The 55,169-nt window shown below is 64.8% G+C and carries 54 protein-coding genes, 1 tRNA gene and 2 pseudogenes (2 of these 57 running past the window's edge); 24 read left to right on the top strand and 33 right to left on the bottom strand.

All coding sequences use genetic code 11. The features are described from left to right. The 3 genes in view from ACFLEY_RS23815 to ACFLEY_RS23805 are tightly spaced (at most 20 nt apart) and all read left to right on the top strand, a layout consistent with a single transcriptional unit that may run on beyond the window. Positions 1 to 662, top strand: the 3' portion of a protein-coding gene (locus tag ACFLEY_RS23815; protein ID WP_060912240.1) for a TRAP transporter substrate-binding protein. Its footprint begins 349 nt before the window's first position; only the last 662 of its 1,011 coding nucleotides appear in the window; its start codon lies off the left edge, out of view; it ends in the stop codon at positions 660 to 662. A gap of 15 nt (positions 663 to 677) precedes the next feature. Continuing rightward, complete coding sequence (locus ACFLEY_RS23810; protein WP_211433387.1) at positions 678 to 2,567, top strand: TRAP transporter large permease subunit; 1,890 nt, start codon at positions 678 to 680, stop codon at positions 2,565 to 2,567. Positions 2,568 to 2,587: 20 nt separating this feature from the next. Continuing rightward, positions 2,588 to 4,249, top strand: coding sequence for an acyl-CoA synthetase (locus ACFLEY_RS23805; protein WP_060913098.1), 1,662 nt, complete (start codon positions 2,588 to 2,590; stop codon positions 4,247 to 4,249). A gap of 29 nt (positions 4,250 to 4,278) precedes the next feature. On the opposite strand, the gene ACFLEY_RS23800 is transcribed toward ACFLEY_RS23805, so the two are convergent. From ACFLEY_RS23800 to ACFLEY_RS23775, 6 genes are all read right to left on the bottom strand, one after another. Beyond that, entirely contained in the window at positions 4,279 to 5,076 is a 798-nt protein-coding gene (locus ACFLEY_RS23800) for an MBL fold metallo-hydrolase (protein WP_060912239.1), read from the bottom strand. A gap of 13 nt (positions 5,077 to 5,089) precedes the next feature. Then, positions 5,090 to 5,866, bottom strand: coding sequence for a TatD family hydrolase (locus ACFLEY_RS23795; RefSeq protein WP_060912238.1), 777 nt, complete (start codon positions 5,864 to 5,866; stop codon positions 5,090 to 5,092). 12 nt (positions 5,867 to 5,878) lie between these two features. Then, positions 5,879 to 7,855 carry a methionine--tRNA ligase gene (gene metG / locus ACFLEY_RS23790; RefSeq protein WP_097532087.1) on the bottom strand — a complete coding sequence of 659 codons (1,977 nt, stop codon included), beginning with the start codon at positions 7,853 to 7,855 and terminating at the stop codon, positions 5,879 to 5,881. A gap of 109 nt (positions 7,856 to 7,964) precedes the next feature. Beyond that, positions 7,965 to 9,011 carry a DNA polymerase III subunit delta' gene (locus tag ACFLEY_RS23785; protein ID WP_060912236.1) on the bottom strand — a complete coding sequence of 349 codons (1,047 nt, stop codon included), beginning with the start codon at positions 9,009 to 9,011 and terminating at the stop codon, positions 7,965 to 7,967. Continuing rightward, a complete protein-coding gene (gene tmk, locus ACFLEY_RS23780; RefSeq protein WP_028174037.1) occupies positions 9,008 to 9,694 on the bottom strand; it encodes a dTMP kinase in 687 nt (228 codons plus the stop codon). The genes ACFLEY_RS23785 and tmk overlap by 4 nt, the downstream gene beginning before the upstream one ends. Before the next feature lie 2 nt (positions 9,695 to 9,696). Then, positions 9,697 to 10,959, bottom strand: a complete 1,263-nt coding sequence (locus ACFLEY_RS23775) for a D-alanyl-D-alanine carboxypeptidase family protein (RefSeq protein ID WP_060912235.1) — start codon at positions 10,957 to 10,959, stop codon at positions 9,697 to 9,699. A gap of 152 nt (positions 10,960 to 11,111) precedes the next feature. Here ACFLEY_RS23775 and ACFLEY_RS23770 point away from each other — a divergent pair. Continuing rightward, a pseudogene (locus ACFLEY_RS23770) lies at positions 11,112 to 12,067 on the top strand (alpha/beta fold hydrolase). 138 nt (positions 12,068 to 12,205) lie between these two features. Here ACFLEY_RS23770 and ACFLEY_RS23765 read toward each other — a convergent pair. Further along, entirely contained in the window at positions 12,206 to 13,141 is a 936-nt protein-coding gene (locus tag ACFLEY_RS23765; RefSeq protein WP_060912234.1) for a septal ring lytic transglycosylase RlpA family protein, read from the bottom strand. An 801-nt stretch (positions 13,142 to 13,942) separates the two neighbouring features. Here ACFLEY_RS23765 and ACFLEY_RS23760 point away from each other — a divergent pair. Beyond that, on the top strand, positions 13,943 to 14,071 hold the full coding sequence (locus tag ACFLEY_RS23760) for a hypothetical protein (protein WP_256380384.1): 129 nt from the start codon (positions 13,943 to 13,945) through the stop codon (positions 14,069 to 14,071). A gap of 33 nt (positions 14,072 to 14,104) precedes the next feature. Here the strand turns inward: ACFLEY_RS23760 and ACFLEY_RS23755 are convergent, their stop codons facing one another. Further along, entirely contained in the window at positions 14,105 to 14,338 is a 234-nt protein-coding gene (locus ACFLEY_RS23755; protein ID WP_249163034.1) for a hypothetical protein, read from the bottom strand. A 214-nt stretch (positions 14,339 to 14,552) separates the two neighbouring features. On the opposite strand from ACFLEY_RS23755, the gene ACFLEY_RS23750 reads away from it, so the two are divergent. Beyond that, positions 14,553 to 15,134, top strand: coding sequence for a TIGR00645 family protein (locus tag ACFLEY_RS23750; protein WP_011087294.1), 582 nt, complete (start codon positions 14,553 to 14,555; stop codon positions 15,132 to 15,134). A gap of 117 nt (positions 15,135 to 15,251) precedes the next feature. On the opposite strand, the gene ACFLEY_RS23745 is transcribed toward ACFLEY_RS23750, so the two are convergent. Next, the gene (locus tag ACFLEY_RS23745; protein ID WP_060913097.1) at positions 15,252 to 15,569 is read right to left on the bottom strand and encodes a DUF1476 domain-containing protein; all 318 of its coding nucleotides are present in this window, start codon (positions 15,567 to 15,569) and stop codon (positions 15,252 to 15,254) included. Between the two features lie 252 nt (positions 15,570 to 15,821). Here ACFLEY_RS23745 and ACFLEY_RS23740 point away from each other — a divergent pair, with 252 nt between their 5' ends. Beyond that, the gene (locus ACFLEY_RS23740) at positions 15,822 to 16,046 is read left to right on the top strand and encodes a hypothetical protein (protein ID WP_060912232.1); all 225 of its coding nucleotides are present in this window, start codon (positions 15,822 to 15,824) and stop codon (positions 16,044 to 16,046) included. Positions 16,047 to 16,102: 56 nt separating this feature from the next. Here ACFLEY_RS23740 and ACFLEY_RS23735 read toward each other — a convergent pair whose 3' ends face one another. The 8 genes from ACFLEY_RS23735 to ACFLEY_RS23700 form a co-directional block, all read right to left on the bottom strand. After that, positions 16,103 to 16,294 (bottom strand): hypothetical protein, encoded by a 192-nt coding sequence (locus tag ACFLEY_RS23735; protein WP_028174031.1) that lies wholly within the window; start codon positions 16,292 to 16,294, stop codon positions 16,103 to 16,105. Between the two features lie 329 nt (positions 16,295 to 16,623). Continuing rightward, entirely contained in the window at positions 16,624 to 17,367 is a 744-nt protein-coding gene (locus ACFLEY_RS23730) for a DUF2786 domain-containing protein (protein WP_060912231.1), read from the bottom strand. A 34-nt stretch (positions 17,368 to 17,401) separates the two neighbouring features. After that, a tRNA-Ser gene (locus ACFLEY_RS23725) sits at positions 17,402 to 17,491 on the bottom strand. 281 nt (positions 17,492 to 17,772) lie between these two features. Beyond that, complete coding sequence (locus tag ACFLEY_RS23720; protein WP_171901098.1) at positions 17,773 to 17,931, bottom strand: hypothetical protein; 159 nt, start codon at positions 17,929 to 17,931, stop codon at positions 17,773 to 17,775. Positions 17,932 to 18,757: 826 nt separating this feature from the next. After that, positions 18,758 to 19,501 (bottom strand): hypothetical protein, encoded by a 744-nt coding sequence (locus ACFLEY_RS23715; protein ID WP_060912229.1) that lies wholly within the window; start codon positions 19,499 to 19,501, stop codon positions 18,758 to 18,760. Positions 19,502 to 19,826: 325 nt separating this feature from the next. Continuing rightward, positions 19,827 to 20,150 (bottom strand): hypothetical protein, encoded by a 324-nt coding sequence (locus ACFLEY_RS23710; protein ID WP_060912228.1) that lies wholly within the window; start codon positions 20,148 to 20,150, stop codon positions 19,827 to 19,829. A gap of 234 nt (positions 20,151 to 20,384) precedes the next feature. Next, on the bottom strand, positions 20,385 to 22,235 hold the full coding sequence (gene ilvD / locus ACFLEY_RS23705) for a dihydroxy-acid dehydratase (protein WP_060912227.1): 1,851 nt from the start codon (positions 22,233 to 22,235) through the stop codon (positions 20,385 to 20,387). Positions 22,236 to 22,432: 197 nt separating this feature from the next. After that, positions 22,433 to 23,302 carry a VOC family protein gene (locus ACFLEY_RS23700; protein WP_309142062.1) on the bottom strand — a complete coding sequence of 290 codons (870 nt, stop codon included), beginning with the start codon at positions 23,300 to 23,302 and terminating at the stop codon, positions 22,433 to 22,435. Between the two features lie 903 nt (positions 23,303 to 24,205). On the opposite strand from ACFLEY_RS23700, the gene ACFLEY_RS23695 reads away from it, so the two are divergent. Together ACFLEY_RS23695 and ACFLEY_RS23690 are read left to right on the top strand one after the other, a co-directional pair. Then, positions 24,206 to 26,452, top strand: a complete 2,247-nt coding sequence (locus tag ACFLEY_RS23695; protein ID WP_396604950.1) for a TOMM precursor leader peptide-binding protein — start codon at positions 24,206 to 24,208, stop codon at positions 26,450 to 26,452. Positions 26,453 to 26,547: 95 nt separating this feature from the next. Then, positions 26,548 to 27,924, top strand: coding sequence for a SagB family peptide dehydrogenase (locus ACFLEY_RS23690; protein ID WP_060913095.1), 1,377 nt, complete (start codon positions 26,548 to 26,550; stop codon positions 27,922 to 27,924). Between the two features lie 39 nt (positions 27,925 to 27,963). Here the strand turns inward: ACFLEY_RS23690 and ACFLEY_RS23685 are convergent, their stop codons facing one another. The 9 genes and pseudogenes from ACFLEY_RS23685 to pncA all read right to left on the bottom strand — a co-directional run bounded on the left by ACFLEY_RS23685 (position 27,964) and on the right by pncA (position 37,631). Beyond that, positions 27,964 to 28,926 (bottom strand): ABC transporter permease, encoded by a 963-nt coding sequence (locus ACFLEY_RS23685; RefSeq protein WP_011087311.1) that lies wholly within the window; start codon positions 28,924 to 28,926, stop codon positions 27,964 to 27,966. After that, the gene (locus ACFLEY_RS23680; protein ID WP_060912225.1) at positions 28,923 to 29,852 is read right to left on the bottom strand and encodes an ABC transporter permease; all 930 of its coding nucleotides are present in this window, start codon (positions 29,850 to 29,852) and stop codon (positions 28,923 to 28,925) included. The genes ACFLEY_RS23685 and ACFLEY_RS23680 overlap by 4 nt, the downstream gene beginning before the upstream one ends. Further along, complete coding sequence (locus ACFLEY_RS23675; RefSeq protein WP_060912224.1) at positions 29,852 to 30,844, bottom strand: ABC transporter ATP-binding protein; 993 nt, start codon at positions 30,842 to 30,844, stop codon at positions 29,852 to 29,854. Before ACFLEY_RS23675 ends, ACFLEY_RS23680 begins: the two co-directional genes overlap by 1 nt. Then, the gene (locus ACFLEY_RS23670) at positions 30,841 to 31,824 is read right to left on the bottom strand and encodes an ABC transporter ATP-binding protein (RefSeq protein WP_060912223.1); all 984 of its coding nucleotides are present in this window, start codon (positions 31,822 to 31,824) and stop codon (positions 30,841 to 30,843) included. Before ACFLEY_RS23670 ends, ACFLEY_RS23675 begins: the two co-directional genes overlap by 4 nt. A gap of 1 nt (position 31,825) precedes the next feature. Beyond that, positions 31,826 to 33,330: pseudogene (locus ACFLEY_RS23665) on the bottom strand (ABC transporter substrate-binding protein); the annotation flags it as partial. Beyond that, positions 33,249 to 33,647 carry a GrlR family regulatory protein gene (locus ACFLEY_RS23660; RefSeq protein ID WP_249163033.1) on the bottom strand — a complete coding sequence of 133 codons (399 nt, stop codon included), beginning with the start codon at positions 33,645 to 33,647 and terminating at the stop codon, positions 33,249 to 33,251. The pseudogene ACFLEY_RS23665 and the gene ACFLEY_RS23660, both read right to left, overlap by 82 nt. A 38-nt stretch (positions 33,648 to 33,685) precedes the next feature. Next, positions 33,686 to 35,719 carry an NAD(+) synthase gene (locus tag ACFLEY_RS23655; protein WP_211433389.1) on the bottom strand — a complete coding sequence of 678 codons (2,034 nt, stop codon included), beginning with the start codon at positions 35,717 to 35,719 and terminating at the stop codon, positions 33,686 to 33,688. Between the two features lie 135 nt (positions 35,720 to 35,854). Then, positions 35,855 to 36,970 carry an alpha/beta fold hydrolase gene (locus ACFLEY_RS23650; RefSeq protein WP_060912221.1) on the bottom strand — a complete coding sequence of 372 codons (1,116 nt, stop codon included), beginning with the start codon at positions 36,968 to 36,970 and terminating at the stop codon, positions 35,855 to 35,857. A 16-nt stretch (positions 36,971 to 36,986) separates the two neighbouring features. Beyond that, positions 36,987 to 37,631 (bottom strand): bifunctional nicotinamidase/pyrazinamidase, encoded by a 645-nt coding sequence (gene pncA, locus ACFLEY_RS23645; protein ID WP_161534917.1) that lies wholly within the window; start codon positions 37,629 to 37,631, stop codon positions 36,987 to 36,989. 252 nt (positions 37,632 to 37,883) lie between these two features. Here pncA and glk point away from each other — a divergent pair, with 252 nt between their 5' ends. The 3 genes from glk to ACFLEY_RS23630 all read left to right on the top strand — a co-directional run bounded on the left by glk (position 37,884) and on the right by ACFLEY_RS23630 (position 39,519). After that, the gene (gene glk, locus ACFLEY_RS23640; RefSeq protein WP_060912220.1) at positions 37,884 to 38,903 is read left to right on the top strand and encodes a glucokinase; all 1,020 of its coding nucleotides are present in this window, start codon (positions 37,884 to 37,886) and stop codon (positions 38,901 to 38,903) included. A 111-nt stretch (positions 38,904 to 39,014) separates the two neighbouring features. Beyond that, positions 39,015 to 39,218, top strand: a complete 204-nt coding sequence (locus ACFLEY_RS23635) for a hypothetical protein (protein ID WP_028174003.1) — start codon at positions 39,015 to 39,017, stop codon at positions 39,216 to 39,218. Between the two features lie 145 nt (positions 39,219 to 39,363). Further along, on the top strand, positions 39,364 to 39,519 hold the full coding sequence (locus ACFLEY_RS23630) for a hypothetical protein (protein WP_165448160.1): 156 nt from the start codon (positions 39,364 to 39,366) through the stop codon (positions 39,517 to 39,519). Between the two features lie 105 nt (positions 39,520 to 39,624). Here ACFLEY_RS23630 and ACFLEY_RS23625 read toward each other — a convergent pair whose 3' ends face one another. After that, on the bottom strand, positions 39,625 to 40,002 hold the full coding sequence (locus tag ACFLEY_RS23625) for a response regulator (RefSeq protein ID WP_060912219.1): 378 nt from the start codon (positions 40,000 to 40,002) through the stop codon (positions 39,625 to 39,627). Positions 40,003 to 40,113: 111 nt separating this feature from the next. Then, positions 40,114 to 40,911 carry a Spy/CpxP family protein refolding chaperone gene (locus tag ACFLEY_RS23620; RefSeq protein WP_060912218.1) on the bottom strand — a complete coding sequence of 266 codons (798 nt, stop codon included), beginning with the start codon at positions 40,909 to 40,911 and terminating at the stop codon, positions 40,114 to 40,116. A gap of 515 nt (positions 40,912 to 41,426) precedes the next feature. On the opposite strand from ACFLEY_RS23620, the gene ACFLEY_RS23615 reads away from it, so the two are divergent. The 6 genes from ACFLEY_RS23615 to ACFLEY_RS23590 all read left to right on the top strand — a co-directional run bounded on the left by ACFLEY_RS23615 (position 41,427) and on the right by ACFLEY_RS23590 (position 47,497). Then, positions 41,427 to 42,767 (top strand): ABC transporter substrate-binding protein, encoded by a 1,341-nt coding sequence (locus ACFLEY_RS23615; RefSeq protein WP_011087324.1) that lies wholly within the window; start codon positions 41,427 to 41,429, stop codon positions 42,765 to 42,767. Between the two features lie 146 nt (positions 42,768 to 42,913). Further along, positions 42,914 to 43,855, top strand: coding sequence for a carbohydrate ABC transporter permease (locus ACFLEY_RS23610; protein WP_060912217.1), 942 nt, complete (start codon positions 42,914 to 42,916; stop codon positions 43,853 to 43,855). Next, entirely contained in the window at positions 43,855 to 44,766 is a 912-nt protein-coding gene (locus tag ACFLEY_RS23605) for a carbohydrate ABC transporter permease (RefSeq protein ID WP_060912216.1), read from the top strand. The genes ACFLEY_RS23610 and ACFLEY_RS23605 overlap by 1 nt, the downstream gene beginning before the upstream one ends. A 6-nt stretch (positions 44,767 to 44,772) precedes the next feature. Continuing rightward, positions 44,773 to 45,873 (top strand): ABC transporter ATP-binding protein, encoded by a 1,101-nt coding sequence (locus tag ACFLEY_RS23600; protein WP_011087328.1) that lies wholly within the window; start codon positions 44,773 to 44,775, stop codon positions 45,871 to 45,873. Positions 45,874 to 45,907: 34 nt separating this feature from the next. Further along, a complete protein-coding gene (locus ACFLEY_RS23595; RefSeq protein ID WP_396604949.1) occupies positions 45,908 to 46,897 on the top strand; it encodes a hydroxyacid dehydrogenase in 990 nt (329 codons plus the stop codon). A 168-nt stretch (positions 46,898 to 47,065) separates the two neighbouring features. Continuing rightward, positions 47,066 to 47,497, top strand: coding sequence for a hypothetical protein (locus ACFLEY_RS23590; protein WP_060912213.1), 432 nt, complete (start codon positions 47,066 to 47,068; stop codon positions 47,495 to 47,497). A gap of 8 nt (positions 47,498 to 47,505) precedes the next feature. Here ACFLEY_RS23590 and ACFLEY_RS23585 read toward each other — a convergent pair whose 3' ends face one another. Continuing rightward, positions 47,506 to 48,009, bottom strand: coding sequence for a DUF1993 family protein (locus ACFLEY_RS23585; RefSeq protein WP_038967429.1), 504 nt, complete (start codon positions 48,007 to 48,009; stop codon positions 47,506 to 47,508). A gap of 114 nt (positions 48,010 to 48,123) precedes the next feature. Between ACFLEY_RS23585 and ACFLEY_RS23580 the strand changes: the two genes are divergently transcribed. The 3 genes from ACFLEY_RS23580 to ACFLEY_RS23570 all read left to right on the top strand — a co-directional run bounded on the left by ACFLEY_RS23580 (position 48,124) and on the right by ACFLEY_RS23570 (position 50,539). Continuing rightward, positions 48,124 to 48,906: a transporter substrate-binding domain-containing protein gene (locus ACFLEY_RS23580; protein ID WP_028173996.1), complete on the top strand. Its 783-nt coding sequence runs from the start codon at positions 48,124 to 48,126 to the stop codon at positions 48,904 to 48,906. Positions 48,907 to 49,140: 234 nt separating this feature from the next. After that, on the top strand, positions 49,141 to 50,001 hold the full coding sequence (locus ACFLEY_RS23575; RefSeq protein WP_038967427.1) for a DUF2147 domain-containing protein: 861 nt from the start codon (positions 49,141 to 49,143) through the stop codon (positions 49,999 to 50,001). A gap of 181 nt (positions 50,002 to 50,182) precedes the next feature. Then, a complete protein-coding gene (locus tag ACFLEY_RS23570) occupies positions 50,183 to 50,539 on the top strand; it encodes a hypothetical protein (RefSeq protein WP_028173994.1) in 357 nt (118 codons plus the stop codon). Positions 50,540 to 50,596: 57 nt separating this feature from the next. Here the strand turns inward: ACFLEY_RS23570 and ACFLEY_RS23565 are convergent, their stop codons facing one another. Beyond that, entirely contained in the window at positions 50,597 to 51,001 is a 405-nt protein-coding gene (locus ACFLEY_RS23565) for a cupin domain-containing protein (protein ID WP_038967426.1), read from the bottom strand. A gap of 16 nt (positions 51,002 to 51,017) precedes the next feature. After that, positions 51,018 to 51,716: a ribonuclease activity regulator RraA gene (locus tag ACFLEY_RS23560; protein ID WP_060912212.1), complete on the bottom strand. Its 699-nt coding sequence runs from the start codon at positions 51,714 to 51,716 to the stop codon at positions 51,018 to 51,020. 248 nt (positions 51,717 to 51,964) lie between these two features. Between ACFLEY_RS23560 and pxpB the strand changes: the two genes are divergently transcribed. The 3 genes from pxpB to ACFLEY_RS23545 are packed head-to-tail and all read left to right on the top strand — an operon-like array spanning position 51,965 to position 54,531. Beyond that, positions 51,965 to 52,696, top strand: coding sequence for a 5-oxoprolinase subunit PxpB (pxpB, locus tag ACFLEY_RS23555; RefSeq protein WP_060912211.1), 732 nt, complete (start codon positions 51,965 to 51,967; stop codon positions 52,694 to 52,696). Next, positions 52,693 to 53,730: a biotin-dependent carboxyltransferase family protein gene (locus tag ACFLEY_RS23550; protein ID WP_211433390.1), complete on the top strand. Its 1,038-nt coding sequence runs from the start codon at positions 52,693 to 52,695 to the stop codon at positions 53,728 to 53,730. Before pxpB ends, ACFLEY_RS23550 begins: the two co-directional genes overlap by 4 nt. Before the next feature lie 30 nt (positions 53,731 to 53,760). Continuing rightward, a complete protein-coding gene (locus ACFLEY_RS23545) occupies positions 53,761 to 54,531 on the top strand; it encodes a LamB/YcsF family protein (RefSeq protein WP_011087339.1) in 771 nt (256 codons plus the stop codon). Here ACFLEY_RS23545 and ACFLEY_RS23540 read toward each other — a convergent pair whose 3' ends face one another. After that, complete coding sequence (locus tag ACFLEY_RS23540) at positions 54,532 to 54,684, bottom strand: hypothetical protein (RefSeq protein ID WP_014495196.1); 153 nt, start codon at positions 54,682 to 54,684, stop codon at positions 54,532 to 54,534. It lies immediately after the preceding gene. A 331-nt stretch (positions 54,685 to 55,015) separates the two neighbouring features. Next, a protein-coding gene (locus ACFLEY_RS23535) for a sulfite reductase subunit alpha (RefSeq protein WP_060912210.1) crosses the window boundary here: on the bottom strand, positions 55,016 to 55,169 show its 3' end. Its footprint extends 1,466 nt past the window's final position; 154 of the gene's 1,620 nt are visible here — the last part of the coding sequence; its start codon lies beyond the right edge, outside the window; it ends in the stop codon at positions 55,016 to 55,018.

Here is a 55,169-nt window from a genome sequence, read left to right as displayed (position 1 = left end):
ACTACGACACGGTCTGGAAGGCCATGGACGGCGATCTCGGCGCCCATGTCCGCGGCGAGATCAAGAAGGCCGGCCTCGAGGTCATGGACAAGATCTGGGACAACGGCTTCCGCCAGACTACGTCGTCGACCAGGCCTATCACCGGTCCCGACGACCTCAAGGGCTTCAAGATCCGCGTGCCGGTGTCGCCGCTGTGGACCTCGATGTTCAAGGCGTTCGATGCAGCGCCCGCCTCGATCAATTTCAGCGAGGTCTATTCCGCACTCCAGACCAAGATCGTCGAGGGCCAGGAGAATCCGCTGGCGATCATCTCGACCGCCAAGCTCTACGAGGTGCAGAAATACTGCTCGCTGACCAACCACATGTGGGACGGCTTCTGGTTCCTGGCCAACCGCCGCGCCTGGAGCGCGCTGCCGGAGGACGTCCGCACGATCGTCGCCAAGAACATCAACGCCGCCGCGGTCAAGGAGCGTGAGGATACCGCCAAGCTGAATGCCAATCTCCAGCAGGAGCTCGCGGCCAAGGGCCTGACCTTCAACCAGCCCGCGGTCGCGCCGTTCCGCGACAAGCTGCGGACCGCCGGCTTCTATGCCGAGTGGAAGGGCAAATATGGCGATCAGGCCTGGGACCTCTTGGAGAAGGCCGTCGGCAAGCTCTCGTAACGCGTTGGGGCCGTCATGGCTCATGTCGAGGTTGAGGTGACCGAAGCGGCGGGCGAGGTGGCTGTTCAGTCCCCTCGCCGACCTTCGTTGCTGGCTTCCCTCGAACGCCTCCTCGGCCTCGCCGTCGAAATCCCCGCGGCGACCCTGGTCGTCGCCGAGATCGCGATCCTGTTTGCCGGCGTGGTCGCGCGCTACGGCCTGCACCGGCCGCTGATCTGGTCGGACGAGCTCGCCTCGATCCTGTTCCTGTGGCTGGCCATGCTGGGCGCGGCGGTCGCATTCCGCCGCTCCGAGCACATGCGCATGACCGCCGTGGTCGCAAGCGCCGGACCCGCGATGCGGGCCTATCTCGACCTGGTCGCGACCTGCGCGGCGCTGGCGTTTCTGGCGCTGATCGTCTGGCCGTCCTGGGACTACGCCTACGAGGAAAGCTTCATCACCACGCCGGCGCTCCAGATCCCGAACATCTGGCGGGCCGCCGCGCTGCCGGCCGGCATCTGCCTGATGGCGGCGTTCGCGCTGCTGCGGCTGCTGCGCGCCGCCGATGTCCGCATAGTGCTGACGGCCGTGATCTCCGTTGCCGTCATCGTCGGCCTGTTCTGGCTGGCGCAGCCATATCTGCGGCCGCTCGGCAATCTCAACCTTGTCATCTTCTTCGTCGGCGTCGCCGGATTCTGCGTCTTTGCCGGCGTTCCCATTGCGTTCGGCTTTGGCCTCGCGATCTTCGGCTATCTGGCGCTGACCACGCGCACGCCCGTCATGGTGCTGATCGGGCGGATGGACGAGGGTATGAGCCATCTCATCCTGCTCTCGGTGCCGCTGTTCGTGTTCCTTGGGCTCCTGATCGAAATGACCGGCATGGCGCGGGCCATGGTGGCGTTCCTGGCGAGCCTGCTGGGACATGTCCGCGGCGGCCTGCATTACGTGCTGGTCGGCGCCATGTACCTGGTCTCCGGCATCTCCGGCGCCAAGGCCGCCGACATGGCCGCGGTCGCGCCCGTGCTGTTCCCGGAGATGAAGCAGCGCGGCGCCCGCCCCGGCGATCTCGTCGCGCTGCTAGCGGCGACGGGGGCCCAGACCGAGACCATTCCGCCGAGCCTCGTGCTGATCACGATCGGCTCGGTCACCGGCGTCTCGATCGCGGCGCTGTTCACCGGCGGCCTGCTGCCCGGCGTCGTGCTCGCGATCACGCTCTGCATGCTGGTGTGGTGGCGCTACCGACACGAGGACATGAGCCATGTCCGCCGTGCCACGGGGGGCGAGATCGGCAGGACCTTCATCGTCGCCCTGCCCGCGCTCGCGCTGCCCTTCGTGATCCGCTACGCCGTGGTCGAGGGCATCGCCACCGCCACCGAAGTCTCCACCATCGGTATCGTCTATGGCGCCCTGGTCGGCCTCCTGGTCTATCGCCGCTTCGACTGGCGGCGGCTGTTTCCGATGCTGGTCGAGACCGCGGCGCTGTCGGGCGCGATCCTCCTGATCATCGGCACGGCCACCGGCATGGCCTGGGGCCTGACGCAGTCAGGCTTCTCGCGCTCGCTGGCGGCGGCCATGACGGGATTGCCGGGGGGAGCGGCGACCTTCATCGCCGTGTCCATCCTGGCCTTCACCATCCTCGGCAGCGTGCTGGAGGGCATCCCGGCGATCGTGCTGTTCGGACCGCTGCTGTTCCCGATCGCCCGCGCCGTCGGCGTGCACGAGGTGCACTATGCGATGGTGATCATTCTGGCCATGGGTATCGGGTTATTCGCCCCGCCCTTCGGCGTCGGCTATTATGCCGCCTGCGCAATCGGACGCGTTGACCCGGCCGAAGGCATCAGGCCGATCTGGGGCTATCTGCTGGCGCTGCTGGTGGGGCTGATCATCGTCGCGATCTTCCCCTGGATCTCGATCGGATTTCTTTGAAGCGCTTTGAGGAGGTGTCGATGAGCGAACGGCAGAACCCGTACAATATCGGCCTCGACAAGACGCCCGCCAACTACGTGCCGCTGAGCCCGCTGAGCTTTCTCGCGCGCAGCGCCGCGGTCTATCCCGATCACGTCAGCACGGTCTATGAAGGCCGCAGCTTCACTTGGGCGCAGACCTATGAGCGCTGCCGGCGCTTTGCGTCGTATCTCGCCGGCAAGGGCATCGGCGTCGGCGACACCGTGGCGGCGATGCTGCCGAACATCCCGGCGATGAACGAGGTACACTTCGCGGTGCCGATGACCGGCGCTGTGCTCAATGCGCTCAACATCCGCCTCGATGCACCATCGATCGCGTTTCAGCTCGATCATGGCGGGGCCAGGATCATCCTGGTCGATCCCGAGTTCTCTAGCGTCATCACCGACGCGCTGGCGCAGATGAGCGGACCGAAGCCGTTCGTGATCGACGTCGACGATGCCGCCTTCAAGGGGGGAATGCGCATCGGCGAGATCGAATATGAGGCCGCGGTCGCGCAGGGCGATCCTGATTTCACCGCGATCCCGCCCAAGGACGAATGGGACGCGATCGCGCTGAGCTACACCTCGGGCACGACCGGTAATCCCAAGGGCGTCGTCACGCATCATCGCGGCGCTTATCTCAACGCCGTCAGCAACATCCTTGCCGGCAATCTCGGCCAGCATCCGGTCTATCTCTGGACGCTGCCGATGTTCCATTGCAACGGCTGGTGCTTCCCCTGGACCATCGCGGCCTCGGCCGGCATCAACGTCTGCCTGCGCAAGGTCGAGCCGACCAAGATCTTCGAGTTGATCAAGCAGCACGGCGTCACCCACATGTGCGGCGCGCCGATCGTCTACAACACGCTGATCAACGCCCCCGACGCGCCCAAGGAAACGCCAACGGGTAATGCCGCCCGCCGCGTCGTCGGCCTGATCGCCGGCGCCGCGCCTCCGGTTGCGGTGCTGGAAGGCGCGGAAAACATCGGCATCAAGCTCACCCACGTCTATGGCCTGACCGAGGTCTACGGCCCCGCCTCCGTCTGCGCCGAGCAGCCCGGCTGGGACGAGCTTCCGCCGGCCGAACGTGCGCGGATGAAGCGCCGGCAGGGCGTGCCCTACCCGCTCGAGGAAGGCGTCACCGTCATCAACCCGCAGACCATGCAGGAGGTGCCGCGCGACGGCGAGACCATCGGCGAGGTCATGTTCCGCGGCAACATCGTCATGAAGGGTTACCTCAAGAACGAGAAGGCGACGAAGGAGGCCTTCGAGGGCGGCTGGTTTCACACCGGCGATCTCGGCGTGCTCGACGAGCACGGCTACGTCATCATCAAGGACCGCTCCAAGGACATCATCATCTCGGGCGGCGAGAACATTTCCTCGGTCGAAGTCGAGGACATCCTCTACAAGCACCCGGCGGTGCTGTTCGCCGCCGTGGTCGCCAAGCCCGATCCGAAATGGGGCGAAGTGCCGTGCGCCTTCGTCGAGCTGAAGGACGGCGCCAGCGCGACCGAGGCCGAGATCATCGCCTTCTGCCGTTCGCACATGAGCGGCTTCAAGACGCCGAAGGCAATCGTGTTCGGGCCGATCCCGAAGACGTCCACGGGCAAGATCCAGAAATTCCTGCTGCGCAACGAGGTGGGATCGGCGAAGGCAATAACCGCCTGAGCTGATCTCCCGTTTCAAGGCTGCTGCGCTCAGTGTGTCTCCAGCCGCAGGCCGTCATATGCCGGCACCACGCCCGGTGGCAGCGACTGCCGGATGACTTCGTAATCGACGTCGGCCGTCATGTTGGTGATGACCGCGCGCTTCGGCTTGAAACGTTCGATCCAGGACAGCGCGTCATTGATGCTGAAATGGCTGACATGGCTGGTGTAGCGCAGCCCGTCGACAATCCAGAGGTCGAGGTTTTCCAGCGCGCCCCAGCTCTCGCGCGGGATGTCGTTGAGGTCGGGCGTGTAGGCGGCGTCCCCGATGCGATAGCCGAGCGCGGGAATGTTGCCGTGCTGCACCAGGAAGGCCGTCATCGTCACGGCGCCGCCCTTCCCCAGAATGGTCTGGTTTTCGCCCGCCTCGATCGAATGCCGCGTCAGGATCGGCGGGTAGTCGCTGCCCTCCGGCGCGATGAAGCAATAGGAGAACCGCGACAGGATGTCCTTGGCGGTCGACTGGTTGAAGTAGGTCGGGATACGCCGGCGCATGTGCATGACGACCGAGCGCAGGTCGTCCATGCCGTGGGTCTGGTCGGCATGCTCGTGGGTCAGGAACACCGCGTCGATGTGGTCGACATTGGTCGAGAGCAATTGCTCGCGCAGGTCCGGCGAGGTGTCGATCACGATCCGCGTGGTGCCGTGCTCGGACGTCCGTTCGACCAGCAGCGAGCAGCGGCGGCGGCGGTTCTTCGGATTGCTCGGGTCGCAGGCGCCCCAGCCGAGCGCCGGGCGCGGCACGCCGGCGGAGGAGCCGCAGCCCAGGATCGTCAGCGTCAGCGTCATGCGGCTCCCGGAATCAAGCTGTCACCTTGGAGAACAGGCGGAAGAAGTTTTCGGTGGTCTGGCGCGAGATCTCATCAAACGACACGCCACGCGCTTCAGCCAGCACTTTTGCGACCTCGACCACATAGGCCGGCTCGTTGCGCTTGCCCCGGAACTTGCCGGGCGCAAGGTAGGGCGAGTCTGTTTCAACCAGAATACGGTCAGCCGGCAACTCGGCCGCGAGCGCGCGCAGCGCCTCCGACTTCTTGAAGGTCAGGATGCCCGTGAAGCCGATGTACAGGCCGAGCGATACCGCCTTCAGCGCCAGCTCGCGCCCGCCGGTGTAGCAATGCAGCACGGCGCGAAACGATCCGCGTGCTACCTCCTCTTCCAGGATGCGGCCGCAATCCTCGTCCGCCTCGCGGGTGTGGATCACCAGCGGCAGGCCGGTCGCGCGCGCGGCCGCGATGTGGGCGCGAAAGCCCCTCGCCTGCGCTTCCGGCGAGCCGTTGTCGTAGAAATAGTCGAGCCCGGCCTCGCCGAGCGCCACGACCTTGGGATGCCGCGTCAACGCGATCAGCTCGTCCGGCGAGATGCCGTCCTCCTCGTCCGCGTTGTGCGGATGGGTGCCGACCGAGCAGTAGACGTCGTCGTAGCGCTCGGCGATGGCCAGAAGCTGGTTCAACTTTCGCACCCGCGTCGAGATCGTGACCATGCGGCCGATGCCGGCCGCTCGCGCACGTGACACGATCCCGTCGAGATCTTCCGCAAAATCGGGAAAATCCAGGTGGCAATGACTGTCGACAAGCATCGCGCGAACGCCTTAGGCCGCCGGCTCGATGTAGCGCGGGAAGGCCGGCGTCGGCGCGGGCAGCGTCGAGCCGGGCGCGATGCGCTTGGCGCCGCCGAGCGCCGCAAAATTGCGCTCGCCCCCGGGGACACCGAGGCTATCGAGCAGCAATCCCGAGGCGGTCGGCATCGCCGGCTGGGCCAGGATCGCAATCTGGCGCACGACCTCGGCGGTGACATAGAGCACCGTCTTCTGCCTGGCAGGATCGGTCTTGGCGAGCGCCCACGGCGCCTCGCCCGCGAAATAGCGGTTGGCTTCCGCGACCACGGCCCATACGGCGTTGAGCCAGTGATGGATCTGCTGCGTCGCCATCGCCTCGCGGCTTGCTGCGATCATGCCGTCGGCCATCGCCAGGATGGCCTTGTCGTTGTCGCTGAACTCACCCGGCTCCGGCAGCACGCCGCCGAGTTGCTTGGCGATCATAGACAGCGAGCGCTGTGCAAGGTTGCCGAGATCGTTGGCGAGATCGGCATTGATGCGCGCGACGATGGCCTCGTGGTTGTAGTTGCCATCCTGGCCGAACGGCACCTCGCGCAGGAAGAAATAGCGCATCTGGTCGACGCCATACTGGTCGGCGAGGTTGAAGGGATCGACGACATTGCCGACCGACTTCGACATCTTCTCGCCCCTGTTAAACAGGAAGCCGTGGGCATAGACCCGCTTCTGCACGGGAATGCCGGCCGACATCAGGAACGCCGGCCAGTACACCGCATGGAAGCGGATGATGTCCTTGCCGATGATGTGCACATCGGCCGGCCAGTAGCGCCAGTTCTTGTCGCTTTCGTCGGGGAAGCCTACCCCGGTGATGTAGTTGGTGAGCGCGTCGACCCAGACATACATCACGTGCTCTTCGTCGCCGGGCACCTTGACGCCCCAGTCGAAGGTGGTGCGCGAGATCGAGAGATCGCGCAGTCCGCCCTTGACGAAGCTCACCACCTCGTTGCGGCGCGAGTCCGGGCCGATGAAATCGGGATTATCGGTGTACAGCTTGAGCAGCTTCTCCTGATAGGCGGACAGGCGGAAGAAGTAGCTCTTCTCCTCGACCCATTCGACCGGCGTGCCTTGCGGCCCGAGGCGCACGCCGTCGTCGTTCAGGCGCGTCTCGTCTTCGGCGTAGTAGGCTTCGTCGCGCACCGAGTACCAGCCCGCATAGGTGTCGGCATAGATGTCGCCGTTCGCTTCCATGCGCCGCCAGATCTCCTGGGTGGAGCGGTGGTGCTGCTCTTCGGTGGTGCGGATGAAACGGTCGAACGACACGTTGAGCCGCTCGTCCATCGCCTTGAAGCGGGCCGCGTTACGGGCCGCGAGCGCGGACGGGGTCAGGCCCTCGTTCTGCGCGGTCTGAATCATCTTCAGGCCGTGCTCGTCGGTGCCGGTCAGGAAGAACACGTCCTTGCCGTCGAGCCGCGCAAAGCGTGCCAGCGTGTCGGTGGCGATCGCCTCATAGGCGTGGCCGATATGCGGGTTGCCGTTGGGATAGGCGATCGCGGTCGTGATGTAGAAGACGTTGTCGCGCGCGGGGGCCGCTGCGGGCACGGCGGCTTGCGGAGCCGCAACCGGCTTCGGCGCGCGGGGCGCCTTGGGTTTCGACACATTGGGCTTCACAGCCTTCGGCGGCGTGGCGACAGGCGTCGGTGCGGCGGTCACGGCAGCCGCAGTCACCTTTGCCTTCTTCGCAGGAGCCTTCTTTGTAGGAGACTTGGCCGGCTGTTTGGCCGCTTTCTTCACCGCCTTCTTGGCGCCGACCTGCTTCTTCGCAGCCTTCTTGCCGGCCTTCCTTGCCGTCTTCGCAGCGCTCTTCTTCACGCCCTTCTTGGCGGCAGCCTTCTTGGTCTTCTTGACCTTCTTGGCAGCTTTGCGCGCAAGCGCCTTCACGGCCTTTTTGGTGGCCTTCTTCGCAGCTTTCTTGCCGCTCTTGCGCTTGACGGATTTTTTAGCTCGCGTTGCCACGACGAATTCCTTTACCGGCTTCTCAAAATTTGGAAGCGAACCTGCGTTAGGTTATTGTTTTGAGCATGATCCTCTCGGAAAACCGCTACACACTTTTCCGGATCACGCTCTAGCGCGTTGCGTCCGCCAGCCAGCCGAACACCGAGAAAACCAAGGGCTTTCGCTCCAGATTGTAGGTTTCGGTGTCGCGCGCGGCGCGGACGATCTTTTCCCATACCTCAGCTAGGCGCGCAAGGCGCGGCAGGTTCTGGTTGGCATTGGCCTCATCCGCATGCAGCCGTTCCGCGATCCAGCGGTCGATGCCGTCGATGAAGGCCGCAAGCGCGACGCGGTCGCTGGTGCCGAGCGAATCGCCGAGCGTGTGCAATTCGCGCGGATCGACCTGTGGCAACCGCGCCAGCAGCGCCGCCGTGCGCTGCTGGAGTTTCAGCGCATCGCCGCCGAGCAGCGTCAGCGCCCGCGCGACGCTGCCCTCCGAAACCTCCGCCGCCTCGCGCAACGCCAGGTCGGTCGGAGCGAGGCCGGCCGCTTCGGCGGCTGCACTGATCACCTCGTCCGTTCCGAGCGGCCGCAGGCGCAGCTTGCGACAGCGTGACTGAATTGTGGCGAGCACGCGCGCGGGCGCGTGGCTCACCAGCAGGAACAGCGATTGCTGCGGCGGTTCCTCCAAGATCTTCAGAAGCGCGTTAGCCGCATTCGGATTGAGCTCGTCGACCGTATCGACGATGCAGACGCGCCAGCCTTCGGCTGCTGCCGTCGAGCCGAAGAACGAGATCGTCTCGCGCGTCTCGTCCACGGTGATCACGGTGCGCATCACGCCGCGGTCGTTCGCCGTGCGCTCCAGTGTCAGCAGCCCGCCATGGGACTCTGCGGCGACCTGGCGCGCCACGGCGTCATCAGGGTCGACTGCCAGGCTCTCGGCGCGCTGTACGACGTCCGCCAGCGGCTGGCCGTGCGCCAGCACGAAGCGCGCCATGCGATAGGCCAGCGTCGCCTTGCCGATCCCCTGCGGCCCGCCGATCAGCCAGGCATGCGGGATGCGCCCGCTGCGATAGGCCGACAGCAGCGCCGTCTCGGCCTCGCGATGGCCGAACAGACGGCTGGTCTCGCGCGGATGCGGAATGGCGCTCTCGCGCTCTGCCTGACGCGGGCTCATACCGACACCACCGAGGCCGGCGTCGGAAGGAGACGATCGCGCAGTGCGTTCCAGACGCGGCCTGCGACCGTATCCGGATCGGAATTGGCGTCGATCAACACGCAGCGCGCGGGCTCGTCCGCGGCGATCTTGCGATAGGCCTCGCGCAGGCCCTGGTGGAAGCTGAGCTGCTCGCCCTCGAACCTGTCAGGCGTGCCACTGCCGCGACGAGCGGCGGCGCGCTGGAGGCCGATCTCGACCGGTAGGTCGAGGATGATGGTGAGGTCCGGCTTGAGATCGCCGATCGTAACGCGCTGCATCGCGTTGATCAGACCGGGAGAAACGCTGCCGAGGCTGCCCTGATAGGCGCGCGTCGAGTCGGCGAAGCGGTCGCACAGCACCCAAATGCCCTGCTTGAGCGCGGGCTCGATCACGGTGTGGACATGGTCATCGCGCGCGGCCGCGAACAGCAGCGTCTCGGCTTCGGGGCCGAGCAGCTTGCCCATGCCCGACAGCACCAGATGGCGCATGATCTCGGCACCCGGCGAGCCGCCCGGCTCGCGCGTCACAAGGGTGCGCATCCTTGCTGCCTTGAGGCGGTCGGCGAGCTTCTTGATCTGGGTGGACTTGCCAGTCCCCTCGCCGCCCTCAAAGGTGATGAAGCGTCCGCGTCCGGACGGCCGCTGTACCGCACTGTCACTCATGGTCAGAGCTTCTCGGCGCCTGCGCGGAACATGCCGATCACGAGCTCGCTGGCGCCGTCGATGGCGCGGCGCATCGTCGAGCCGGTGCCGATCGCTTCAGCCGCATAGACCGGCGTCTCCACCGCGATGTTGCCGCTGCGCCAGACCTTCACCACACCGACCTTCTGGCCGGCTTCGACCGGGGCCCGCACCGGGCCACTATAGACGACGCGCGCGATCAGCTTGTCGCTGCCGTTCTTGTGCACCATCACCTTCACGGGCATCTTGGCGATCAGCTTCACCGAGCGGCTCTCGCCGCCGAACACCTTGGCGTAGCCGACAGGCTGGTCGGCCGCGATCAGCGTGCGGGTCTCGAAATTGCGAAAGCCCCATTCCAGCATCTTCTTGGCTTCCGTGGCGCGATCCTCGGGGTCTTCCAGCCCGTTGACGACGACGATCAGCCGCGTGCCATTCTGCACGGCCGAGCCGACCATGCCATAGCCGCCCTCTTTGGTGTAGCCGGTCTTGAGGCCGTCGGCGCCTTCCATCGAGTTGAGCAGCGGATTGCGGTTGGGCTGCCGGATCTTGTTCCAGGTGTACTCTTTCTCGCCGAACAGTTTGTAGAACTCCGGAAAGTCCAGGATGATGTGGCGGGCGAGGATGCCGAGCTCGCGCACCGTCATCTTGTTGCCGGGGTCTGGCAGACCGTTGGAGTTGCCGAAGGTCGACTTGGTCATGCCGAGCTCGCGGGCTCGCTTGGTCATGAAGTCGGCGGCAAAGATGCGCTCATTGCCCGCCATGGCTTCGGCCAGCGCAATGCAGGCGTCGTTGCCGCTCTGGATGATCGCGCCATGCAGGAGATCGTCGACCGAGACCTTGCTGTTGATGGCGGCGAACATGGTCGAGCCGCCCGACGGCGCCCCGCCTTTGCGCCAGGCGTTCTCGCTGATCCGGTACTCGTCAGTGAGCTTGATGTCGCCGTTCTTGATGGCGTTGAAGACGACCTCCGCCGTCATCAGCTTCATCATGCTGGACGGCGCGCGCAGCTCGTCGGCGTTCTTCTCGAACAGCACGCTGCCGCTGGAAGCCTCGATCAGGATCGCGGTGGGGGCATCGCCGTCAAAGCCGGTATCTTCCGCCTTCTTGGCGCCCTGGATGCTTTGGTTGGCGGCGTAGAGCACGCCGCACCAGCCGAGGCTCGCGAGCAGCAGTCCGGCAACAAGCGCGCGCACCAGCATGCCGCAGGTGAAGCGGCTGCGACGGAGCGAAATGAGACGAAATGCCATGGCCAAGCCCTGAGAGCGGCGTTCTAACAGTTGGAACCGGCGCGAACAACATGAGGCAGGTGCCGGAACCCGAGATTGCACGATTCTCGTCACGCCCCTATCGTGGCACCTCATATTTCTCGACCAAACCCCTGAAACAAGGCGGAAAAGCGATGTCTTCCACCCGCGTGATCAAGGCCAACGGGATCGATCTGTTCATCCGCGAGGCCGGCCAGGGACCGCTGGTCGTGCTGTGCCATGGCTGGCCGGAATTGTCCTACTCCTGGCGCCACCAGATCCCGGCACTGGCGGCCGCCGGGTTTCACGTCGTCGCCCCGACATGCGCGGCTACGGCCAGAGCGCGGCGCCGGCCGACGTGAGCGCCTATTCGATCTTCGACACGGTCGGTGACATCGTCGGCCTCGTGCAGGCGCTTGGCGAGAGCAAGGCCATGGTAGTCGGCCACGATTGGGGGGCGCCGGTCGCGTGGCACGCGGCGCTGTTCCGCCCCGACATCTTCACGGCGGTGGCGGGCCTGAGCGTGCCGCCGCCATTCCGCGGCCGCGGCAAGCCGCTCGACCTGCTGCGTCAGGGCGGCGTGACCAACTTCTACTGGCAGTATTTCCAGGTGCCCGGCGTCGCCGAAGTCGAGCTCGAGCGCGACGTCGCCCGCACCATGCGCATCGTGCTCGGCGGACGCGGCCTCGCCGATCCCTCCGCAGCCATGTTCGTGCAGGAGGGCAAGGGCTTTCTCGGCCACGCGACTGCCGATGAGCCGCTACCGGACTGGCTGAGCGAGGCCGACCTCGCCTACTTCACCGAGACATTCCGCAAATCCGGCTTCCGCGGCGGGCTGAACTGGTATCGCAACCTCGACCGCAACTGGGAGCTGACGGCGCCCTGGCAGGATGCGCAGATCCACCAGCCGTCCCTCTTCATTGCCGGTTCGAAAGACGCCGTCATCACAGGCCTGATCGGCGCCAAGCGCGTCAACGAACTCGAGCGCGTGCTGCCAAATCTCACGCGAAAACTGATCATCGAAGGCGCCGGCCATTGGGTGCAGCAGGAGCGGCCCGACGAGGTCAACGCTGCGCTCGTGAAATTCCTGCGCGAAGCGTCGGCGCGCTAGCCGATGTCCTTCTTCATTGCGATGTGAGCGGCGCCCGCCTGCTCCGTCTCGGCGAACCCGCGCCGAAGGTAAAACCGGCGCGAATCCTGTTCTAGGCGTTAGCCAGCGACGTCAAAACCGCTCGGTGATTGTCCGGGTTTAGTAGAGGCCGCGGCCGCTCAGGATGCTGCGGGCCTCGGCGGCGCCGTCGGAGGTATAGGCGGCCGAGGGCGCGCTCTCGGTGGCGTAGCGGCCGTCCTCGTCATAGGACACGGCGCGCGCGTTCTGGAGCGGCCGGCCCCGGCTGCGGCTCGAGGCCGACATTTCCGAGGTCGCATTGAGTGAGGCCATGTCGGCCGAGGTATTGCCGAGACTGTAGGGCCGCCCCTCCGGCATCGGAACCTCGCCGCGGATGGCGCCACGGTTCGACGAGGGCAGCTCCGGCACGAATGGCCTTGCCGAGGCGACCCGGACCATCGAAGGCGACGGCGCCGGGATCCCGGTGCGCAGGGTCGCCATCAGCTGGCGGTCGTCGGAACCTTCCAGCGGCGCCCGGCCGACATATTCGACGCGGACCTTGGCGACGCCATTGCCTTTGAATTCAAGGAGTTCGGCGGCTTTGTTCGAGACGTCGATGAGCCGGTTGCCGTGATAGGGACCGCGGTCATTGACGCGGACGATCAGTGACTTGCCGTTCGAGATGTTGGTCACCCGGGCATAGGACGGCATCGGCAGGGTCGGATGCGCCGCCGTCAGCGAGGCCATGTCGAACACCTCGCCATTGGCGGTCAGGCGGCCATGGAAATCGTCGCCGTACCAGGACGCCATGCCCTCGGCACGATAGTTGACGTCCTCCTCCGGCACATAGGTCCGGCCGGCGACGACGTAGGGCTTGCCGACGCGGTAGGTGCCGCCGCCCTTGGGGACCGGATCACCCAAAGCCACGACCCGGGGGCTCGAGGACACGCCATATTTCGGGTCGACGCGGCTGGCGAATTTGTTGGAGGACGCGCAATTGGCGAGCGCGAGGCAGGTCGCGGCCGCCGCAACACCACGCGCGGCCCGCAATACCGAATCTGACCGTCGGATCCCCATTCGCCCCAAATACCATTTCGCCGGAGGCGTACCCACCCCGCTTCGACGGGGAGCGCTGTCCGGTCCTTTGCTCCGAGGCGGCCCACCACCGCTTCGGACGTCGTGACGATATCGCAACCCGAACACGGCGGAAATGGGGAGCCCGCGGCGATCGCGCGGAGATGGTAAACGGCGCGTTCGCTTTCCCCCGTTCATCTACGGAGCACAGGCACCTGCTCTGTGCCACTCCTGGACATTCTGTTGCGCCAAATCCTCACTCCACCCCCATTGTCGCGCCACTCACTGGAATTCTTTTGACTGTGCAAGGCCGCACGCGTTCTCTCGCATGCAAGGGCGGGATTTGGAATTTAACGATGATCGAGACGGTTTCGGCACTGATGGGTCTGGTAAGCGCGGGGATCTTCCTGGCCCATGCGTTTGAAGGTTACCGTACGAGGGCCTGAGGCACTCGCGCGGGCGGCAAGCATCACCTCTTTCAAGACGGCACGTTCGGGCAATTTCAAGTGATCCGATCGATCATCGCAGACGAGAGCGGCAGGTGTCCAATGCGTAACCATGACCTCGTATCCGATGGCTTCCTGGCATTGACCGCAGGCGGTCTGGTGCTGTTGTGCTCGAGCCTGGTGGCGTTGGCCTTCGGCTGATCACAGCCCCCCTTTCCCGGTGTTTCCGACCACGACCGTACGGCCCCGCAACACGGGTGTTTGTCCCGGAATTGTCCCGCTCCCGTTTAGTTGATTGAATTTCCGCGTTCGGCGCCTCGACTCATTTCAAGAGGCCATCACCAACGAAGGTGACGCAATGCTTGCCGAGAAATTCTTCCTGGTCCTGGAGTCGCTGATCCGCGGCGGCCGGACCTATCCCGACGGAAGTCCCAGGGTCATCAGCACCTCCCCGCATATCCCGGTGAAGCTGCCCGACCGGAAATAGGTCGGATCGTTTTCGCTCTCCGTCGCGCGCCGCTCAGCGCAGGCCAAGCAGCGAGCGACGATAGAAGCCGTCGCGGGCCTCGCCGAGGCAAACGAAGCTGCCGTCAAAACTCTGGCCATATCGCTTCTGGCCCCTGGCGTAGTAGACGCCCTTCCTGAAATCCAGCCAGACCACCTTGTCATGCGGACAATGGCGCTGCGCTTGCGCCTCGTAGCGAAACGGCGTCAACGGCGTAGCCGACACCTCGCCGGCGCCAAGCATCATCATCGCCGCAACGAGCGCGATCCTCCCGGACCCACTGCCAAAGCCGCTCCGCACGTCCCGCCTCCCGCAATCCAGGCCGTCGCGCGACGGCCGCCCGGCACGGTAGCACGAAACGGCACGATCCCCGGAAGGCTGCGAGCGCACCGCGCGTCTTCCGCCGGCCATCTTGCCGGGCTACATGAAAGCCAAATCATCTCGATGCGAGGATGCTGCCTGAATGTCGGTTGAGCCTGCCCCCACGACCGAGGCCCGCCCGCCCTCGCCGCGCCTCGGCCTGCTGCCGATGATCATCTTCGGCTCGCGCTGGCTGCAACTGCCGCTCTATCTCGGACTGATCGTGGCGCAATGCGTCTACATCGCGCTGTTCCTCAAGGAGCTCTGGCATCTGTCCTGGCACGCCCTCGATCTCACCGAACAGCAGATCATGATGAGCGTGCTGGCGCTGATCGACGTCGTGATGATCTCCAATCTGCTGGTGATGGTCATCGTCGGCGGCTACGAGACGTTCGTTTCGCGGCTCGATCTCCAGGGCCATCCCGACGAGCCGGAATGGCTCGGCCACGTCAATGCGAGCGTGCTGAAGATCAAGCTTGCCATGGCCATCATCGGCATCTCCTCGATCGCGCTGCTGCGCACCTTCATCGAGGCCGGCAATCTCGGCTCGAACCGCGCCGGCTTCACCGAGACTGGCGTGATGTGGCAGGTGCTGATCCACATCACCTTCATCGTCTCGGCGCTAGGCATCGCCTACGTCGACAAGCTCAGCGATTCCGGAATGCGCAACAAGCATGCCGAGTAGGACCAGCCCGCTCACCTTGCGTCCCACCGCCTGGCAGAGGGCAGTTCTCTCACGGCCTCGGCGGCGAGCCCATCGAGATCGCCCACATGGTGCTGTGAGCGCCTAACTGCGCGGCGCTTACTCTTTGGCTTCGAGTTGTTGAATGGCCTGATGCAGGCATTCCTGGAACTTCGCGGCGACCTGCTCGCGCGCCACCCCCTTGGCGGCGAGATCGCCTGACACCTTGTCCAGGACCTCGTCCATCGTCTGGCTCTCCAGATGGTCCGTCGCCAGCGCCGTGGAATAGCTCTTGGCGGCATCGCCGCTGAGCCCGAGCTGGCCGGCGGCCCAGAGCCCGAGCAACTTGTTCGACCGGGCCGTGGCCTTGAATATGAGCTCCTCGTCGTGGGCGAATTTGGCTTCAAAGCCCTGCTCGCGCTTGTCGAACGTGGTCATGGTCAGCTCCATTTCGTTTTCGCTGCTGCGGATCGGACTGGCTGGGAGCGAACGTCTCCGTCTTTCACGTCAGTTGAGGATCATTTGAATCTTCCGGCGGAAGCCAAACGCCGTCAAGCCCGCCGCTTGCGGCAGGCCCGGCCATCACGGCAGCCGCCAGCTCCGCGCCAGCCAGACCAGCTACGGGAAAGCGTTTACTCTTTGTTAAATGGACTCAGCGCCGCATAGCCCGGGGACATCGAGAGCTGACGCATGAACAGAGAGCTGCGGGAGTTTCGACGGCTTGAACGGGTCTGCCTGGAGCAGGCCGCCCTCTCCACCATGGACCTTGCACGACACGGACTGCTCAAGGTCGCCGACGATTGCCGCATCGCAGCCGAAGCGATCGAGGCCCAATCGCCCCGCGGGGCATTGGCAGGCGCCGTCCAGGCGCTCAAGCTCGCCTTCAGCACGACGCGCACGCCGCAACGGCACTAGGTCCGGCCCGGCTGAAATATCCATCCGGGAGGTTCTGGCGCGGCGACCGCGTTCGGTCAGTCCTTTGCCGTCGCTGCTTCGCGTGCGAGCCGCTCGGCCCGCAACCGTTCCTTGTTGGCGTAGAACTGCTTCTGCGCCTCCTCGTGGTCGCGCATGGCCTTTTCAGCCTCGATCCGGCGTGCCGCATCGCGCGCCTGACGCTGTTCGGGGGTCAAGGGTTTGCGTCGGAAGGAAAGATCTTCGGTCATGGCAAGACAACGCGGACGCAGCGAAAGAGTTCCCCGAACCGAACCGGAAGCCCTGCCGCAACCGAATAAAGAAACGAAATATCAGATAGTTAAAGGCGCCATCGAGAGCCGGCTCGACCTATTTCTTTGCGCGCGCCGGCTTGACGCCGACGAGCGGGCATTTCGGCGCGGCCCGCTGGAATTTTCGAAAACAACCCCATGCACATGCGTTTGGGATCAACAGCTTGGGCGTCCCACCCCCGCAAGGCCCTTTGGCACGTCGGGCAAAACAGGAGTATACTGCTATTATTCCGAAATACATCGGCGCATCGTCCCTTGCCCCGATGCGTTCAGCTTCCTTTGGGAGCGGTCCGTGACTGCGACTCGCCAAGGCCGGGATTGATGGCCAGCGACCCGCCCGCGGCGCCGCCGGCTTCATAGGCCGCCATCGACACCATCCGGCCGGTGCTGCGCTGGGTCCGGAGCTTGAGGTCGAGCTTGTCGAATTCCGCATCGACCACCGAGGTCTTGAGCACGACCAGCCCGCGACCGGTGCTTTCGTTGACCTGATCGCGACCGGCCTTGATCGCCTGCAGCCTGTCCGCGATTGACGCCACCATGCCGAGCGCGAAGGAGGCATTGGCCAGATGCCGCTCCTGGTGCCGGAACCTGCTGTAGTCGACCGAGGTCTTGAAGCGACCAAGCTCGGCGCGCACGGCGCCGTCGATCAATTCCGCCAGATAATGCGCGACCTCGACATCCGCGCCGAGACCAAAGAACACATAGCTGCTCTCGCCGGCCGCATTCTTCTCGCGCCAGACCCGACAATCGCAGAAATGAGCGATCGCGCCGATGCAATCGTCCAGAGGAATTCGCTTCTTGCGATGGGTCTCAAAGACCCTCCGTTCGCACGGCGACGCCCGCAGGTCGACGTCGGAGAGCGACAAATCGTGGCGATCCAGCAGCTCGGCGACCTTGGCGGCGGCCGACAGCGCCTCTTCCTCGCTGCAGCCATTGGCGATCGTCTTGGCGCGCAACGCCTGGATGCGAAGCTTGAGCTTGTCGAGCGCGGCCGGATTGGACGTCTGGTTCACCGATTACCTGCCCGGGAAAGCCCGACCGATCGTATGGCGGAAGGGGTGGGATTCGAACCCACGGTACCCTTGCAGGCACGCCGGTTTTCAAGACCGGTGCCTTAAACCACTCGGCCACCCTTCCAAACCCGGAATGGCTGTCGCTTAACGTAGTCGACGGCGCAAGGCAACGCGAAGTTGGCCCCTCGTCCCCCTCGGCCGCCCTGATCTGTCAGGCGAGCGTCAGCCTGTTCCCTTAGCCTGGGTTTCTCAGCAATCCCGGACACTGGCGACATCTCCCAGGGCGTCGCTGGTTGCGAGGCCCGGTTTGGAGTCGCTTCCGTTTCCGGGCCTCGTTTGCTGCCCCCAAAGCAAAACGGCGCCCCGTGAGAAGCGCCGCATGGAATTGTTCGTCGCTGCCTTGGCTCAGTAGCCGCAGGACGCGCAGCCCATCTGCACCGGGGCGTAATAGGAATAGCCAGGCGAGACCATCTCGACGCGCCGACGCGCAGCGTATTGCGGCGGGATGTGCTCGTACCGGACGCTACGGGCGACCAGGAGCGGGCCGCCGCCTTCCCCCACCATCGAACCGCGGCGCGGGCCAGAGTCAAATTATCAATCCCTTGGGCTCCGGAACGCCGGCGAACTAACTGCGAGTCGTGGGTGTGGAAAGTGGTTCAAGCTCCCTTGCGAGTCGCTGGCCCCGCCTGGGTCCCTTTAAGGACATCTCGCTCAAGGACGCGCGGCTCGCATGTGCTCGCGCAACTGCGGCCAAAGTGTTATGGACAGAAGCAACTTTTACGAGTAGTCACCCCTGATTGCAGTCGGGGGTCATTGCCTTGTTAAGGTTGCTAGGCGGCATAAGCTGGCGCCGCTATATCGCGTTTGGCGCTGTGAGTATGGCTTTCGGGCTTCTTCTCGCATTCACGATCTCGGCCGTCCTAGATCCGTTCGGACGCCTCCGACTTAGCGAGGGCGATCAGATCGGATTCATCGAAGAACGACCGGTGATGGTATCCCGCGCGCTCAGCCTAATCTACACTGGCCTAGAGGCACCGATCCTCCCAGCCGGCGGGCGTCTGATCGGCCGCATGGGCAGCATCAGCACTACATCGACGAACTCGCGCGCATGGAGCGGCTGTGCCGCGGTATGGCGGAAGCGAGCAGGGTGCCAGGCGAGGCCATTGCCCTGCTTGAACTGGCTGAAGACTACGGTCGAGAGGCTGCCAAAAGGACCGTGGTTAGGGCCGTAGATCGCACGCGACGCATCCGGAAAAGGCGCGCAATATCAGCAAGGTTGACAGGACACCCCTCTTCCGCCAGTACCGAGGCATTCCGTCCTTCTCCGGCTCCACGGCGAAATCAGAGGCCGCCCGGACCGACCGATTGCTTCCGCCGGTCGAACGGCACCTCAACGCAGCCGCAGGCGCGCGCTGATCTCTGCATCCAGCACGAGGTCATCGCGTGCGCCGAGCAACCAAAGTTCGTCCGCCTCGACCCGCAGCAACGTGCGTGACCACCAGCGCTCGATCATCGCCGCCAGGATTGCGGCCTCGTCAGAATCGAGATCGTCCATCAGATTCCAGAGTCCGACCACGTAGAGGTCCGTTGTCGGGCGACCGAGCACGCGCTGGACGGTATGGAAGAGATTCACGCCATCGCGCTGCTCGGGGTAGACCCGCAGATAGAGACGTCCCCGGTTCACATTTCCGGAGAACAGCCCTCGGACCTCGACCCTGATGGGGCCGAGCCCGGCCAGAGCCACGTGACAGGCAGGTTCGATGGCCGGCGGCTCGGAGCCGAGGCCACCGCAGATGGTTGCATGCAGGCGCTCCCGCCGCCTGTCCATCACGTGCCATGCCACCTTGCGAGCAAAGCGAGCCCTCCGCAGTTCCGCATCGAGCGCCTGAAAAGCCGGGGAGGCTTCGAGTGCATCGGCTGAGACGGGCAGCACCACCGAGTAAGCCGTCGGGTGACGTCCCATGTCGTAGGAGGTGCCATCCTTCGCTGCGATCACGCGAGGATCGTGAGGGGCGACCAAAGGCAGATGCGCCAAACGGTAGGGATCGTCGAGCATCATGCCTTGACCGGGAGCGAAACGCGTCCGGCTGCGCTCGTAGGCAAGTGCGTCGTCACTGCAAAATATGTCCGCCATGCTTCCTCTCGCGATCGCCGACCATGGCAGGGGCGGTCAGGCGCATCCAGCTTCTGTCATGGCCCCCTTCTCATCGAAAGCTCGTTCCGCGCAGCACGGAAACGAATGGGCAAGATTATATCCGGCGGTCTGTCAGGCGAGCGTCAGCCTATTCCCTTAGGCTGTATTCCTCAGCAATCCCGGACACTGGCGACATCTCCCAGGACGTCGCTGGTTGCGAGGCCCGGTTGGAGTAGCCTCCATGTCCGGGCCTCGTTTGCTGATGCGCAAAAGAAAACGCGGCGCCCGATGGGAACGCCGCGCCAAACGTTCTCGCCGCCTCGGCTCAGTAGCCGCAGGACGCGCAGCCCATCTGCACCGGGGCGTAATAGGAATATCCGGGCGAGACCATCTCGACGCGCTGGCGCGTCGCGTATTGCGGCGGGATGCGCTCGTACTGGACGCCGGGCGGCGCGACCATCACGGTCTGCGGCACCATCACGGTGCGGTACTGCGCCGGCGTGCGGTGCGCGACCGTGGCGCCCGGCGACACCATCACGGTCTCATCGACGGTGCGGTATTGCGGCTGCACGTATTGCTGCTGATAGCAGGTCTGGCACGGCGGCGGCGCGTAGCAATTGTAGCAACCGGCGGAGGCCGCGCCCGTCATGGAAATCGCGGCGACGGCGGTCGAGAAAACAACAGCAAGAGTACGAGACATTGTGGTGGTGCCCCAGTTGCCCGAAATGGATTTGCGAAGGTCGCAGCAATATACGCGGCAAAATCCTAAGCTGCCGAACTTCGTTGAGGCATCCTTAATGCGAACGGCCGGCTTTCGCCGGCCATTCAGGACTTATTGACCATGCGCGACCGCGGCACTCGCGATCGCGCGCGCAAGCCGCGCTCAGTTCGAGCGGCGCTTCACTTCGCGCACCGCACCGCGCGCGGCGCTGGTGGTGAGCGCAGCGTAAGCCTGGAGCGCGGTGGAGACGTTGCGCTTGCGGCCGGTCGCCTGCCAGGCGGCGTCACCCTTCGCCTCTTCCGCCGCGCGGCGCTTGGCGAGCTCCTCGTCGGAAACCTCCAGCGTGATGCTGCGGTTCGGAATGTCGATCGCGATAAGGTCGCCGGTCCGCACCAGGCCGATGTTGCCGCCCTCGGCGGCTTCCGGCGACAAATGTCCGATCGACAGGCCGGACGAGCCGCCCGAGAAGCGTCCGTCGGTGACGAGCGCGCAGGCTTTGCCGAGGCCCATCGATTTCAGATAGCTGGTCGGATACAGCATTTCCTGCATGCCGGGGCCGCCGCGCGGGCCTTCGTAGATGATGACCACGACCTCACCGGCGACGACCTTGCCGCCCAAAATGCCTTCGACGGCCGCGTCCTGGCTCTCGAACACGCGCGCGGGGCCGGAGAATTTCAGGATCGAGGCGTCGACGCCGGCAGTCTTCACGATGCAGCCGTCCTGGGCGAGGTTGCCGTAGAGCACGGCGAGACCGCCATCCTTGCTGAAGGCGTGTTCGAGATCGCGCACGACGCCCTTCTCGCGATCGGCATCGAGCTCGTCGTAGCGACGCTCCTGGCTGAATGCGACTTGCGTCGGGATGCCGCCGGGCGAGGCACGATAGAAGGTGCGCACCGCCTCGCTCTTGGAGCGCTTGATGTCCCAACGCTCCAGCGCGTCAGCCATGGTCGGCGCATGCACGGTCGAGACCGACGTATCGATCAGGCCGGCGCGATCGAGCTCGCCGAGAATGCCCATGATGCCGCCGGCGCGTTGCACGTCCTCGACATGGACGTCGGCAACCGACGGCGCGACCTTGCAGAGCACGGGAACGCGGCGCGACAGCCGGTCGATATCCTTCATGGTGAACGCGACCTGCCCTTCGTGAGCCGCCGCAAGCAGATGCAGCACGGTGTTGGTCGAGCCGCCCATCGCGATGTCGAGCGTCATCGCGTTCTCGAACGCCTTGAAGTTCGCGACGTTGCGCGGCAGCACCGAGGCATCGTCCTGCTCGTAATAGCGGCGGACGAGATCGACGATGGTATGGCCGGCCTCGACGAACAGCCGCTTGCGGTCGGCATGGGTCGCGACCACCGAGCCGTTGCCGGGCAGCGCGAGGCCGAGCGCTTCGGTCAGGCAGTTCATCGAATTCGCGGTGAACATGCCCGAGCAGGAGCCGCAGGTCGGGCACGCCGAGCGCTCGATCACCTTGACGTCTTCGTCGCTGACCTTGGAGTCCGCCGCGGCAACCATGGCGTCGATGAGGTCGACGGCCTTGGTCTTGCCCTGGAGCTTGACCTTGCCGGCCTCCATCGGCCCGCCCGAGACGAACACGGCGGGGATGTTGAGCCGCAGCGCCGCCATCAGCATGCCGGGCGTGATCTTGTCGCAATTGGAGATGCAGACGAGGCCGTCGGCGCAATGGGCGTTGGCCATGTATTCGACGCTGTCGGCGATCAGCTCGCGCGACGGCAGGCTGTAGAGCATGCCGTCATGGCCCATTGCGATACCGTCATCGACCGCGATGGTGTTGAATTCCTTGGCGACGCCGCCGGCCTGCTCGATCTCGCGGGCGACGAGCTGGCCGAGGTCCTTGAGATGGACATGGCCGGGCACGAACTGGGTGAAGGAGTTGACGACCGCGATGATCGGCTTGCCGAAGTCCGCATCCTTCATGCCGGTCGCGCGCCAGAGGCCGCGGGCACCCGCCATGTTGCGGCCGTGGGTGGTGGTGCGGGAGCGATAGGCTGGCATGGCGGTTTCCGTCCTCGGTTTGGCTGGCCGGCGGGAAAATGGAAGCCGCCTCAGGCCTTTCCGGCCGGATAGCGCACGGGGTCGGCTGGCGCAACGGGAACTTGGGCCGGACAGGGCCGGATCGGTCTTTCGCAGGCCTCCCCTGCTCCCGGCGCGGCCTATTGGAAGGACGCGCCGGCGCCGGGCAGACGCTGTAGCTAGCGCTTCGGCTTGGGCAGCACGATTCTCCCCTGGGAGGCAACCTCGCCCCACTTGGCGGACCACCCAACTTCCGAGGCCGAGGATGGCTCGATGCCTGCCTGACCCCGGGCCCCCTGCAGTGCAAACAGGGCGCCCTGGGGATCGACACATCGTGCGATCCAGCAGCCATCGGGCAATTCGATCGGACCCTGGAGGATCCGGCCTCCACCAGCATTCACCTGCTTAGTCGCAGCGCCGATGTCGTCGACATTGAAGTAATGCAGCCAACATGGCTGCGCTACGCTTGGAAGTTTCGTCAGCATGCCGCCGACCGTTTGCCCATCCGCCGAAAACAATTGATACCAGTCCGCTGGATCGGCTTGAGCGTCGGCCTTCTGCCAACCAAATAATGAGCTGTAGAAATCGAAGATCACGGTCCGGTCGCCGGCCAATAGCTCGTGCCAACCGACGCGCCCCGGCTCGTCCAGCCCGCCCGGCTTCGATCGGCCATGTGTCGGTTCCTCGATCAGACCGAACGTCGCCTTCTGCGGATCGGCAACGACTGCTATTCGGCCAATGTTGGTGTCGGTCGGCGGCACAAAGATCGTGCCTCTGAGACGCCTGATCTGTGCGGCGGTCCCGTCCAGGTCATCGACGGCGACGTAACCCATCCATCTCGGCGTTGCCCCCAATCTCCGCCCCTCGTCCGGGATATCCAAAAGTCCGCCGACCGGAACGCTGCCGCTGCGAACCACCGTGTAAGCCAGCTTCGGAGTCGACTCATCCTTCAAACCCCAGCCGACGGCCTTGCGATAAAATGCACCTGCTGCCGCGACATCCGTGGTCAGGAGTTCGTACCAAGCGAAACGTCCGAGTTGATCTGCCACGCCGATCTCTCCGTTCAAGCCTGGGTGCGATTGCGGCACCGCACCAAGCTGCACTCCGTGCGCGCCCGCCATGTACGTGGATTAGTGATGCCCTGTGTCAACGGGTCGAGCCGATGCTGTTCATGAAGATGAATACACTTTGAACGTGCGGCGCCACGCTTTTGGGCGCGCAATTGTTGCCTGCCTTATTTTCCGGGCGTAGAGTTAGCGCGGCTGGGATGCTTCTTGCAATGCACGGAGGTTCGACCATGCGGCAGGCGAAGCGATCTTCTAAAACGAAGAAGCGAGTAACCAAAGTCGCCGTGCCTGCGTTCGGGGCGGCAGGCCTGACTTTTTCGCTAGCGGGAGGCGCATCGGCATCGGCCGTGCCGGCACCCGACGTACAGCATATGCCGAACCTTGTACCGGGTCAGGCAATCACGCTCGATGAAGAGGAAATGGCCGACGTTAGCCTCGCCACCTTCCATCTCTTCGACAAGGAAAACGTCGGTAGCCGCGTGCAGTTGGCATGGCGCGGATGCGGTGGTTGCCGCGGCTGCAGAGGCTGTCGAGGTTGCCGCGGTTGCCGATGTGGCGTCGGTTGCCGGTGTGCTGGATGTGCTGTTGGTGTTGTAGGGTGCGCCGTATCATGCGCGGGTTGCTGCGCATCGTGGGGGCGCTGCCGCTGGTGCTAGGCCTCGGCGCGTTCCGAACTGCCTGTCCACAAGCCGACATATCTCATTGGCCGGCCCCTTTGTCATGGCCGGCCAAATGCTTGGTTTCTCTACGGCGCTTGCATCGATGGCTTGCCGGTGACAGGCGAATTTGTTTCAACTCTCTGGGAAAATACCAGCGCGCGGGCACGACGATCCATCTTGCGCCGGCGATCTGACGTAACGGCAACCGGATCGGCGTGCTGACGCAATGAATGCCAATAGCAAGACCCGCGTCCCGCGGCAGGCCCGCAAAGACCTCCTCCGATTTGCACCGAACTTCACCGCCTACTTACTGCCTCCCGATGCGGTTTGCCTCTATTCCGAGGATCGCAAGTTCTTTCTGCACGGCGAACTCTACTGCGCCTTGGCCACCGCGATCGGAGAACATGGCAACGCCAGGCCGGCGATCATTCGCCAGCTTTCGAAGCGCTTCCCGGCCGACAAAATCGAGGAGGCGATCAAGCGGCTCCTCGATCGCCGATATGTCGTTGCGCGGGTATCGCCAGCATTCGACGAAGCCGTCGGCGGTTTTTGGGCAAGCCTCGGCCTGTCTCCGGAAGTCGCGGAGCAAAATCTTCGCAGTTGCTCCGTGCAGATCGAGTCGATTGACGTCAAAGGCGCCAAGGAGCTGACCGCGGCCTTGAGCAGGCTCGGCGTTCAAATCGCCAAGCGCTCGCCGAAGCTCACGATCACGCTGGTGAACGATTATCTTGACCGGCGGCTTGCCGAACTGAACCAGGAACGCGTAGCCGGCAAGACGCATTGGCTGTTGGTGCAGCCGTCCGGCGCGTTTCCGCTGGTCGGGCCCATGTTCAAACCGGGCGAAAGCTCGTGCTGGACTTGCCTGTTCGATCGCATGATCCGCAACAGGGAGATCAAGGGGTTTCTTGACCGGGGACCGGCGCGTGCGGTCGCCATATCGCCCCTCGTCAACCATCCCGTCGGACGGACCGCAATCCATTTCGCAGCCGTCGAGATCGCCAAGGCAATCGCCTCGGGCTTTCGCACTGATCTGCGCGATCACATCGCAAGCTTCGACCTGGCCGGCGCCGTCATCGCAAAGCACTATGTCGCGCGACGCCCGCAATGCCCAACCTGCGGCAGCAAGAAGCTGCACAACCCGCGCCGATCCCCGGCCCTAGTCGAGATCGCCGAAGGCAAGAAGCTCGTCATGACCAGCGGTGGATATCGCACCATGACGTCGCGGGCCACGGTGTCGCGCTTCCGCAAGCATGTGAGCCCGCTGACCGGCGTGGTCACGCGGCTTGAGCGGATCGAGGCCGATCTGCCGATGAACACCAATTACTTCGCCCAGCATAATTTCTCCGCGCCGGCCCACAGCATCGACCAGCTCAGGTCCGGATTGAGCGGGGGCAGCTTTGGCAAGGGCTCGACTGCCGAGCAGGGCGAGGCCAGCGCGCTGATGGAGTCGATCGAACGCTATTCTGGCATTTTTCAAGGCGATGAGATCAGGACGACGCGCCGCTTTGTCGATTTCGCGCCCGGCGACGCGCTTCTTCCCAACGACGTCCAACTCTTCAGCGAAACGCAGTTCAAGAACAGGTTTCTCCAGGCGCCGGACGATCCCCATCCGGTTCCCGAGCCGTTCGATCCCTCGACGAGGACCGAGTGGTCGCCGGTCTCATCGTTGCGCGACAAACGCTTCAAATATCTGCCGACCGGCCTGCTGTACTTCTTCTATGGCGGCTTTCATACCGATTCCAACGGCTGCGCGGCCGGCAATACCCGCGACGAAGCCATCGTTCAGGGCTTCCTGGAACTGATCGAGCGCGATGCTTACGCGATCTGGTGGTATAATCAGGTGCAGCGCGCCGCGGTCGATCTCGAGCAGTTCGACGATTTCTATGTCCGGGATCTCCAGGCTCAATTTGCGGATGCCGGGCGCAAGCTGTGGGTGCTCGATGTCACCACCGACCTCGGCATTCCGACTTACGTGGCTATCATGCACTGGATGCAGAATGGACACGAAAATATCGAGTTCGGTTCCGGCGCGCATTTCGACCGCCACATAGCCCTGCTGCGCTCCCTTACCGAACTGACCCAATTTATGTCCGTCGGCATGATGGGCGGCGCAAGCGGCGAGAAGCCGACACTTGACGGTGTCACGCCGCTGCGCCTGGAAAACTACCCATTCCTGACACCGAGCGACCGCCCGATCGTCCCTCCGGCGCCGAGCCTCAAGCTCCACGACAATACGCGTGACCAGGTCATTGCCTGCGTCGAGATCGCCGCCCGTGCAGGCTACGATTTCCTCGTCCTCGACCAGACACGTCCCGACGTCGAGGTTCCGGTCGTCAGAGTGCTCGTTCCCGGCTTGCGTCATTTCTATCGCCGCTTCGCACCGGGCCGCCTTTACGATGTGCCGGTGAAGCTCGGATTGTTGGACCGGCCGCGACTGGAAAGCGATCTGATTTCATTCCTTCCGCGCACCTGAAGGGTTGCTCTTTCGTGCGCACCTCCAGGAAAACACCGACCGGAAAGATCGCGCCAGACATTGCTGCCCGATTGAGCCATCGCTTCTCGCTCCAGATGCAGGCGGACGGAAACGTCGCCGCCTCTCTGGGCGACTATTCCGTCAACCTCGGACAATTCAGTAAGGCCGCGATAGACCGCGCGCGACATCTGAGCACCGGCCTTCCGCTCGCTTCGTTTGCAGGCAAGAGCACCCTCGCCAGGGAAATCGACGCCCTGGTGCATCGCTTGGCCCGGCAGGGGCTTCTGGAATATCGCCTCTCCTCCTCGCGCGACGAGCGGGACCTCGTGGTCATCGAGCCTCAAGTCCCCGAATACTGGCCGCGACGCGCGAAGCTGGGCAGCCGTGATACCATTGTGTTGTCGCGCTTTGCCTATCTGCGCCGGCGCGGCAATGAGATGGTTCTGGAATCGCCACGCGCCGGCGCGCTGTTCCGGATTGGCGATCCCGCCGTCGCCGCCACCCTTTCTGCGCTGTCGCAGCCTCAGAAGATCGGCAAGCTCAACCTGAAGGCAGCCACTTTCAATCTCTGTCTGCTCGAACTGTTGGTGGAAAGCCGGATCCTGCTCAAGCTCGATGCGAAAGACGGACAAGGCCTGCGAGTGAATGAAGGCGACGGCAATCTCGTTCTCTGGGATTTCCATGACCTGGTGTTTCACACGCGGAGCACGGAGGGGCGGCAAGCCAATCCGGTCGGCGCCGCTTTCACCTATGCGAGCATCGTTCCGCCGCTGCCTGCGGTGCGCCCGCCCTGGCCCGGCAGCAAGATCGACCTACGCAAATTCTCCTCCCCGGAGCCGAACTCCCGCTTCTCGAAGCTGTTGCGCGAACGCCATTCAACACGAGATTTCGACGACAAGAATCCTGTCACGCTCGGCGAACTCGCACAGTTTCTCGACACCACCGCGCGCGTCGTGTCCGAATGGAAGAGCGGCCCGTATTTTGACGGCGGTCCCGACGTCACCTACAGTACGAGGCCATATCCGTCGGCGGGCAGCGCCTACGAGCTGGAATTGTACCTGACGGTCTCGAACTGCGAAGGGCTTGCGCGCGGACTCTACCACTACGATGCAGGGAGCCACGCACTGGTGGCGATCAGCGCCTCCACCCAACAACTCCAGGCGCACGCGGTGGCAGCCCAGTTCGCCATGGACGCGCCGGGTCAGCCACAAATCCTGATCACGATCGCGGCGCGCTTTGGGCGGGTCTCCTGGAAATACAGCTCAATCGCATATTCGTTGATCCTGAAGGATGTCGGCAGCCTGATCCAGACGTTTTACCTGGCCGCGACCGATATGGACCTCGGCGGCTGCGCCATCGGGAGCACCAACATCGACCTGTTCGCGACAATGACGGAGCTGGAATTCCATATAGAAGGCCCGGTCGGCCAATTCGCGCTCGGGCGCGGCAGGAAGCTCGATATCCCGAGCTAGAAGCTCGGGCAGTTCGGCGCTCGCCTCACGCCAGTCGCGCTATTGCAGGGTCGGATCCAGCCGGTCGCGCAGCCAGTCGCCGATCACGGAGACCGCCAGCGTGGTGACGACGATGGTGGTCGCCGGCGCCAGCATGATCCAGGGCGCCCGGGTAAGGTATTCGCGGCCGTAGCCGACCATGTTGCCGAGGCTGGTCATCGGCGGCTGCACGCCGAGGCCGAGGAAGGACAGGCCCGACTCCATCAGGATCACCTCGGGGAAGACCAGCGTCGTCGACACGATCAGGGTCGAGGCGATGTTGGGCAGGATGTGCCGGAGGTAAATCCGCGACGGCGTCGCGCCGAGCTGACGGACCGCGGCGGCATAGCCTTGGGCGTTGGCGGAGATGGCCAGTCCCCGCGCGATGCGGGCGTAGCGCTCCCAGCCGAACAGGCCCATCAGGCCGATCAGCAGCGGCAGCGAATTGCCGAAGAAAGCGAGCACGGCCAGCGCCATGATCAGGAAGGGCATGCTGGCCTGGAAATCGGTCAGCATCAGCACGAGCTGCTCGACGGTCCCGCGGAAATGCGCGGCGAAAAAGCCGAGCGTGGTGCCGACAATCGCCGAGATCGCGGTGGCGCCGAAGGCGATCAGGAGCGAGATGCGGATCGAGACGAGGAGGCGCGACAGCACGTCGCGGCCAAGCTCGTCGGTGCCGAGCCAGTGCGCGACATTGCCGGGCGACGCCAGACGATTGCGCAGGTCGAGCTGGGTGTAGCCATAGGGCGCGATCTTCTCGGCGAAGGCCGCAATCACCAGCATCGCGACGATCCAGGTGACCGCAAGCGCGACAGACACCGGGATCGCCGGCAGGCTGATGCGGCGGCGGACGCTAGAGCCCTTTCCGTTCCGATGAAATCGGAACGGGGCTCTAGATTCCAGTTTTGACGCGTTTTCTCTACGCGAACCGGTGTCCACTTCGCTTGAAAACGCTTCGGTGTCCTTCAGCGTCGCGTCGGTCATGCATGCGCTCCCTTGGTGCGCAGCCGCGGATCGAGGAAGCCGTAGAGGAAGTCGACGACCAGGTTCGACGTGACCATGGTCAACGCAACCAGCAGCAGGATGCATTGCACGACCGCGAGGTCGCGGTTGGCGACGGCGACGACAAGCAGGCGCCCTACCCCCGGCCACGAAAACACGCTCTCGACCACGACGGCGCCCGCGATCAGCGTTCCCACCATGAAGCCGAGAATGGTGACGGTCGGGATCGCCGCATTTGGCAGCGCATGCGAGGTCACCACCCTGCGCCACGGCACACCCTTGGCGGAAGCCGTACGGATATAGGGCTGGCCCAGCACCTCCAGCATCGCGCTGCGGGTGAAGCGCGCCAGCACCGCTGCGCCGCCAAGGCTCAGCGTTGCGATCGGCAGGATCGCGTGACGCCAGCTGTCCTGCCCGCCCGACGGCAGCCATCCCAATTGCACGGCGAAGACGAGAACCAGCAGCAGCGCAAGGACAAAACTCGGCACGGTGAACCCGGCGACCGCCGTCATCATCACGGCACGGTCGATAGCAGAGCCGCGATGCAGCGCGGCGTAAATGCCGGCGGGAATGCCGAGCCCCACCTTGAAGACGAAGGCCGGCAGCGTCAGCGCCAGCGTTGCCGGGATGCGCTCCAGCACGAGCTCGATCGCGGGGCGGCCGTCGCGCATGGAGCGGCCGAGCTCGCCTTTGGCGATGGCGCTGAAGTAATCGAGATACTGGAACCAGATGGGATCATCGAGGCCCCAGGCTCTGCGGAAGGCAGCAATGACCTCCGGTGGCGCTTCCGGTCCCAGGATCATCAACGCAGGATCGCCTGATAGCCGCAGCACGACGAAAGCGAAGGTGACGACCAGGACGATCGTCAGAGCCGCGCGCCCGATCCGAATGGCAAGATAACGCCCCATCACGCGGCGTCCCGCGTTTCGACCTGCGGACCGGTCACCAGATGGCACGCGACCTGCCTGTCGCCGCCGACGACCGAGAGAACCGGCACTTCGCTCGCGCAGCGCGCGATCGCGCGCGGGCAACGCGGATGGAAGGCGCAGCCTTGGGGACGCGCGGCCGGGTTCGGCGGATCGCCAGCCAGTACGATGCGGCCCGCGCTGCGGCGGCCGGGCGCCGGCGAGGCCGAGACGAGTGCCTGCGTATAGGGATGCTCCGGCCGCGCAAAGAGATCGTCGGCGCTGCCGATCTCGACGATGCGGCCGAGATACATCACGGCGACGATATTGCTGATCTGGCGGACGACGCGCAGGTCGTGGCTGATGAAGAGCAGCGTGAGACCAAGCTGTGCCTGAAGATCGGCGAGCAAATTCACCACCTGCGCCTGGATCGAGACATCGAGCGCGCTGACCGGCTCGTCGCAGACGAGGAAATCAGGTTTTGTCGCCAACGCCCGCGCCAGCACGATGCGCTGGCGTTGTCCGCCCGAGAGTGCGCCGGGATAGCGCGCGCCATGCGCAGGCGTCAGTTCGACCGCCTGCAGCAATTCGCGCACCCGCTCATCGCGTTCGCCCGGCGTACCGAGGCCATGAATGTCCAAGGGCTCGCGGATCTGTGTCGCGACCGGCAAGCGCCGGTCCAGCGCTCCCAATGGATCCTGGAAGATCATCTGCATGCGCGCCCGCTGCGCGCGCCACGCCTGCGTGCCAGGCGCTGCCATGGGCTTGCCGTCAAACCGCACCTCGCCGCGATCGGGCGGCTCGAGGCCGAGCACGATGCGACCCGTGGTGGATTTACCCGAGCCGGACTCGCCGACGAGGCCCAGCGTTTCGCCCTTGGGGATGGCCAGCGAGACGCCATCGACCGCATGGACGGCCGTGCTCCGGCCGAACATCCCGGAACGCATGCTGTAGCTGCGCGAGATCGCGGACACTTCGACGAGCGGCGCGCTCATTCGGCGGCGATCCCAAGCAGTGCGCGGCGCGAGGCCTCGGCCCGGATGCACGCGACCGCGCGGTCGTTCGTGATCGGTGCCAGGCTCGGCGCGGCGAGGCCGCACGGCCCGGCCGCCAACGCGCAACGCGGCGCGAACGCACAGCCATCAGGCATACTCGCGGGATCGGGCACCGTGCCGGGAATGGCGGTGAGGCGCCGGCGCGGACCGTCGAGCGGCGGCAGCGCGCCGATCAGGCCTTGTGCGTAGGGATGCACGGGATCGGCGAAGAGCTGGTTGGCCGGCGCCTCCTCGATGATGCGGCCGGCATACATCACGGCGACGCGGTCGCAATTCTCGGCGACGACGCCGAGGTCGTGGCTAATCAGGACCATCGCCATGCTCATCTCGCGGCGGATCGACGAGAGCAGCTCCAGGATCTGGGCTTGAATGGTGGCGTCGAGCGCGGTGGTCGGCTCGTCCGCAATCAGCAGGTCGGGATTTCCGGCGAGCGCCTTCGCGATCATGATGCGCTGCACCTGACCGCCGGAGAATTCATGCGGATAGGCGGACAGCCGCCGGCCTGCGTCGGGAATGCCGACGAGATCGAGCAGCCGTCGCGCTTCGGCTTTCACCGCTTCTCCAGAGAGATCGCGATGCAGCGCCAGGGCCTCGCAGAGCTGCTTGCGGATGGTCAGCACCGGGTTGAGCGCGCTCGCCGGATCCTGGAAGATCATGGCGACCCGCCCGCCCCGGACCCGATCGAGTTCAACCGCGGGCGCGCCCAGGAGCTCGTGCCCGTCGAGCCGCACCGAGCCCAGGACCCGCGCATGCCGCGGCAGCAGGCCCAGCGCGGCAAGCCACGTCACCGACTTGCCGGAGCCGGATTCCCCGACGAGGCCGAGGGCCTCGCCCTTGCGCAGGGTGAGATCGACGCCACGCAGCACCGGCACGCCGTTGAAGGCGACGCTCAGGCCTTCAATGCTGACCAGCGGCGACACCTCAGGCCTCGAAATTGCCGGCGCGGAAATCCATCGCGAAGGCGGGCGATGCCTTCCACTTGATCGATTTCGGCTTGGCCGTGAAGGTCGCATTCTGATGCAGCACCGTGTAGGCGGGGTCCTCGCGCTCGGCGATCTCCAGCATGCGGCGGAACGCCTTCTTGCGCGCGGCGCGGTCGGTCGATGTCTCCAGGAACTCCGAGAGCGTGTTCAGCTCGGCGTTGGTCCATTCGCCGATCTGCTGCTGCTGGCCGTTGGGCCCGTGCTGGGCCACCAGCGACGAGACGGGATCGTTGAAGGCGGCCGAGTTCGACCAGTCGCGCACGGCGCGCGTCGGTGCCCTCTCCATGATCTGCGACCAGTTCTCCTTGGTCTCGATCTGCACGTTGAGGCCGACGGACTTCCACATCTCGACCAGCACCTGCGCGGTCGCGACCTGATTGGTGTAGTAGTTGTTGAGCAGGCGATGCGGGATCGGATCGCCCTTGTAATTGGCCTGCTTCAACAGGTCCTGCGCGAGCTTCGGATCATAGGCAGGCACGTTCCAGTCGGCGTTGAACATGTCGCCGTAGAATTCCCACTGCAGGCCCTTCGGCACCCGGGTGCGGCCGGCCCACAGGCTGTCGACGATAGCCTGGCGGTCGATCGCGTGGGTGAAGGCACGGCGCACCAGCGGATTGGCGAGCACGGCGTGGTTCTTGTCGAACACGGTCAGGCGGTGATTGAGGATGGTGCCGCCCTGCACTTCGAACGCCGCATTCTTCTCGATGCCGGCGATCTGGTCCGGCGGGATGTCGCAAGCGAACTGGTACTCGCCCGAGAGCAGCCCGTTGATGCGGCTCGCGACTTCAGGGACTTCGAGGAAGCGGATGCGCTTGAGCGGCGGACGGCCGCCCCAATATTCATCGTGTGCTTCCAGCGTCAGCGAGACGTCGGGCTGAGCTCGACGACCCGGTAGGGCCCGGTGGTAACAGGCTTGCGCGCCCAGTCGAGATAGCTTGCGGACTCGTCCCAGGCCCGGCGGTTCATGATGTCGGAGCCGTAGCGCGACAGTCGGCCTTCGATGGTGACGTCGGGCGTCGCGTTGTAGAAGCGCACGGTGTATTTGTCGACGGCGTCGACGCGCACGAGGTCCGGCCAGATCCGGCGCGCGACGGCGGGCACATCGGGCGGCAGTTCCTTGCCCGGACGCGGCGTCGGGATCTTCTCGAAGGCCTGGATGGTGGAGCGGCTCTTGGCCTCGGTCTCGCCGAACATGCGTTCGCGGCTGAAGGAGAAGACCACGTCCTCCGCCGTCAGCTCGTCGCCATTGTGGAACTTGACGCCCTGGCGCAGCTTCACCTCGACGGTCTGGTCGTCGATGCGGCGCCACTCGGTCGCAAGGCCCGGCACGGCCTCGAGGCTGCCGCGCCAGTTCTTGGAAATCAGGCCCTCCCAGATCGAGGAGAAGAACACGCGCTCGCCGACATTGGACTGCTCGCGCAGCACGTCCAGCACGTCGCCATTCCCTCGACTTCCGCGCCGCCGGGGAAATAATCGCCGGAAAAGCCGCAAGTGACCTCCCTGCCTCCGAAGACGAGAGACCGGCCGACCGCTTCGGTGTGCTGATTGACGATCATGTCGCCACGCCATTTCCCGTTCCGGAACGTGTAGCTGCCGGTGTAGTAGAAATAGCTGTCGCCGCCCATGATACGCCCGTCGCAGAGCACGACCACGCCCCTCGCCTGCCCGCGCTTGCCGTCACGCATTTCGATGTCGAAGATGTAGAGGCCGTTGACGACGCTGGCCTCTTCACCCGTTTCTGAGCCTTCCCCGGCCGACATCAGATCGTCTCCCCAGCAATGTCGATCCGCCGCGTCATTCAGTTCGGTACGTTCCGGTCGAGATCCTCGAGCCATGCCGCTGCGCTCGAATCCGACGGTGCACGCCAGTCGCCGCGCGGCGACAGCGAGCCGCCGGCCGAAACCTTCGGGCCGTTCGGCATGGCCGAGCGCTTGAACTGGCTGAAGGCGAAGAAGCGGCGCAGGAACACTTCGAGCCAGCGGCGGATCTCGGGAAGCTCGTAGGCCTTGCGCCGATCGTTCGGGAACGCTGGCGGCCATTCGCCCTTGGCGACATCCTTCCACGCCTGGAGCGCCATGAAAGCGATCTTGGACGGCCGCATGCCGAAGCGGAGCGTATAGAACAGGTTGAAATCCTGGAGCTCGTAGGGGCCGACAGAGGCTTCGGTGCTTTGCGGTTTCTCGCCGGGCTTGACCGGAACCAGCTCGGGCGAGATTTCGGCCGACAGGATCGAGGCAAGCGTTCGGTTGACGTCATCGCTGAACTGCTGCGAGGCGATCACCCAGCGGATCAGATGCTGGATCAGCGTCTTCGGCACGCCGGCATTGACATTGTAGTGCGCCATCTGGTCGCCGACGCCATAGGTGCACCAGCCCAGTGCAAGCTCCGAGAGATCGCCGGTTCCGATGACGATGCCGCCGTGATGGTTGGCCAGGCGGAACAGATAGTCCGTGCGCAGACCCGCCTGCACGTTCTCGAAGGTGACGTCGTAAACCTTCTCGCCCTTGCCGAAGGGATGGCCGATATCCTTCAGCATCTGGGTTGCCGTGGTGCGGATGTCGAGTTCCTGCCAATTCGTCTGCAACGCCTTCATCAGCGCCAGCGCATTGGTCTTGCTCTCGCTGCCGGTGGCAAATCCCGGCATCGTGTAGGCGAGGATGTTCTCGCGCGGAAGGCCGAGCAGGTCGACGGCCTTGGCGGCGACAATCAGCGCGTGGGTGGAATCGAGCCCGCCCGAGACGCCGATGACGACGCGCTTGGTGCCGGTCGCGCGCATGCGCTGCACGAGGCCGGCGACCTGGATATTGTAGGCCTCGTAGCAGTCCTGCTCGAGCAGACTCTCGTCGCTCGGCACGAACGGAAAGCGCTCGACCTTGCGCAGGAAGCCGATGTCGGAGGCCGGCGGCTTCAGCGCGAACGTCACCTTGCGGAAGAACGCCTCACGCTGCCGGCGGTTGTCGTCGAACGTCCCCATCAAGGCGCGTTCCTGCCTGAGCAGGTCGAGATCGACGTCGGCGAACGTGATCTGGCCGCCCTGGCGGAACCGCTCGCCCTCGGCCAGCAGCACGCCGTTCTCGTAGATCGAGGTCTGGCCATCCCAGGCCAGATCAGTGGTCGATTCCCCTGCCCCCGCGGCGGAATAGACGTAGGCCGCGAGGCAGCGCGCCGAGGTCGATTGGCACAGCAGTGCGCGCGAGCGCGCCCGGCCGATCGTGATCGGGCTGCCCGAGAGGTTTATCAGCACGCTGGCGCCTGCGAGCGCGAGCTCCGAGGCCGGGGTCACGGGGATCCACATGTCCTCGCAGATCTCGACGCCGATGGTGAGGCCCGGCACGTCCTCGGCCGCGAACAGCAGATCGACGCCGAACGGTGCATGCAGCCCGCCGAAGGCGATCGTCTCTCCGGCGATGCCGGCGCCGGAGGCGAAATGCCGCCCCTCGTAGAACTCACGGTAGGTCGGCAGGTAACTCTTCGGCACCACGCCGAGGACGTTGCCGCGATGAATGACGACGGCGCAATTGTAGATGCGATGACCAAAGCGCAGCGGCGCGCCGACGATCAGGACGGTCATCAATGCATCGGAGGCCTCGACGATGGCCGCGAGACCGCGCTCGACGGCGTCGAGCAGCGGATCCTGCTTGACCAGGTCTTCGATCGCATAGCCGGACAGGCACAGCTCGGGAAACACGGCAACCGCCGCCGACTGTTCGTGGCAGGCATTGGCGGCCGCCAGGATGGCCTTGGCATTGGCCGAGGGATCGGCGACGTGGGAGGTGGTCACGCAGGCCGCCACGCGCGCAAATCCGTGGGCGTAGATCGAGTGGAAAGTCATCGAGCGCAGTACCTTTAATCTCTTTCCGGCCGGCCGCAGCCGTCAGCTCCAGCCTATGTAGCTCATCGATCCGGCTCCGTGCAGGCCATTCGCCATCATGCATAACGGATTTGCGCCTCGCTCTGGCCGGCGAGCTCAGGCGCTGCGGGCCAGGACGCCGGTCAGATCGTCGCGCAGCCACTGGGCGATCCGGGGCCAGGCATGCGCGTGGGTCCGCGCACCCATGAACAGGCCGAGGTGATTGCTCGGCTCGGAGGCCGCCGCAATGAAGGCTGGCGGCGTGCCGACAAGGCCGGCGGTGGCGAGCGCCTGCGTCACCGGCACCACTTCGTCGTCGAGCCCGGCCAGCAGGAAGATCGGCGCCTTGACGTCCTTCAGATCAATCGCGCGGCCGAGCGCCACGAAGTTGCCGCCGGCAATCTGGTTCTCCCGGAAAATCCGGTTGACGATCTCGAGATAGTAAGTGCCCGGCAGATCGAGCGTCTCCACGTTCCACTGGTCGAAACGCGCGAGCAGTGCCCCGCCTTCCTCGTCGGATAGGCCCACTTGCAAGGCGGCTGCGATATCCTCGCGGCTTGGCGTCCTGGACCAGAAGCGCAGCATCTCCTCGCCACTGACATTGCCTCCGCCACGCGCGACGAGTTGGTCGTAGACCATCTCCGGCGCGTTGCGGGCGAGCCTGGATAGCGAGGAATCGATCGACAGGTCGACCGGAGCGCCGACCAGGACCAACCGCCGCACCTTGGCCGGAAAGCGCGCCGCATAGAGCAGCGACAGCCAGCCACCCTGGCACAGGCCGACGAGATCGACCGGGACGCCGATCTCGTCGATGGCGACGTTGAGATCGGCAAGATAGCTGTCGATCGAGAGATAGCGCATGTCAGGGGTGGCTGAGCGCCAGTCGGTGAGATAGACCCGGTCGATGCCGCCGTCTTGCAGCGACTGCACCACGCTGTGGCCGGGTGCGAAGTCGGCGATCAGGGCCCGATGCAGCGCATAGGGTGCACAGACCAGCGCCGGCTGGCCGGATCGCGTCCGCGTGCAATCGCGCAGGCGCATGGTCGCAAGCTCCAGCGCGACTGTGTTGGGCGTCGTCCACGGCAGGCTGCTGTCGGCAGGCTCGTCCGGCCCGCGCTCCATCCATCCGAACCAGGCGTCCATGGCGAGCCGCGCCGCCGCAAACGGCCACAGCAGCGGATCACCAGGGACATGGTCCGGCCCGCCCGGCTGTTTGCCTGTCTTCTCCGCCATGGCTATCTCGCGATTCTCACAGGAATGCCTCGAAGCTGATCACGGAAATGCCGAGCTCGACAAAACTCCGATGGGCTGCAGCCACAGAGCCGTCGAGGTCGATGCCGCGGCAGGCATCCTCGATCACTACGACCTCGCACCCGGCCTTGCGGGCGTCCTCTGCCGAAAAGCGGACGCAGAAGTCGAGCGCGAGCCCCGCGACGAAGACGGTCTTCAACTCGCGCTCGCGCAAATACCCGAGCAGGCCCGTCGGCGTCCTGTGGTCGTTCTCGAACAGCGCAGAATAGGAATCGATGCCGCGCCGAAAACCCTTGCGCACCACCAGGCTCGCCCGGGTGACGTCCAGCTCCCCATGGAATTCGGCGCCCGCCGTGCCCTGCACGCAATGCGTCGGCCAGAGCACCTGGCTGCCGTAGTCCAGCTCGATGGTCTGGAACGGCTGCTTGCCCGCATGATTCACCGCGAAGGAGACGTGGTCGCTCGGATGCCAGTCCTGGGTCAGCACCACATTGGCGAATTTTTGGGCGATACGGTTGATGGCTGGCACGACTTTCTCGCCGCCGGGCACGGCCAGTGCCCCGCCGGTGCAGAAGTCGTTCTGCACGTCGATCACCAGCAGCACGTCGCGGTCGGAAATCTTCATCGCAAGGCCCCATTCCATTTGCCGGCTCCGCCGGCGCCGAACGCTCCCTCCAATGTCGATCTTCCGGTGCGGCTTCGCAACCGCCGATCGCGTGTGGCCATATCGCGCTGGCGGCCGAGGATCGTCTCCAGGATGCAACGGTTTGGCCTCGTCCGTGTTGACTAGGCACAATCAAGCGAGGATTCTCAAACCGTCCGCAAACTGCGGATCGGATCAGGAGCGGAGGCAAAGGTTCCCGAAGGCCGGCAAGGCCGCGGCGACCAAAGGGTCATGAGTATCGGCAAGACAGGAAAAATTCTTCTCGCCGATATCGGCGGCACCAATGCGCGCTTTGCGCTGAGCCAAAGCGAACCGGGCAACAGCGACCAGACCGGATCGATCGACTATGTGAAGGTCGCCGACTTCCCGACCGTCCAGGAAGCCATTGTCGACGTGCTGGCGCGCCGGGCCGGCGGCGAACCGCCCCAACGAGCCGTGCTGGCCGTCGCAGGCCCCGTCACCAACAACCGCTGCGTCATGACCAACAGCCCCTGGGTCATCGACGGCAACGAGCTCCAGCCAACGCTCGGCTTCGACAGCGTCCATGTGCTCAACGATTTCGAGGTGGTCGCCTGGTCCCTGCCCGCCTTGCGGCCCGCCGATCTGATCCCGCTCGGCGGACAAGATGGCCTCCCCGGAGAACCGTTGCTGGTGGTCGGGCCCGGAACCGGCTTTGGCGTCTCCTGTCTGGTTGAGCGCCATGGGGCGCGGCTGGCCGTCGTCACCGAGGCTGGCCACGCGACGTTGCCGGCAGAGAACGAGCGCGAGGAACGCGTGATCGCGTCCTTGCGCCGACGTTTCGGCCATGTCTCCATCGAGCGCGGCGCGCTGTCGGGCTCCGGCTTGCAAAGCCTCTACGAGGCACTCGCGGAGATCGACGGCGTCCAGGTGCCGCACCGCGACGCGGCCGCCATCACCAAGGCCGCCCTGGATGGCAGCTGCCCGGTCAGCCGCGCGACGCTGGAGATGTTCTGCGCCACCCTGGGCTCGGTCACGGGCAACCTCGCGGTGACCTTCGGTGCCCGCGGCGGCGTCTATATCGCCGGCGGGATCGTGCCGCGCTTCCCGGAGTTCCTCGCGGCCTCCGCGTTCCGCGCGCGCTTCGAAGCCAAGGGGCGCTTCCAGGACTATTTGCGCAACATCCCGACCCGGCTGGTCACGAAGCCTGATGCGAGCTTCCTCGGCCTCAAGATGTTCGCCGACCACCTGATTGAAGTGCGGCCGGCCGAGACCGTCCGGTCCGTTAACTAATTCACAGCTGATTGCATCCAAAGCGGGGTTCCACGCAGGATCGTGCTTGCCCGATTGTTTCCCATGGGAAACAATCCCCCCGAGTGTGTGGCGTAGTTGCGGGGGCGTGACATGCGTAAACCGGATCTGGGCTTCGACTATCACCGTTATCACCGCCTGCTGACCGAGGCGGATGATGACGACAAACGGCTGGCGCTGATCGAGCTCCTGATCGAGGAAAAGGCGCGAGACCGGCTGGCCGCCCAGCGCGCCTCGGATCGGGCCGCCATGACCGCCCATACCATCGCCACGGTGCTGAGGAACGGTCGCGGCTGAGACTTGCAGTCCCGCGCCGGGAGGCGCGAATCCGCGAGCCGATTGCGATTCCGTTAACGATCCCTCGCAATCTCGCGTCAAACTTTTTGCTCTAAGAGTTCCCTCACCTGATGCAATTCAGGGGTCAACACAGGGGGGAATGAACATGAGCATGATTTCGCTCGCCGCGATGCCGGCCGCCGTCGAAACGCGTTTCGCCGATTCTTCGTTCAAGACCATCTTGCTGTTCTGCTGCACGGGCCTCGTCGCCTCGTTCGGCCTGATGGCGCACGGCATCGACCTCACCGCCGGCCTGATCTGAGAACCCGACGAATTCCTTCGTTGCATGGCCGCCCCCGACGGGCGGCCATTTTCGTTGGCGATCCCAACGCGGCGCCGTCGCTCAGCGCGGTGCCCTCACCGTCGCTCAGTGCGGCGCCTTCGCCGTGGTTTCCGGAAACATCGAATCGATCATCGCCTTGAGCTGGTCGATCGAAATCGGCTTGCGCAGGATGGGCCTGCGGCGGAGCAGCGACGGCAGGAGTTCCGGCCCGTAGCCGGTGGCGAACAGAAACGGCTTGCCGCGGCGCTCGATCAGGTCGGCGACGGGATCGACGTAGAGCCCCATGAGGTTGATGTCGAGGATGGCGAGATCGTATTGCGCGGTCATCGCAAAGGCGCTCGCGTCCCGGACATTGTCCGCTTCCGCGACGACGTGGTGGCCGAGCTCCAACACCATGTCGGCCATCATCATCCGGATCAACGCCTCGTCTTCGACCAGGAAAACGGAGAGTCCGTCCGCCATATCAACCCCGCAGTCAGCTTGCGAAGCTAATCATACCCGAATTGCAGAAAGGATTCACGAATTCGTGGCGGGCGCCGTTAATTCGTACGCCGGCGATCCGATTCAACTTGATCAATCCAGCCCGCGCTCGTGGCTGAGGCGTACCATCTCCTGGATGAAGACCTGTTTCTGCTTGTCGTCGAGGCTCGAATAGAGCGGCTCGGCGGCGTCGGCGACATTTCGCTGGTCGGCGGCCCGATCGATCAGGAACTGCGCCTCGTTGCGCATCTGCTCGATGATGTCGTCGGGCGGATCCCGCTTGGCGCGCGCAACCCGCAAGTTGAGCCGCTCCGCACCATTATGCCCAAGGTAGTGCATGGCGCTGGAGAACCCGTACCAGTGCTTCTCCTGATCTGGGGTGAGATTCAGTTCGGTCTTGATCCGCTCGATGTAGGAATCGCTGTTGGCGACGATCTGTTCAGCCGACTGTTGCGGCGCGCCGCTCTGGGTGAGGACCGTGACATCCTTGTTGTCCTTGGTGTCCTGCGACGCGTTCTTGGCTTCCTTGCTCGCCTTGGCCCCCTTGCCCGCCTTGGCCCTCTTGGCATCCTTGTCCTTGCCGGCGCCTTGCTGCTGCTTGGCATCCTTGGCCGCGTCCTTGTTAGCGTCCTTGGCGGCCGGCGCCTGGTTGCCATTGTTGCCGACGCCGAGCACGCCGGTGAAAACGCCAACCACCCCGCCGATCGCACCGCCGAGCACGCCACCGACCGGACCGGCCGCCTTGTTCCCGGCTGCCGCCCCCTCCTGAACGCCTTTGACCAATCCTTGAGCGTTCGCGACTGCGGCTGCGCCGAGCAGCAGCGCGAGCACGGACCCCAGCGCGAGCCATCGTCGCAGGTAAAGCCGCGCTGGCGGTGCCGGGTTGATCATTCTCGTCTCCATCGTCGAACTGATTGGCGTGTCCGGGTGGGAGCCACCCGCTGGTTGCAACACTATCGTTTCCGCCGCTTCCAGGTCCAGACGCAGCCAATTGCTGTCCACGCCCGAAAAGTCTTTCACGCGAAGCGGTTATGCAGGCTTATTCGAAACTGCGGCGTAATTGCGCACGGATCGTTCCAGGCCGGTTCGCGCACCGTGTGCGTCGCAAAAGGAGCAGCCACGGCGCAGGTCCGGCGCACCGCACCGCGGGCGCCGCCGCGCCGTCGGGCACAACGTTAGTTCTAGACGATCGCCATTCGGCCTTTCTCGACAGACGCGATCAATCATGATCTGATCGCGCTACCAATTTGCCGCGCCTCGCGTGATTGCAATCGGAGCTGACGGCACCAACAAGAAACGTTCAACGAGAATTCCAACAAGAAACGCCAACAAGAAAATCAAGAGCAAAACTCGGAAGAGTTAAGAGGAAACGCCAGAACAATAAAACATCCAAGCGAGGAAACGAGATGTCACGCAAGACACTGACGCGACGTCAATTTGTGGCTGCCACTGCAATGTCCTCCGCGGCGCTGATCACGGCGCCCTATGTCAGAGGCGCTTATGCCGCCGGCAAGCTCTCGATCGGCTTCTGGGACCATTGGGTGCCCGGCGCCAACGACGCCTCCACGGCTCTCGTCAATGAATGGGCCGCGAAGGAGAAGGTCGAGGTCTCGATCGACTACATCACCAGCAACAACAAGAAGATCGAGCTGACTGCGGCGGCCGAAGCCCAGGCCAAGTCCGGTCACGACATACTTCAGATGCCGAGCTGGTGGCCGCACGCCTATTCGGAGAATCTCGAGCCGCTCAACGACGTCATGGAGCCGCTCATCAAGCAGAATGGCGAGGTGAACGGCACCGTCAAATATCTGGGCCAGTCGGGCGGCAAATGGCTCGCGATCCCAGCGACACCGGGCAGCCAGATCAAGGGCCCTTGCTCGCGCATCGACCTGATGAAGAAGCATGCGGGCATCGACGTGCAGGAGATGTACCCGGCAGGCAGTCCGCCGAAGGCCGACAACTGGACGATGGAGACGTTCTTGAAGGCTGCGGAAGCTTGCCAGAAGGCCGGCTTCCCGTTCGGCATCGGTCTCGGCGAGACCACCGACAGCGTCGATACAGCCGGCGCGATCTTCCAGTCCTTTGGCGCCGAACTCGTCAATGCCAAGGGCGATGTCACGGTCAAGACCGACGCGGTGCGGCAGGCGCTCGAATTCTACAAGAAGCTGATCGCCGTGCTGCCGACGGACGCGCCCTCCTGGGATGATGCGTCCAACAACAAATGGCTGATCTCGGGCCGCGGGGCGATGATCCTGAACCCGCCGAGCGCCTGGGCGGTCGCCAAGCGCGACGCACCGCAAGTCGCCGAGCAGTGCTGGACGCACGGCTTCCCGGCGGGTCCGAAAGGACGCTTTGCCCCGTACCTGCCCTATTTCTGGGGCGTCTGGAGCTTCGGCAAGAACAAGGAGGCGGCCAAGAGTCTGCTTACCCATCTGTCCTCACCCGCGGCGATCGAAAAGTTCGTCGTGGCGAGCGGCGGCTATGACCTGCCGGCCTATGCCAACATGACGACGTTCAAGACCTGGGCCGAGGTCGGACCGCCGAAGGGCACGCTCTATCACTACCCGAACCCGTACAACCACCAGACGCTGTCAATCGCCGCATCGCCGGCGCCGCCGAAGATCGCGCAGCAGATCTACTTCCAGGCGACGCTGACCAAGATGGCGCTGCGCTTTGCGCAAGGAGAGAAGTTGGAAACGGCGCTCGCCTGGGCCGAGGGCGAGTGCGAGGGCTTCATGCGGACCTGAGCCGGGTATGTGCCATGGCGGTTCATGCCTTCGGGTGTGAGCCGCCGGGGCGCGCTCTCGCTACCTCCGCAAGCCAATGAAGCCGACCGGTCGCCGGCTTCACCGTTGAACCTTTCGCAGGAAAGCCTGACCAGAAAGTTTGACCCATGGCCGATGTCGTCGTTGAGCAAGGTCGCCTCGCTCGTGCCGGAAGCCCGCGCAAAAAGAACGCGAGCCTGCGCAATGTAATGGGTCGGAAATCGACCGTGGCGTTCTTCCTGACGCTGCCGCTGATCCTTCTGATCGCACTGTTCGTGCTCTACCCCGCCTTCTATTCGCTCTACCTGGCGACGCTGAACAAGGCGATGACGAAATTCGTGGGCCTCAGCAATTTCACCTTCCTGTTCAAACGCGAGACGTTCTGGATGGTGGTGAAGCAGTCCTGCATATTTGCGATTACCGCCGTGATCTTCAAGGCGCTGATCGGCTTCATCGTCGCGCATTTTGTCCACAACATTCCGGGCAAGAAGCAGCGCAAATGGCGCGGCATGCTGCTGGTGCCCTGGGTCATCCCGCCGGCAATGAGCACGCTGGCCTGGCTCTGGCTGTTCGATCCCTCCTACAGCGCCTTCAACTACACACTGTCCTCCTTCGGCGTCGGTCCGATCCCCTGGCTCGGTGACGCCTTCTGGGCGCGCTTCTCCGTCATCCTCGTCAACGTCTGGTACGGCGCGCCGTTCTTCCTGATCATGTACCTCGCCGCGCTGAAATCGGTCCCCGACCAGCTCTACGAGGCCGCTGCCATCGACGGCGCGAACTGGTGGCAGCGCATCTGGTTCATCACGCTGCCGATGATGCGCAACATCATCGCGATCACGACGCTGTTCTCGCTGATCGTCACCTTCGCCAATTTCGACATCGTGCGCATCCTCACCTCCGGCGGCCCGCTCGATCAGACGCATCTGTTCGCCACCTGGGCGTTCCAGGTCGGCATCCAGAGCAGCGACATTCCGCTCGGCGCCTGCGTCTCGCTGTTCATGGTGCCCATCCTCGCCGTCGCAGCGGTCTTCATCCTGCGCGATGTCTCCAAACGCGGGAACGAAGCCTGATGAGCACGCTGGCAATCGACAAGGCTGGACCAAGCCGCAAGGTCAAACTCGGAAGCATGAGCCGGGACCGCACCTGGGCGCTACGCTGGTCCTACTTCTTCCTGGTGCTGTTTGCGATCTTCTTCCTGACGCCGCCGGTCTACATGCTGATCACCTCCCTCAAGAGCAGCGCGGAGATCTCGGCGGCAACCAATCCCTGGTGGGTCTTTCACCCGACATTGGCGAACTATGTCGAGCTCTTGACCTCGAACCAGTTCCTGCGCTTCTTCTGGAACTCGTCGATCATCTCGATCGTGGTCGTGATCGTCACGATGCTGATCAGCATTCCGGCGGCGTTTGCATTGGCGCGCATGAAATTCTGGGGCTCGGCGACACTCGCGACCGGTGTGTTCCTCACCTATCTCATCCCGGACAGCCTTCTGTTCATTCCGCTGTTCAAGATGCTCGCAGTGGTCCAGGATTTCACCGGTATCACCTTGCTCAACCGATGGTACGTGCTGGTGTTCATCTATCCGACGCTGACCGTGCCGTTCTGCACCTGGATCATGATCGGCTATTTCGCCTCGATCCCGAAGGAGCTCGATGAGGCCGCCCTCATCGACGGCGCCTCCTGGCTGCAGACCCTGACGCGGATCTTCATTCCGGTGGCGCTGCCCGGGCTGATCGCCGCCACGATCTTCGCCTTCACGGTGTCCTGGGCGCAGTTTCTCTATCCCCTGGTGTTCACGACGTCGATCGATCAGCTCGTGCTGCCGGTCGGCATCACCACCACGCTGATCAAGGGCGACGTCTTCAACTGGGGGCAGATCATGACCGGCGCGCTGCTCGGTGCAGCGCCGCCGCTGGTCATCTACGCCTTCCTGATGGACTACTACATTGCCGGCCTGACCGCCGGCGCGACAAAGGGTTGATGTCTCATGGCTGACGTTGCATTGCGTAAGGTCGTCAAGCGTTACGATGATGTCGAAGCCGTGCGCGGCATCGACCTCGATATCGCCGACCATGAGTTCATCGTGCTGGTGGGCCCCTCGGGCTGCGGCAAGTCGACGACGCTGCGCATGATCGCAGGTCTCGAGGACATCAGCGACGGCGACATCATGATCGGCGGCGACGTCGTCAACGACGTGCCGCCGAAGGACCGCGACATCGCGATGGTGTTCCAGAACTATGCGCTCTACCCGCACATGACGGTCGCCGAGAACATGTCGTTCGGACTGCGCCTGAAGCACTATCCCAAGGCCGAGATCAAGGCGCGGGTGACGGAAGCCGCACGGCTCCTCGACATCACCGACCTGATCGACCGCAAGCCGAAGCAGCTCTCCGGCGGCCAGCGCCAGCGCGTCGCGATGGGGCGCGCCATCGTGCGCAATCCAAAGGTCTTCCTGTTCGACGAGCCGCTGTCCAATCTCGACGCCAAGCTGCGCGTGCAGATGCGGATCGAGATCAAGAAGGTGCACCAGAAGGTCCGCACCACCACGGTCTATGTCACCCACGACCAGGTCGAGGCGATGACGCTGGCCGATCGCGTGGTGGTGATGAACAAGGGGCGCATCGAGCAGATCGGCACGCCGAACGAGCTCTACCACAAGCCGGCGACACGCTTCGTCGCGGGCTTCATCGGCTCGCCGGCGATGAACTTCATCCCGTGCCGGCTGGAGGACGTGGGCGGCACGCTCCAGATCCGCCTCACCGATCGCATCGCCTTTGCGCTGCCGCCGGCCCGCGCCGCGCGCTACAACGCGCTGCCGCGCACCGACAAGCTGCTGCTCGGCCTCCGGCCCGAGCACCTCACCGAGGCGCATGCGCATCTGGGGCCGGGCGTCGAGAGCTTCGACACCGTGCTCGACGTCACCGAGCCGATGGGGATGGAGACCCTGGTCTATTTCGGCCTCGAGGGCACGCCGGTCTGCGGCCGTGTCGATCCCAATGCCGGCGCCAAGGACGGGGCACCCATGCGTTTGGCGATGGACCTCAACAATATGCACCTGCTAAACGAAGACACCGGCGTCGTGTTGTGACGCAGGTCCAAGAAATGCGAGCAGGCAGGGAGCGATGGCGACCAACAAGAAGAAGATTTTCGTTACACAAACTTTGTCGCAAGGGGCCCGCGCCCTCCTCACTCAGCGAGACGATATCGAGCTCGTCGAATTTGCGAACCTGATCACAGCGAAGGATTTTGAGGCCCTGTTGAAGAGCCATGCCCCGGTCCATGGCGTGGCGCTCGGCGCCACAGCGTTCGGCGAGACTGAGCTTGAGGCCTCGAAGGACATGAAGGTGGTGACACGGATCGGCGTCGGCTACGACGCGGTTGACGTGCCCGCCCTCTCCCGCCGCAAGGTGCCGCTGATGGTCGCCGGCAGCGCGAATTCGCCCTCGGTCGCCGAGCAGGCGCTGTTCATGATGCTGACACTGGCAAAACGCGCGCAGGAGATGCATTCCTGCGTCAAGGACGGCAAATGGGCCGACCGTCTCGGCATGCTGCCGTTCGATCTCTACGGCAAGACCGTCCTGGTGATCGGCTTCGGCCGCATCGGCACCCGCACCGCCAAGCGCTGCCTGGCGATGGAAATGAAGGTACAGGTCTACGATCCCTACAAGCCCGCCGCCGAGATCAAGGCCGCCGGCTACGAGCCCGTCGCCGATCTCGACGCTGCGTTGCCCCATGCCGACTTCGTCACCATTCATTGTCCGAAGACGCCGGAAACGGTCGGCCTGTTTGACGCGGCCCGGATCGGCCGGATGAAGCCGAAATCCTATCTCATCAATACCGCACGCGGCGGCATCGTGAAGGAAGCGGCGCTGTACGACGCGCTCACGTCCGGAAAGCTCGCCGGCGCCGGCATCGACGTGTTCGAGGTGGAGCCGCCGCCGGTCAGCAACGCGCTGTTCGCGCTGCCCAACGTCATCATGGCCCCGCATGTCGCAGGCGTCACGGTCGAGGCGGTGAGCCGCATGAGCGAACAGACCGCGCGCAACATCCTGAGCGTGCTGGACGGCGATCCTATCCGGCAGAACATCATCAATCAGGACGTGCTGGGCTGACCAACCCCAAGGCGGGCGGCCCATCCGCCCGCCTTCGGAACGCCAGAATGCGTCCCATTTTGGTGCAGATCGAGCCCCAACTCAGCCTTAATCAAACCCGCGTAATATGCCGAGCCGCGGCGGCAGTGGGACAGACTTGCCGGCCACGTCGAGCTGGAGGATGGACCCTTGGCAGAAATCGACCCGACCGACCACGCGCTGGCGACCATCGCCAGCATCCTGGAGCACCCCGAGCCCGTCCTCGTCGTCCGCGACGCCGAAACGGAAACGGCGGCTGCCGATGAGCATTCGGTGGTCGAGGAGCAGCCGCTGGTGCCGGAGCACACCGATGCCGACGGCTACAGCAAGGTCGGTCCCGGGCCGATGGTTGCGATCCGCCTCAAATGGACGGTCCATCGCGGCGATGACGACCAGTACTACGTCCACGAGACCATCGGCGAGCAGTCCGCGCCGGTCATCAGCGGCCCCATGACAAGCGACGCCGCCGTGCATTTCGTCGACACGCACGAGGACGAGGCGCACAGGCGTTTCGAGCTGCTGCGCAGCGAGATCGCCGGCCGCAGCTCGCTCGCCGAGTTCGAACGCAAGGGCGAAGCCTAAAGCGCGATCTAGCGCTCGCGGGGCCCGAGAAAATCCCGCTTCACGAGCTCGACGCCTGCGTGCCGCAACAGGTCGTAGGCCGTCGTGACGTGAAAGAAGAACTGCGGGACGCTGAACGTCAGCAGCAGCGTCCGCCCGGTGAAGGGCAGCTCGGTTCCGTTCTTCAGCCTGAAGAAGACATTCAGCTCCGCCGCCGCGTCGATCTCGGCCCGCGGCAGGCCCTCGATGAACTCGATTGACGTTGCGATACGCGCCTGAAGCCCGGCCATGTCGTGCTCCAGCGCCGGCAGCGTCACCGGCTCGCGCTGCGCCAGCAAGGCCGGAGCGACCGTTGCATGGCGGCAGGCCTCACCGACCTGCTGCGCCAGGTCGTACATGTTGGGTGCGAGGCGCATGCCGAGCAGGACCGCCGGGTTGAATTTGCGGGTCTCGGCGTAGGCCACGCCCTTGTCGAGCAGCGCGGACAGGTTGCGCAAGTACGGCACAAAGAGGCCGACCGAGGCCTCGTACATCGAGATCGTCACCTCGGGATTCCTTTCAATTCTGCCTCGCCAGCGACGGGCATCTGGTCTAAATCCACGTCTGAAGAGCTGCACAATGACAGCTTGGGCTTGGGTGGAGAAGAGATGACCGTTCGATTCCTGTCGGCTTTGGCCGTGGCGCTGCTGATGAACCTTTCGGCCCACGCACAGCAGGCGGCGCCGTCGCGCCTCGACGAGATCATGAAGCGCGGCACATTACGTGTCGGGATGACCGGCGACTACAAGCCCTTCACCTATCTGGACAAGGCCACGCAGCAGTTCAGCGGCTTCGACGTCGACATGGCGGAGGCGCTCGGCAAGGCGCTCGGCGTCAAGGTCGAGTTCGTGCCGACGGCCTGGCCGAAGCTGATGAAGGATTTCGAGGCCGACCAGTTCGACATCGCCATGGGCGGCGTCTCGGTGACGCTCGACCGGCAGAGGAAAGGCTTCTTCTCGATGCCGATCATGCGCGAAGGCAAGACGCCGATCGCGCGCTGCGCCGATGTCGGCAAGTACCAGACGCTCCCTGATATCGACAAGAAGGGCACCCGCGTCATCGTCAATCCCGGCGGCACCAACGAGCGTTTCGCCCGCGCCAACATCAAGGACGCCGACATCACCGTCTTCGCCGACAACACCGTGATCTTCGACGAGATCGCCAAGGGCAATGCCGATTTGATGATGACGGACGCTTCCGAGACGCGCTACCAGCAGAAGCAGCATGCCGGCGTGCTGTGCGCGGTGCATCCGGAAAAACCGTTCGACTTCTCCGAGAAGGCCTATTGGCTCCAGCGCGACATGGCCCTGAAGGCCTTCGTCGACCAGTGGCTGCACATTTCCATGGAGGACGGCAGCTACAGGAAGATCTACGCCGCCTGGTTCGACTAGGGCGTCTTCGAGCGAAATGGGTATCGGTTCGCGCGTTCCGATTCCATCGGAACGGGGCTCTGGACCGCGTTCTCCTGTCGCTCGCTTCGGCCAAATTGTGGACGGGTTCCAGGCATATTGAACCCGAACCTGCCGGAGCACGACTCATACGGATGAAAGTGATCTAGATCACTTTTTGCGATCGCGCCGGGGCGTATGCGTCGGTCCGGGGACCATCTGTTCAGGAGATGCGAAATGAGGAAGCTGTTGGCCACGGCCGCATTCCTTTTGGCGAGCACCGCTGCGCAAGCGCAGTACACCTTCGAATATGGCGGGCGCACCATCCGCATCGATCCCGACCGGGGCACGGTGTCGATCCCCGGCGTCTATGACAACACCGGCCAAGGCAAGGCCAAGAAGGCCAAGAAGAACGAGACAAGTCCGGGCCAGCAGGCGCCGCAAGAGGCCAAGGCCGATCCGCAAGCCCCGGCTGCTCCGGCGCCTCCACCGGCCGCTGCTACAGCGCCGCCCGCAGCCGTGCAGGCTCCCGCGCCGCCCGTCGTGGCCGCACCGCCTCCCGCGCCACCTGCTCCGCCGCCGGCGACTGCCAATGCTGCACCGGCTGATACGGCCGTCGTGCCTCCGCCCGCACCGCCTCCGGCCCCTGCTCCCGTCGAGCAGCAAGCAGCTCCCGTGGCGCCGCCCCCGCCGGCCGCTGCGGCTGTTGCGCCACCCGCGCCGGCGCCTGCCCCCGCCCCCGTTCAGTCGGCCGCTGTCGCGCCACCGGCTCCCGCTGCTGCACCGACGCGCGACCTCAATTCGCCGCTCGGTATCTGGCTCACCGAGGAGAAGGAAGGCAAGGTCCGCATCGAGCAATGCGGCAACAACCTCTGTGGCTATTCGGTCGACAGCAAGTCGAACCAGAACGGCGAGCAGGTCCTGATCAACATGAAGCCCGGCAAGGACCAGAAATGGTCCGGCCGCATCCTCGATCCCAACACCGGCTCGACCTACGATTCGACGATCGCCATGAAGGGTACGGATCGCCTGCGCGTGCAGGGCTGCGCCTTCGGCGGCATGTTCTGCGGCGGCCAGACCTGGACACGGGTGAACTAAGCTCGGCTTCGACACTTTGACGGAGACAAGGGGCCCGTGATCCGGGCCCCTTTGCTTTTGCCCGCGGTGTCATCGCGAGGTGCGCCACCTCACAGAGCCTGCTGCGCGCGTGACAGCCCTCACATCGCCGGTTGCGCAACCCATGCCACGATCGCCGCATGGTCAACCCCAGGGGCGTGTCATGAACGGTTTTCGCAAAGGTCTCTTCGCCACGATTGTCGCCATCGCCTTCCCGCTCACGCAGGCAGGCGCAACGACAAGCACTTTCGACGGGACATGGAACGTCCGCATCTCGTCATCGAGCGAGACCTGCGGCAACGGCGCGACCGTCGCGATCGGCATCAACAACGGTCAGATCGCCTCGAGCAGCGCCGCGGTGTCCGCATCCGGCCGCGTCGCCGATGCCGGCAGCATCAACGTCACCTTGAGCACCGGCATCAAGCGTGCAGTCGGCTTCGGCCGGCTGAGCGGCACGTCCGGCTCCGGCACATGGCGCGGGGCCCTTTGCACCGGCACGTGGACGGCGGAGCGGATTTAGGCTCCGGATCGCCGACGCATCGCCATGGGGCGATGCGTCTTGTCCGGGGCGCGAGCGCTAACCCAGCGCTGCGCCATACTCCGCGTCGGTGACCGGCTCCAGCCAGGTCGAGTAGACGCCGTCGAGCGCTTCCTGCATGGCGATGTGGCACATGCCGTTGGTCGGCGATGCTCCGTGCCAGTGCAGCTCGCCCGGCGGAATCCAGACGGTGTCGCCGGGGCGGATCTCGCGGACCGGTCCGCCCTTGGTCTGAACGCGCCCGACGCCGGAGATGACGTAGAGCGTCTGCCCGAGCGGATGGTGATGCCAGTTGGTGCGCGCGCCGGGCTCGAATGCGACGCGCGAGCAGTTCAGCCGTGCTGGCGCGGGCGCCATGATCACGGGATCCTGCCACACGGTGCCGGTGAAGTTTTCCTTGGGCGCGCGGCGGGTCGGCCGCGTGCCTGCGACAGTGATATCCATGGTGTCCTCGCTTCTGTTACTTCTTGCTGGCGGCGTAACGCGCCTTGGTCTCGGCGTTCATGGGATAGAGCCCCGGCAACACCGCGCCGTTGTTCACCTCGTTGACGATCCAGGCTTCCATCCGCTCCTGCTCGACGCCCTCGTTGAGCACGTGATCGAGCATCGCCTGCGGGATCAGCACGCAGCCGTCCTGGTCGGCGACGACGATGTCGTTCGGGAACACGGCGACGCCGCCGCAGCCGATCGGCTCGCCCCAGCCAACGAAGGTCAGGCCCGCCACCGACGGCGGCGCGGCATAGCCGTCGCACCAGACCGGAAGATTGGTGCCGAGCACGCCCTCGACGTCACGCACGACGCCGTCGGTGACGAGCGCGGTGACGCCGCGCTTCATCATGCGCGCGCAGAGGATGTCGCCGAAGATGCCGGCATCGGTGATGCCCATGGCATCGACCACGGCGATGCTGCCCTCCGGCATCGCCTCGATCGCGGTGCGGGTCGAGATCGGCGACGACCAGGATTCCGGCGTCGCCAGATCCTCGCGCGCCGGCACGAAGCGCAGCGTGAAGGCAGGTCCCACCAGCCGCGGCAGGCCCGGGCGCAGCGGGCGCGCACCGCGCATCCACACGTTACGCAGGCCCTTCTTCAGCAGGACCGTGGTGATGGTGGCAGTGGTGATGCCGGCGAGGGTCTTGCGGGCTTCGGGGGACAGCGACATGGAAACAGACGAGCTCCGGATGGGCGGGAAAGAACGCGCGCATCTTGCGAGCCGGGCGCTTTCCGTCAAGGGCCAAGAACGCAGGGCCGCAGGGCGGTTATGCGACGCGATAACAAGGCTTTATCGCTTCCCCTTGCATTAATTTATTGGACTTGCGGGCGCATTTACGCGAAGCAGGGACCAGCGGAACTCAAGGCTGAGCCCGCGTTTCCTGAGAAGCCCGATTTCGACAGCGCTTTGACAGTTCAATGGCCGCGACGCTTCCCCCGCCCCGCCTTCTGCCCAGTGGCGACAGCGCCGTCACGGTCGAGTTCAGCCGCACCATCGACGATGCCGCCAACCAGCGCGTGCTGGCACTCGACAAGGCGCTCGCGGCAAACCCGATCGACGGCATCACCGAGACCGTGCCGACCTATCGCTCGCTGCTGGTGCATTACGATCCCGGCAAGATCGGCTTCGACGCGCTCGGCGAAAAGCTCCTCCCGATCGCGACCCAGCCGCTGCCGCCGGCCACCAGGACGCGCCGCTGGCGCATCCCCGTCGCCTATGGCGGCGAGCATGGCATCGACCTCGAGGATGTCGCCAAGGCGCTGAACACAACGCCTGGCGACATCGTCGCCCGGCACGTCGCCGGCGACTACAAGGTTGCCATGATCGGCTTCACGCCGGGCTGGTCCTATCTCAGCGGCCTGGACAAATCCCTGCACATGTCGCGGCGGCAGAACCCGCGGCTGCTGACGCCGGCCGGCACGATCTCGATCGGCGGCATCCAGGCCGGAATCCAGTGCCTGGCCGCCCCGAGCGGCTGGCACCTGCTCGGCCGCACGCCGGTGCGGACCTATCAGCTCCACCGCAATCCGACCTTCCTGACCGAACCCGGTGATCGCGTGACGTTTTTCGCCATCGACCACAAGACGTTCGAGGAACAGGACCGCGCCGCCGAGGCCGGCGAGATCATCGCCGAGCAGGTGGTCGCATGAGCCGGCTCATCGTCGCCAGCATCGGCCCTGCAAGCTCCGTCCAGGATGGCGGACGGCACGGTGCGCAGCGCTACGGCTTGACCGTGAGCGGGGCGATGGACCGTCTGTCGCTCGCGGCCGCGAATACGCTGGTCGGCAACGAGCCGTTCGCGGCCAGTGTCGAGATCGGCCCGTTCGGCGCCACCTTCACCGCCCGTGACGGCGCCGTGCGCGTGGCGATTGCCGGCGCGCCGCGCAATGCCGACGTCGCGGGGCGACCGGTCGCCATGGACACATCGGTGACGCTGAAGGACGGCGAGACGCTGACGCTCGGTTTCGCCCGCGGTGGCGCCTTCACCTATCTCGCGATCGAAGGCGGGATCAAGGGCGAGCCCGTGTTCGGCAGCCTCGCGGTCAATGCCCGCGCCGGCCTCGGCAGCCCCTACCCGCGCCCGCTCCAGGCCGGTGATGAGTTCAGCGTCGATGCCGCGAGCGGCGCGCCCGAACTGCGGATCGAGCTGCCGAAGCCCGTGAGCGGTCCGATCCGCGTCGTGCTGGGCCCGCAGGACGACGAGTTCGACGACGCCAACAAGGCGCTGTTCCTGGACAGCGAATGGAAGATCTCGGCGACCTCCGACCGCATGGGCTACCGGCTCGAAGGCCCTGCGATCAAGCATCTGCACGGCCACAACATCGTCTCCGACGGCACCGTCAACGGCAGCATCCAGGTGCCCGGCAACGGCTCGCCGATCGCGCTGATGATGGACCGCGGCACCTCCGGCGGCTATCCGAAGATCGCAACCGTGATCACGGCCGATGTCGGCCGTCTGGCGCAGACCTCGGCGGGGACCGCGTTCCGCTTCAAGGCTGTCAGCATGGCGGAGGCACAGGACGAGGCGCGCAAATTCGCGCAAGCCATCCGCAGCCTGCCCGATCGCCTCCGCTCCGCCGACACCGTCGCGCTCAACATCGAGGCGCTCAGCGATGCTAACGTCGCGGGCTATGCGGTCAGCGCGGTGGATGCCGGAACGTGGCAGGTCACGGCGGAGCCGTAACGACAAGACGACCAGAGGCGGAGAGCAACCATGAAGACGATCGATCTCAATTGCGACCTCGGCGAAGGTTTTGGCGCGTGGGAGATGGGCAACGACGCCGCGATGATCGAGCTGGCAAGCTCGGTCAACGTCGCCTGCGGCTTCCATGCCGGCGATCCCGACATCATGCGCCGGACGGTCGAGCTGGCGAAAGCCCGCGGCGTCTCGGTCGGCGCGCACCCAGGATATCGCGACCTGCACGGCTTCGGCCGGCATCCGATCGCGGGCCTGAAGGCCTCCGAGATCGAGAACCTCGTCGCCTACCAGATCGGCGCGTTGCAGGCGATCGCGACCGCGGCCGGCCACAAGGTCACGCATGTGAAGGCGCATGGTGCGCTGTCCAACGTCGCCTGCGAGGACGACATGACGGCCAAGGCGATTGCCGCCGGCATCAAGGCGGTCGATCCCAGCCTGATCTTCGTCGTGCTCGCCAATTCGAAGCTGGTGAAGGCCGGCGAAGCGGCCAATCTGCCGATGGTGCACGAGGTGTTCGCCGACCGCGCCTATGAGGACGACGGCAACCTCGTCTCGCGCAAGAAGCCCGGCGCGGTGCTGCACGATGCCAAGGCGATTGCCGACCGCGTGGTGCGCATGGTGCAGGACGGCGCGGTGGTGTCCGTGACGGGCAAGGTGATCAAGATGCGGACGGATACGGTCTGCATCCACGGCGATACGCATGGCGCGGTCGAGATCGCGCGGACCTTGCGTCAGGCGTTGAAGGATGCGGGGATCGAAGTCGCGCCGTTCAAGCGCGGGGCGTAATCAGAATGGGTGCACCGAGAGCGTGCCGAACACGATCGCGGCGATGACCGCGAAGGCGCTGTAGAGCCCGACGTGGTGCATGCTCGCGCCGGTCCGGCGCGAGAGCGAGCGCGCGTAGAAGTGCAGCCTGGCTTCCGCCGATAGTTCGCGCATGGTCGATCTCCAACGCCCCATTTGCGCGAGTATGAAGGATCAACCCTGGCGGGAGGCAAGATGGCGGCGAAAATAGCGATGGTGGTTCTCTGAAGGCGCCCCGTCGCAGGTGCAAATTCTCTTCACACGCGGGTTCCGAGAATCTTATTCGTTAAGATCCGAGCCAGTTGGAACCGGCCCGGGTGACGGTGGGATGACAGCCGGACTTTAGGCCCTGGACCCGGTCCAAACAAAAATGGCGAAAACAACCCCATGCACAGTAGAAACGCGAGCTCGGCGTGACGCCCGGCGCTTGCTCCGCCGGGACGATTCACGCTGATCTTGTCGCGCCTTAGTAGACGTCAGCCTGGAAGCGGCCGGTCTTCTTGAGCTCGGCGACAAAACTGACGGCTTCGTCGGTCGAGCGCGCCCCGAACTGGGCGACGATATCGACCAGCGCACGCTCGACGTCCTTGGCCATGCGCTTGGCATCGCCGCAGATGTAG

The organism is Bradyrhizobium sp. YCK136 (assembly GCF_044570075.1).
GTDB lineage: Bacteria > Pseudomonadota > Alphaproteobacteria > Rhizobiales > Xanthobacteraceae > Bradyrhizobium > Bradyrhizobium diazoefficiens.
This window is presented reverse-complemented; position numbering and strand designations above follow the sequence as displayed.

Excerpts from the sequence above, each read along its gene's own strand:
- ACFLEY_RS23810 (WP_211433387.1), top strand. The coding sequence starts at position 678 with ATGGCTCATGTCGAGGTTGAGGTGACCGAAGCGGCGGGCGAGGTGGCT.
- ACFLEY_RS23805 (WP_060913098.1), top strand. The coding sequence starts at position 2,588 with ATGAGCGAACGGCAGAACCCGTACAATATCGGCCTCGACAAGACGCCC.
- ACFLEY_RS23800 (WP_060912239.1), bottom strand. The coding sequence starts at position 5,076 with ATGACGCTGACGCTGACGATCCTGGGCTGCGGCTCCTCCGCCGGCGTG.
- ACFLEY_RS23795 (WP_060912238.1), bottom strand. The coding sequence starts at position 5,866 with ATGCTTGTCGACAGTCATTGCCACCTGGATTTTCCCGATTTTGCGGAA.
- ACFLEY_RS23785 (WP_060912236.1), bottom strand. The coding sequence starts at position 9,011 with ATGAGCCCGCGTCAGGCAGAGCGCGAGAGCGCCATTCCGCATCCGCGC.
- tmk (WP_028174037.1), bottom strand. The coding sequence starts at position 9,694 with ATGAGTGACAGTGCGGTACAGCGGCCGTCCGGACGCGGACGCTTCATC.
- ACFLEY_RS23775 (WP_060912235.1), bottom strand. The coding sequence starts at position 10,959 with ATGGCATTTCGTCTCATTTCGCTCCGTCGCAGCCGCTTCACCTGCGGC.
- ACFLEY_RS23765 (WP_060912234.1), bottom strand. The coding sequence starts at position 13,141 with ATGGGGATCCGACGGTCAGATTCGGTATTGCGGGCCGCGCGTGGTGTT.
- ACFLEY_RS23760 (WP_256380384.1), top strand. The coding sequence starts at position 13,943 with ATGCTTGCCGAGAAATTCTTCCTGGTCCTGGAGTCGCTGATCCGCGGC.
- ACFLEY_RS23755 (WP_249163034.1), bottom strand. The coding sequence starts at position 14,338 with ATGATGATGCTTGGCGCCGGCGAGGTGTCGGCTACGCCGTTGACGCCG.
- ACFLEY_RS23750 (WP_011087294.1), top strand. The coding sequence starts at position 14,553 with ATGTCGGTTGAGCCTGCCCCCACGACCGAGGCCCGCCCGCCCTCGCCG.
- ACFLEY_RS23745 (WP_060913097.1), bottom strand. The coding sequence starts at position 15,569 with ATGACCACGTTCGACAAGCGCGAGCAGGGCTTTGAAGCCAAATTCGCC.
- ACFLEY_RS23740 (WP_060912232.1), top strand. The coding sequence starts at position 15,822 with ATGAACAGAGAGCTGCGGGAGTTTCGACGGCTTGAACGGGTCTGCCTG.
- ACFLEY_RS23735 (WP_028174031.1), bottom strand. The coding sequence starts at position 16,294 with ATGACCGAAGATCTTTCCTTCCGACGCAAACCCTTGACCCCCGAACAG.
- ACFLEY_RS23720 (WP_171901098.1), bottom strand. The coding sequence starts at position 17,931 with ATGGTGGGGGAAGGCGGCGGCCCGCTCCTGGTCGCCCGTAGCGTCCGG.
- ACFLEY_RS23715 (WP_060912229.1), bottom strand. The coding sequence starts at position 19,501 with ATGGCGGACATATTTTGCAGTGACGACGCACTTGCCTACGAGCGCAGC.
- ACFLEY_RS23710 (WP_060912228.1), bottom strand. The coding sequence starts at position 20,150 with ATGACGGGCGCGGCCTCCGCCGGTTGCTACAATTGCTACGCGCCGCCG.
- ilvD (WP_060912227.1), bottom strand. The coding sequence starts at position 22,235 with ATGCCAGCCTATCGCTCCCGCACCACCACCCACGGCCGCAACATGGCG.
- ACFLEY_RS23695 (WP_396604950.1), top strand. The coding sequence starts at position 24,206 with ATGAATGCCAATAGCAAGACCCGCGTCCCGCGGCAGGCCCGCAAAGAC.
- ACFLEY_RS23690 (WP_060913095.1), top strand. The coding sequence starts at position 26,548 with ATGCAGGCGGACGGAAACGTCGCCGCCTCTCTGGGCGACTATTCCGTC.
- ACFLEY_RS23685 (WP_011087311.1), bottom strand. The coding sequence starts at position 28,926 with ATGACCGACGCGACGCTGAAGGACACCGAAGCGTTTTCAAGCGAAGTG.
- ACFLEY_RS23680 (WP_060912225.1), bottom strand. The coding sequence starts at position 29,852 with ATGGGGCGTTATCTTGCCATTCGGATCGGGCGCGCGGCTCTGACGATC.
- ACFLEY_RS23675 (WP_060912224.1), bottom strand. The coding sequence starts at position 30,844 with ATGAGCGCGCCGCTCGTCGAAGTGTCCGCGATCTCGCGCAGCTACAGC.
- ACFLEY_RS23660 (WP_249163033.1), bottom strand. The coding sequence starts at position 33,647 with ATGTCGGCCGGGGAAGGCTCAGAAACGGGTGAAGAGGCCAGCGTCGTC.
- ACFLEY_RS23655 (WP_211433389.1), bottom strand. The coding sequence starts at position 35,719 with ATGACTTTCCACTCGATCTACGCCCACGGATTTGCGCGCGTGGCGGCC.
- ACFLEY_RS23650 (WP_060912221.1), bottom strand. The coding sequence starts at position 36,970 with ATGGCGGAGAAGACAGGCAAACAGCCGGGCGGGCCGGACCATGTCCCT.
- pncA (WP_161534917.1), bottom strand. The coding sequence starts at position 37,631 with ATGGAATGGGGCCTTGCGATGAAGATTTCCGACCGCGACGTGCTGCTG.
- glk (WP_060912220.1), top strand. The coding sequence starts at position 37,884 with ATGAGTATCGGCAAGACAGGAAAAATTCTTCTCGCCGATATCGGCGGC.
- ACFLEY_RS23635 (WP_028174003.1), top strand. The coding sequence starts at position 39,015 with ATGCGTAAACCGGATCTGGGCTTCGACTATCACCGTTATCACCGCCTG.
- ACFLEY_RS23630 (WP_165448160.1), top strand. The coding sequence starts at position 39,364 with ATGAGCATGATTTCGCTCGCCGCGATGCCGGCCGCCGTCGAAACGCGT.
- ACFLEY_RS23625 (WP_060912219.1), bottom strand. The coding sequence starts at position 40,002 with ATGGCGGACGGACTCTCCGTTTTCCTGGTCGAAGACGAGGCGTTGATC.
- ACFLEY_RS23620 (WP_060912218.1), bottom strand. The coding sequence starts at position 40,911 with ATGATCAACCCGGCACCGCCAGCGCGGCTTTACCTGCGACGATGGCTC.
- ACFLEY_RS23615 (WP_011087324.1), top strand. The coding sequence starts at position 41,427 with ATGTCACGCAAGACACTGACGCGACGTCAATTTGTGGCTGCCACTGCA.
- ACFLEY_RS23610 (WP_060912217.1), top strand. The coding sequence starts at position 42,914 with ATGGCCGATGTCGTCGTTGAGCAAGGTCGCCTCGCTCGTGCCGGAAGC.
- ACFLEY_RS23605 (WP_060912216.1), top strand. The coding sequence starts at position 43,855 with ATGAGCACGCTGGCAATCGACAAGGCTGGACCAAGCCGCAAGGTCAAA.
- ACFLEY_RS23600 (WP_011087328.1), top strand. The coding sequence starts at position 44,773 with ATGGCTGACGTTGCATTGCGTAAGGTCGTCAAGCGTTACGATGATGTC.
- ACFLEY_RS23595 (WP_396604949.1), top strand. The coding sequence starts at position 45,908 with ATGGCGACCAACAAGAAGAAGATTTTCGTTACACAAACTTTGTCGCAA.
- ACFLEY_RS23585 (WP_038967429.1), bottom strand. The coding sequence starts at position 48,009 with ATGTACGAGGCCTCGGTCGGCCTCTTTGTGCCGTACTTGCGCAACCTG.
- ACFLEY_RS23580 (WP_028173996.1), top strand. The coding sequence starts at position 48,124 with ATGACCGTTCGATTCCTGTCGGCTTTGGCCGTGGCGCTGCTGATGAAC.
- ACFLEY_RS23575 (WP_038967427.1), top strand. The coding sequence starts at position 49,141 with ATGAGGAAGCTGTTGGCCACGGCCGCATTCCTTTTGGCGAGCACCGCT.
- ACFLEY_RS23570 (WP_028173994.1), top strand. The coding sequence starts at position 50,183 with ATGAACGGTTTTCGCAAAGGTCTCTTCGCCACGATTGTCGCCATCGCC.
- ACFLEY_RS23565 (WP_038967426.1), bottom strand. The coding sequence starts at position 51,001 with ATGGATATCACTGTCGCAGGCACGCGGCCGACCCGCCGCGCGCCCAAG.
- ACFLEY_RS23560 (WP_060912212.1), bottom strand. The coding sequence starts at position 51,716 with ATGTCGCTGTCCCCCGAAGCCCGCAAGACCCTCGCCGGCATCACCACT.
- pxpB (WP_060912211.1), top strand. The coding sequence starts at position 51,965 with ATGGCCGCGACGCTTCCCCCGCCCCGCCTTCTGCCCAGTGGCGACAGC.
- ACFLEY_RS23550 (WP_211433390.1), top strand. The coding sequence starts at position 52,693 with ATGAGCCGGCTCATCGTCGCCAGCATCGGCCCTGCAAGCTCCGTCCAG.
- ACFLEY_RS23545 (WP_011087339.1), top strand. The coding sequence starts at position 53,761 with ATGAAGACGATCGATCTCAATTGCGACCTCGGCGAAGGTTTTGGCGCG.
- ACFLEY_RS23540 (WP_014495196.1), bottom strand. The coding sequence starts at position 54,684 with ATGCGCGAACTATCGGCGGAAGCCAGGCTGCACTTCTACGCGCGCTCG.